At 57.7% G+C, this 57,671-nt stretch carries 51 protein-coding genes (1 of these 51 running past the window's edge); 32 read left to right on the top strand and 19 right to left on the bottom strand.

The window, feature by feature from the left end:
* From ACFWW2_RS24125 to ACFWW2_RS24115, 3 genes are all read right to left on the bottom strand, one after another.
* Window positions 1-912 carry the 5' portion of a glycosyltransferase family 2 protein gene (locus ACFWW2_RS24125; RefSeq protein ID WP_393932726.1) on the bottom strand. 102 nt of this gene lie to the left of the window's left edge, so the window shows 912 of its 1,014 coding nt (coding positions 1-912); its start codon is at window positions 910-912; the stop codon falls past the left edge of the window.
* Window positions 913-914: 2 nt separating this feature from the next.
* Entirely contained in the window at window positions 915-7,340 is a 6,426-nt protein-coding gene (locus tag ACFWW2_RS24120; protein WP_393932724.1) for a type I polyketide synthase, read from the bottom strand.
* A 239-nt stretch (window positions 7,341-7,579) separates the two neighbouring features.
* Entirely contained in the window at window positions 7,580-8,359 is a 780-nt protein-coding gene (locus ACFWW2_RS24115) for a WecB/TagA/CpsF family glycosyltransferase (protein WP_393932722.1), read from the bottom strand.
* Between the two features lie 123 nt (window positions 8,360-8,482).
* Here ACFWW2_RS24115 and ACFWW2_RS24110 point away from each other — a divergent pair, with 123 nt between their 5' ends.
* Both ACFWW2_RS24110 and ACFWW2_RS24105 read left to right on the top strand, forming a co-directional pair.
* Entirely contained in the window at window positions 8,483-9,316 is an 834-nt protein-coding gene (locus ACFWW2_RS24110; protein WP_393932720.1) for a glycosyltransferase, read from the top strand.
* A gap of 66 nt (window positions 9,317-9,382) precedes the next feature.
* Window positions 9,383-10,627, top strand: a complete 1,245-nt coding sequence (locus tag ACFWW2_RS24105; RefSeq protein ID WP_393932718.1) for a glycosyltransferase family 4 protein — start codon at window positions 9,383-9,385, stop codon at window positions 10,625-10,627.
* Here the strand turns inward: ACFWW2_RS24105 and ACFWW2_RS24100 are convergent.
* Window positions 10,624-12,732 (bottom strand): NAD-dependent epimerase/dehydratase family protein, encoded by a 2,109-nt coding sequence (locus ACFWW2_RS24100; RefSeq protein ID WP_393932716.1) that lies wholly within the window; start codon window positions 12,730-12,732, stop codon window positions 10,624-10,626. The genes ACFWW2_RS24105 and ACFWW2_RS24100 overlap by 4 nt on opposite strands.
* 17 nt (window positions 12,733-12,749) lie before the next feature.
* Window positions 12,750-13,733 (bottom strand): glycosyltransferase, encoded by a 984-nt coding sequence (locus ACFWW2_RS24095; RefSeq protein WP_393932714.1) that lies wholly within the window; start codon window positions 13,731-13,733, stop codon window positions 12,750-12,752.
* A 143-nt stretch (window positions 13,734-13,876) separates the two neighbouring features.
* On the opposite strand from ACFWW2_RS24095, the gene ACFWW2_RS24090 reads away from it, so the two are divergent.
* The 6 genes from ACFWW2_RS24090 (at window position 13,877) to ACFWW2_RS24065 (ending at window position 20,118) form a co-directional block, all read left to right on the top strand.
* Window positions 13,877-15,460, top strand: a complete 1,584-nt coding sequence (locus tag ACFWW2_RS24090) for a hypothetical protein (RefSeq protein ID WP_393932712.1) — start codon at window positions 13,877-13,879, stop codon at window positions 15,458-15,460.
* A gap of 147 nt (window positions 15,461-15,607) precedes the next feature.
* Window positions 15,608-16,726: an ABC transporter substrate-binding protein gene (locus ACFWW2_RS24085; protein ID WP_393933150.1), complete on the top strand. Its 1,119-nt coding sequence runs from the start codon at window positions 15,608-15,610 to the stop codon at window positions 16,724-16,726.
* A 63-nt stretch (window positions 16,727-16,789) separates the two neighbouring features.
* A complete protein-coding gene (locus ACFWW2_RS24080; RefSeq protein ID WP_393932710.1) occupies window positions 16,790-17,710 on the top strand; it encodes a branched-chain amino acid ABC transporter permease in 921 nt (306 codons plus the stop codon).
* Window positions 17,707-18,690, top strand: a complete 984-nt coding sequence (locus ACFWW2_RS24075) for a branched-chain amino acid ABC transporter permease (protein ID WP_393932708.1) — start codon at window positions 17,707-17,709, stop codon at window positions 18,688-18,690. The genes ACFWW2_RS24080 and ACFWW2_RS24075 overlap by 4 nt, the downstream gene beginning before the upstream one ends.
* Entirely contained in the window at window positions 18,683-19,432 is a 750-nt protein-coding gene (locus tag ACFWW2_RS24070; protein WP_393932706.1) for an ABC transporter ATP-binding protein, read from the top strand. Before ACFWW2_RS24075 ends, ACFWW2_RS24070 begins: the two co-directional genes overlap by 8 nt.
* A complete protein-coding gene (locus tag ACFWW2_RS24065) occupies window positions 19,429-20,118 on the top strand; it encodes an ABC transporter ATP-binding protein (RefSeq protein ID WP_393933148.1) in 690 nt (229 codons plus the stop codon). The genes ACFWW2_RS24070 and ACFWW2_RS24065 overlap by 4 nt, the downstream gene beginning before the upstream one ends.
* Here the strand turns inward: ACFWW2_RS24065 and ACFWW2_RS24060 are convergent.
* Both ACFWW2_RS24060 and ACFWW2_RS24055 read right to left on the bottom strand, forming a co-directional pair.
* On the bottom strand, window positions 20,115-20,666 hold the full coding sequence (locus ACFWW2_RS24060; RefSeq protein ID WP_393932704.1) for an ActR/PrrA/RegA family redox response regulator transcription factor: 552 nt from the start codon (window positions 20,664-20,666) through the stop codon (window positions 20,115-20,117). The two genes, ACFWW2_RS24065 and ACFWW2_RS24060, sit on opposite strands and share 4 nt — an antisense overlap.
* Before the next feature lie 59 nt (window positions 20,667-20,725).
* Window positions 20,726-21,328, bottom strand: a complete 603-nt coding sequence (locus ACFWW2_RS24055; protein ID WP_393932702.1) for an SCO family protein — start codon at window positions 21,326-21,328, stop codon at window positions 20,726-20,728.
* 90 nt (window positions 21,329-21,418) lie between these two features.
* Here ACFWW2_RS24055 and regB point away from each other — a divergent pair, with 90 nt between their 5' ends.
* The 8 genes from regB (at window position 21,419) to trxA (ending at window position 33,273) form a co-directional block, all read left to right on the top strand.
* Window positions 21,419-22,828, top strand: a complete 1,410-nt coding sequence (regB, locus tag ACFWW2_RS24050; RefSeq protein WP_393932700.1) for a sensor histidine kinase RegB — start codon at window positions 21,419-21,421, stop codon at window positions 22,826-22,828.
* A gap of 68 nt (window positions 22,829-22,896) precedes the next feature.
* On the top strand, window positions 22,897-24,492 hold the full coding sequence (locus tag ACFWW2_RS24045) for a PAS-domain containing protein (protein WP_393932698.1): 1,596 nt from the start codon (window positions 22,897-22,899) through the stop codon (window positions 24,490-24,492).
* 40 nt (window positions 24,493-24,532) lie between these two features.
* A complete protein-coding gene (gene tsaE / locus ACFWW2_RS24040; protein WP_393932696.1) occupies window positions 24,533-24,997 on the top strand; it encodes a tRNA (adenosine(37)-N6)-threonylcarbamoyltransferase complex ATPase subunit type 1 TsaE in 465 nt (154 codons plus the stop codon).
* Window positions 24,990-25,961 carry an aminoglycoside phosphotransferase family protein gene (locus ACFWW2_RS24035; RefSeq protein ID WP_393932694.1) on the top strand — a complete coding sequence of 324 codons (972 nt, stop codon included), beginning with the start codon at window positions 24,990-24,992 and terminating at the stop codon, window positions 25,959-25,961. Before tsaE ends, ACFWW2_RS24035 begins: the two co-directional genes overlap by 8 nt.
* A complete protein-coding gene (locus ACFWW2_RS24030) occupies window positions 25,958-26,629 on the top strand; it encodes a nucleotidyltransferase family protein (protein WP_393932692.1) in 672 nt (223 codons plus the stop codon). Before ACFWW2_RS24035 ends, ACFWW2_RS24030 begins: the two co-directional genes overlap by 4 nt.
* Complete coding sequence (gene addB, locus ACFWW2_RS24025) at window positions 26,622-29,549, top strand: double-strand break repair protein AddB (RefSeq protein WP_393932690.1); 2,928 nt, start codon at window positions 26,622-26,624, stop codon at window positions 29,547-29,549. Before ACFWW2_RS24030 ends, addB begins: the two co-directional genes overlap by 8 nt.
* On the top strand, window positions 29,549-32,893 hold the full coding sequence (addA, locus tag ACFWW2_RS24020; RefSeq protein WP_393932688.1) for a double-strand break repair helicase AddA: 3,345 nt from the start codon (window positions 29,549-29,551) through the stop codon (window positions 32,891-32,893). The genes addB and addA overlap by 1 nt, the downstream gene beginning before the upstream one ends.
* 59 nt (window positions 32,894-32,952) lie before the next feature.
* Entirely contained in the window at window positions 32,953-33,273 is a 321-nt protein-coding gene (gene trxA, locus ACFWW2_RS24015) for a thioredoxin (protein WP_393932686.1), read from the top strand.
* 50 nt (window positions 33,274-33,323) lie between these two features.
* Here the strand turns inward: trxA and ACFWW2_RS24010 are convergent, their stop codons facing one another.
* Entirely contained in the window at window positions 33,324-34,241 is a 918-nt protein-coding gene (locus tag ACFWW2_RS24010; protein WP_393932684.1) for a hypothetical protein, read from the bottom strand.
* Between the two features lie 101 nt (window positions 34,242-34,342).
* Between ACFWW2_RS24010 and hslV the strand changes: the two genes are divergently transcribed.
* Window positions 34,343-34,900, top strand: coding sequence for an ATP-dependent protease subunit HslV (hslV, locus tag ACFWW2_RS24005; RefSeq protein WP_393932682.1), 558 nt, complete (start codon window positions 34,343-34,345; stop codon window positions 34,898-34,900).
* On the opposite strand, the gene ACFWW2_RS24000 is transcribed toward hslV, so the two are convergent.
* Window positions 34,890-35,255, bottom strand: coding sequence for a DM13 domain-containing protein (locus ACFWW2_RS24000; RefSeq protein WP_393932680.1), 366 nt, complete (start codon window positions 35,253-35,255; stop codon window positions 34,890-34,892). The two genes, hslV and ACFWW2_RS24000, sit on opposite strands and share 11 nt — an antisense overlap.
* Before the next feature lie 163 nt (window positions 35,256-35,418).
* Here ACFWW2_RS24000 and ACFWW2_RS23995 point away from each other — a divergent pair, with 163 nt between their 5' ends.
* From ACFWW2_RS23995 to ACFWW2_RS23980, 4 genes are all read left to right on the top strand, one after another.
* Window positions 35,419-36,477, top strand: a complete 1,059-nt coding sequence (locus ACFWW2_RS23995; protein ID WP_393932678.1) for a hypothetical protein — start codon at window positions 35,419-35,421, stop codon at window positions 36,475-36,477.
* A gap of 8 nt (window positions 36,478-36,485) precedes the next feature.
* Window positions 36,486-37,793, top strand: coding sequence for an ATP-dependent protease ATPase subunit HslU (gene hslU, locus ACFWW2_RS23990; RefSeq protein ID WP_393932676.1), 1,308 nt, complete (start codon window positions 36,486-36,488; stop codon window positions 37,791-37,793).
* 3 nt (window positions 37,794-37,796) lie between these two features.
* Window positions 37,797-38,045: a hypothetical protein gene (locus tag ACFWW2_RS23985; RefSeq protein ID WP_393932674.1), complete on the top strand. Its 249-nt coding sequence runs from the start codon at window positions 37,797-37,799 to the stop codon at window positions 38,043-38,045.
* Window positions 38,046-38,115: 70 nt separating this feature from the next.
* Complete coding sequence (locus ACFWW2_RS23980) at window positions 38,116-39,351, top strand: MFS transporter (RefSeq protein ID WP_393932672.1); 1,236 nt, start codon at window positions 38,116-38,118, stop codon at window positions 39,349-39,351.
* Here ACFWW2_RS23980 and ACFWW2_RS23975 read toward each other — a convergent pair.
* From ACFWW2_RS23975 to ACFWW2_RS23965, 3 genes are read right to left on the bottom strand one after another with little or no spacing between them, the layout of a single operon-like run.
* Window positions 39,334-39,915 carry a Smr/MutS family protein gene (locus ACFWW2_RS23975; RefSeq protein ID WP_393932670.1) on the bottom strand — a complete coding sequence of 194 codons (582 nt, stop codon included), beginning with the start codon at window positions 39,913-39,915 and terminating at the stop codon, window positions 39,334-39,336. The genes ACFWW2_RS23980 and ACFWW2_RS23975 overlap by 18 nt on opposite strands.
* Window positions 39,915-40,940: a murein transglycosylase A gene (locus ACFWW2_RS23970; protein WP_393932668.1), complete on the bottom strand. Its 1,026-nt coding sequence runs from the start codon at window positions 40,938-40,940 to the stop codon at window positions 39,915-39,917. Before ACFWW2_RS23970 ends, ACFWW2_RS23975 begins: the two co-directional genes overlap by 1 nt.
* Window positions 40,937-41,596, bottom strand: a complete 660-nt coding sequence (locus ACFWW2_RS23965) for a Tim44/TimA family putative adaptor protein (protein WP_393932666.1) — start codon at window positions 41,594-41,596, stop codon at window positions 40,937-40,939. The genes ACFWW2_RS23970 and ACFWW2_RS23965 overlap by 4 nt, the downstream gene beginning before the upstream one ends.
* Before the next feature lie 110 nt (window positions 41,597-41,706).
* On the opposite strand from ACFWW2_RS23965, the gene ACFWW2_RS23960 reads away from it, so the two are divergent.
* On the top strand, window positions 41,707-42,189 hold the full coding sequence (locus tag ACFWW2_RS23960; protein ID WP_393932664.1) for an FxsA family protein: 483 nt from the start codon (window positions 41,707-41,709) through the stop codon (window positions 42,187-42,189).
* 58 nt (window positions 42,190-42,247) lie between these two features.
* Window positions 42,248-42,742 (top strand): protein-export chaperone SecB, encoded by a 495-nt coding sequence (secB, locus tag ACFWW2_RS23955; protein ID WP_393932662.1) that lies wholly within the window; start codon window positions 42,248-42,250, stop codon window positions 42,740-42,742.
* Here the strand turns inward: secB and dnaQ are convergent.
* Genes dnaQ through ACFWW2_RS23935 form a run of 4 tightly spaced genes read right to left on the bottom strand, consistent with a single transcriptional unit; the run spans window position 42,739 to window position 45,473 of the window.
* Entirely contained in the window at window positions 42,739-43,470 is a 732-nt protein-coding gene (gene dnaQ, locus ACFWW2_RS23950) for a DNA polymerase III subunit epsilon (protein WP_393932660.1), read from the bottom strand. The genes secB and dnaQ overlap by 4 nt on opposite strands.
* Window positions 43,463-44,053, bottom strand: a complete 591-nt coding sequence (coaE, locus tag ACFWW2_RS23945) for a dephospho-CoA kinase (RefSeq protein WP_393932658.1) — start codon at window positions 44,051-44,053, stop codon at window positions 43,463-43,465. Before coaE ends, dnaQ begins: the two co-directional genes overlap by 8 nt.
* On the bottom strand, window positions 44,050-44,877 hold the full coding sequence (locus tag ACFWW2_RS23940) for a shikimate dehydrogenase (protein ID WP_393932656.1): 828 nt from the start codon (window positions 44,875-44,877) through the stop codon (window positions 44,050-44,052). The genes coaE and ACFWW2_RS23940 overlap by 4 nt, the downstream gene beginning before the upstream one ends.
* Window positions 44,874-45,473 (bottom strand): Maf family protein, encoded by a 600-nt coding sequence (locus tag ACFWW2_RS23935; RefSeq protein ID WP_393932654.1) that lies wholly within the window; start codon window positions 45,471-45,473, stop codon window positions 44,874-44,876. The genes ACFWW2_RS23940 and ACFWW2_RS23935 overlap by 4 nt, the downstream gene beginning before the upstream one ends.
* Before the next feature lie 404 nt (window positions 45,474-45,877).
* Here ACFWW2_RS23935 and hemJ point away from each other — a divergent pair, with 404 nt between their 5' ends.
* From hemJ to ACFWW2_RS23900, 7 genes are all read left to right on the top strand, one after another.
* On the top strand, window positions 45,878-46,327 hold the full coding sequence (hemJ, locus tag ACFWW2_RS23930) for a protoporphyrinogen oxidase HemJ (RefSeq protein WP_393932652.1): 450 nt from the start codon (window positions 45,878-45,880) through the stop codon (window positions 46,325-46,327).
* Between the two features lie 119 nt (window positions 46,328-46,446).
* Entirely contained in the window at window positions 46,447-47,718 is a 1,272-nt protein-coding gene (gene rho, locus ACFWW2_RS23925; RefSeq protein ID WP_393933146.1) for a transcription termination factor Rho, read from the top strand.
* Between the two features lie 30 nt (window positions 47,719-47,748).
* Window positions 47,749-49,029, top strand: a complete 1,281-nt coding sequence (gene mnmE, locus ACFWW2_RS23920; protein ID WP_393932650.1) for a tRNA uridine-5-carboxymethylaminomethyl(34) synthesis GTPase MnmE — start codon at window positions 47,749-47,751, stop codon at window positions 49,027-49,029.
* Between the two features lie 12 nt (window positions 49,030-49,041).
* Window positions 49,042-50,913 carry a tRNA uridine-5-carboxymethylaminomethyl(34) synthesis enzyme MnmG gene (mnmG, locus tag ACFWW2_RS23915; RefSeq protein WP_393932648.1) on the top strand — a complete coding sequence of 624 codons (1,872 nt, stop codon included), beginning with the start codon at window positions 49,042-49,044 and terminating at the stop codon, window positions 50,911-50,913.
* Window positions 50,914-50,922: 9 nt separating this feature from the next.
* Complete coding sequence (rsmG, locus tag ACFWW2_RS23910) at window positions 50,923-51,534, top strand: 16S rRNA (guanine(527)-N(7))-methyltransferase RsmG (RefSeq protein ID WP_393933144.1); 612 nt, start codon at window positions 50,923-50,925, stop codon at window positions 51,532-51,534.
* Between the two features lie 7 nt (window positions 51,535-51,541).
* A complete protein-coding gene (locus tag ACFWW2_RS23905; RefSeq protein ID WP_393932646.1) occupies window positions 51,542-52,348 on the top strand; it encodes a ParA family protein in 807 nt (268 codons plus the stop codon).
* Window positions 52,338-53,225, top strand: coding sequence for a ParB/RepB/Spo0J family partition protein (locus tag ACFWW2_RS23900; protein ID WP_393932644.1), 888 nt, complete (start codon window positions 52,338-52,340; stop codon window positions 53,223-53,225). Before ACFWW2_RS23905 ends, ACFWW2_RS23900 begins: the two co-directional genes overlap by 11 nt.
* Here ACFWW2_RS23900 and hemW read toward each other — a convergent pair.
* The 3 genes from hemW to rph are packed head-to-tail and all read right to left on the bottom strand — an operon-like array spanning window position 53,222 to window position 55,684.
* The gene (gene hemW / locus ACFWW2_RS23895) at window positions 53,222-54,379 is read right to left on the bottom strand and encodes a radical SAM family heme chaperone HemW (protein WP_393932642.1); all 1,158 of its coding nucleotides are present in this window, start codon (window positions 54,377-54,379) and stop codon (window positions 53,222-53,224) included. The genes ACFWW2_RS23900 and hemW overlap by 4 nt on opposite strands.
* Window positions 54,372-54,977 (bottom strand): RdgB/HAM1 family non-canonical purine NTP pyrophosphatase, encoded by a 606-nt coding sequence (rdgB, locus tag ACFWW2_RS23890; RefSeq protein WP_393932640.1) that lies wholly within the window; start codon window positions 54,975-54,977, stop codon window positions 54,372-54,374. Before rdgB ends, hemW begins: the two co-directional genes overlap by 8 nt.
* Window positions 54,977-55,684 carry a ribonuclease PH gene (gene rph / locus ACFWW2_RS23885; protein ID WP_393932638.1) on the bottom strand — a complete coding sequence of 236 codons (708 nt, stop codon included), beginning with the start codon at window positions 55,682-55,684 and terminating at the stop codon, window positions 54,977-54,979. Before rph ends, rdgB begins: the two co-directional genes overlap by 1 nt.
* A gap of 115 nt (window positions 55,685-55,799) precedes the next feature.
* Between rph and hrcA the strand changes: the two genes are divergently transcribed.
* Together hrcA and ACFWW2_RS23875 are read left to right on the top strand one after the other, a co-directional pair.
* Window positions 55,800-56,858 carry a heat-inducible transcriptional repressor HrcA gene (hrcA, locus tag ACFWW2_RS23880; protein WP_393932636.1) on the top strand — a complete coding sequence of 353 codons (1,059 nt, stop codon included), beginning with the start codon at window positions 55,800-55,802 and terminating at the stop codon, window positions 56,856-56,858.
* A 13-nt stretch (window positions 56,859-56,871) separates the two neighbouring features.
* Window positions 56,872-57,429 carry a nucleotide exchange factor GrpE gene (locus tag ACFWW2_RS23875; RefSeq protein ID WP_393932634.1) on the top strand — a complete coding sequence of 186 codons (558 nt, stop codon included), beginning with the start codon at window positions 56,872-56,874 and terminating at the stop codon, window positions 57,427-57,429.
* Window positions 57,430-57,671 lie beyond the last annotated feature (242 nt).

Below are 57,671 nucleotides of genomic sequence, written 5' to 3'. Positions count from 1 at the left end.
ATCGCGAAGAAACCGTGCCTCTTCACCAACCTGCTTGCGCTGGATCAGGCATCGCAGACGCCAGATCAGCCCGCCGGCAACATGCGCAACAGTTGCCGCTGCCGCATAGGCGCGACCATGGTTCTTGATGAAGTAATGCAGGCGCGAGTCAAACCAGTAGCCGGGCTTGCGCGCCCAAGTCTTCATACCTGTTGAGACTGACCCGATATGGGTCACCTTACTGTCAGGCAGATAGACCATGGGCCAGCCCGCAAGCTTCGCACGGCGGCACAAATCGGTCTCCTCGAAATAGAGAAAGAATGTCTCATCAAACAAACCGATCTCGGCCAGCGTCTCATACCGCATCATCATGCTGGCCCCAGCCGCCCAATCCACAACTGTCGGACCATCCGGCAAAGGTTGCGGGATGACATGGCGGCGCAGGAGTTTAGTGATCGGGCCGGTTTTGGCAGCACCTTCCAACTCGCTCCAGATCGACGGAAAGCGGAAGATCGTGCAATGCCAGTCGCCATCGGGGCCGTGGATGTTGCTACCTGCAAACCCGGTCTTTGGATTGGCCTGAAGATAGTCCAACAGGATCCTGATCGCCCCGTCATCCGGGAAGGCATCTGAATTCAGGATATAAACATAGTCAGGCGGCGGACCATCACGCAGCCCCGCCTGAATGCCATAATTGTTGCCAGCACCAAAACCACCATTGTGGCCGGACTGCACAACGCGGACCCGGTCCCAACCACGTTCCTTCACGCCAGCCTCTAGCGCTTCAAACGATCCATCCTGTGAATCGTTGTCCACGATGATGATCTGCCCGTCGATTCCCTTCATTTCGCGCAGCGCGGCCTCAGCCGACTGCAGGGTCATATCGGGAGTCTTGTAATTCAGGATAATAGTCCAGAGTATCGGGTCAGCCATTGTCATTCCGCCGCGATCTGATCGGCGGTATCGGTGATCGGGTCGGCGTCTTCGGCCGCTACGATGGCCGCCTTCATCTTGGTCGCCAGCACGCGCACATTCGGCTCTAGCACCATGCTGTCATGGTCGCCCGGCACCTCGATCACCTCGAGCCCTGACAGCCAACGACCCCAATCATTATCAGGGTAAACATATTCCTTGGCTGCCGAGATCCATTGACCGCCAGACACCTTGTAATACCGATCCAGCGGTGGCCGGAACAAGGTGACATTGCCATCCCACGGACGCAGGTCGAACTTGGGCAGCGCTGCATAGAACGCGGCTTCAATCGCAGCATCATGAAACTGATTGTCATCAGCCTGCGCAATCTGCGCACGGTCTTTCTTGCCCAGTTCCCAAGCAATACGGTTACGCGCCCATTCGACCAGATAATTTGGTCCCTTGCGCCTGATCTCATGCAGTTTGATCAGTGCCTTATCGGTTTTACTCGGGACAGGCCGCATCGGCAGCGGTGTATCCAGCATAACCAGCAGGCTGACAGTCTCACCCTCTGCCTCCAACTGATGCGCCATTTCATAAGCAGTCAGGCCACCGCCAGAGAAACCACCCAGCATATAGGGCCCCTGCGGTTGCACCTGACGTAGCTCGGCAATCATGTCCGCGGCCGCCTCGGCCAATGTTTCATGCGGCGGCTGATCCCCCAAAAGGCCGCGCGCCTGAAGCCCATAGAACGGACGGTCCTGCCCGATCAGATGGGCGAGATGGCGCAGGTTCAGGACATTGCCAAACATGCCAGCGACAAGAAAGAACGGTGTTTTCGGCCCGCCTTCGCCCTTATGCATCGCGACCAGATGGGTAAAGCGGCGTTTCGGGGCCTCCGCAACCCCACCATCCACCGCTGTATCACTGTCACTACCGGTGCGTTCCGCGATCAGGGCAGCGCATTGCGCAATTGTTGGCGCCTCAAACAGGACAGAAATCGGGAATTCGGTCCGATAGGCCTTCTTGATCATCGCAAAAAGACGCACCGCGATCAGGGAATGACCGCCCAGATCAAAGAAGCTGTCGGCCACGCCGACCTGATCGACACCCAAAAGATCTTCCCAAAACCCTACAAGGGTCCGTTCAATATCCGTGGATGGGGCAACATATTCGCTGTCCAACTCTGGGCGCTGGAATTTCTGCCCATCACCGGCCTCAGCACTGTCCACAACATTGGCCTGTGCAATCAGCGTCGGCAGATCAAGCGAGGATATCACTACTTGGCCCAGACCGCTGGCCAGCGCCCGTTCAAACGCGTCCGCCCCTTCAACGGGCTGGATGCCCTGGCTGATGTTATGCTGTAGACGCTCCTCTGCAGGCGATAGCGGCTTGTCGTTGGCCGCATCAGCATCCGTGAACTCGATCTCACTCGCACTTGGGGCCTTTGTGGCAGCGAAACCGCCTTCAAGCCGGTGAATAGTGAATCCTTTGATCTGCATGCAGATATTGCCATCCGCATCCGCCAGCGAGATATCAAAGCTGGCAAACGGATTGGCCGTCGTGTTCGCCCCGGCATTGCGCACATGGCTGTAGATGTCGGCTGGGAGCGGGGCAAAAACCTGCACGCTGCCGTAGGACACGGGCACCCACAGGTTCTTCGCTTCGTAGCCTTCGATCAACTGCATCGCCCAGCCGGTCGCTAGATCCAGCAATGCGGGGTGAAGCAGATAGCCCTCTGCTAGATCGCCGTGAAACGCATCTGGCAACGCCAGTCTGGCCAACCCTTCACCGTCGCCATAAGCCATGGTCCGCAGAACGCGCCAGCGTGGACCAAAATTCAGATGCTCTTCTTGCGGTGATCGGTGCCCATTGGGATCATCGCCGTGCTTGTTGGAACAACGCGCATCAATCGCCGCAATCTCCAACGGCGCGGGAACCGGCCGTTTACCAAGCGCCACATTGGCCTGCGCATTTAATGCAAAGCCTTCTCGGCTGCCAACGCGCACATCGCTTTGAATAGTCACCGTATAGCCCGCATCCGTCCGGGCCAAGCGCAACCGCATCTGCCGACCGCCGCTATCCGCCACATCAAGCGGGCGGAAGAAATACAGATCACTGATCTCAAACGGACCCGTCTCGCCCTGCGCTCTCAGCGCTTCAGCAATCAGTTCCAGATAGCCGGTGCCGGGCAGCAATGCCTGCCCGTCGCTGGTGCGGTGCTGGCCAATGATCCAGCGGCTGATGTCATATGTGGCCGTGAACACCCGGTTTCCGTCGCGGTCGAAAGAGGTTTCATCCAGTAACGGCGCATCGACGGGCAGGGCAGGTGCGGGAGCCTGATTACCCAGCCGTTCAGCCATGGCATCGGCGGCCATACCGACCTCTGACCAGATCCCCCAGTTGATCGCGATCACCTTGGTCTTGCCACCCTGACGGCTATTGGCAAAAGCATTCAGAAAGGCGTTTGCGGCCACATAATCGACCTGCCCAGCGGGGGCAGTAACGGTACTGGATGATGCAAAGACGACCATCAAATCCAGCGATCCATCCGGGAACAGGGTGTTGAGCACCTGCGTGCCGTGGATCTTGGGGGCAAATACGGCCTCAACCTCGAACTGGTCCTTGGTCAAAAGCGGCGCATCGGCAATGACACCAGCCCCGTGAATGACAACATCCAGACCGCCAAAGCGTGCTTTGACCTGATCGACAATATCGCGCATGTCTTCCAGATTGCAGACATCCGCGGCGGCAATCATGACCTCTGCGCCAAGAGCCTCCAGCCGTTGAACGGCGGCGATGCGACGCGAGATACTGTCAAAAGGCCCGTTATCGCGCATATAAGCGTCACGATCCTCAGGGTCCGGCAATGGATTGCGCGATAACAGAACGATCTTGGCCTTATGATTGACAATCAGGTCTTCGGCAAGCGTCAGGCCGATGCCCCCGAAACCACCAGTGATCAGGCAGACCGCTCCATCGCGGATTGCGGGTTCCTCCGGTTCCTCAAGCGGCGCGGCCTCATACGACAGCTCCAGCCGCTTACTATCGCGATACGCCGCTACGCTATTCGCTGGCTTGGCCAATACATCCTGCAAAAGACTATCCGCCAAACCGTCAAGGTTCCCTCTGCGGCCCTTTGGCAAAACCACATCAAGAACCGCACAGGTCACCCCCGGCAATTCACGCGGCATCACACGGGCCGGTCCAAGGATGGTCGATTTCTCGGGATAGGGCAGCGGTTCGCCATTCACGCTGACTGCACCGCTGGTCACCGCAGTGATATGCAACGGCTTGGGCAGGCTTTCATCGGACAATGCCTGCGCCAGAAACATCAGGCTATAGAACCCCTGCTCCTGATTGCGGTGGAAGAAACTACCGCCGGGCCGGAACGTTTCAGCCGCAGTCACAAGCCACAAATGCACGATCCGCGATGGTGCCTGACCACGCGCCAGCAAATCCGCGATCAGTTGATCGTATCCTTCACGGCCGCGTTCAGGTGCCAGCACATAGTGCCCATCCGCATCGCGCCCGAAACTGTCGCCGGCCCGCACCTCTGTCACTGCATGTCCTGCATCACGTAGCCGGGCGGACAGCTTGGCACCCAAACCGGCATCATCCATGAAGATCAGCCAGCTTTGCGGGGTGATCGCAGCGCCATCAACGCTCAGACTGCCATCGATTGCGACATCGATATGGGGCAGACGGTGATGCCAGACCGGGCGATACCCCCAGTTTTCAACATCCTCGATCCGCATCGGCAACGTGGCGGGCGCAGCGGTTTCAGCCTTGCCCGGCTCAATGAAATAGGGGCTGCGCTGGAACGCGTAAGTCGGCAGCGGCAGGCGATACCGCTTGGCCTCACCCCAGATCTGCGACCAGTCCAGATCATAGCCCAGCGCCCAGAACCGTCCGAAAACGCTGATGAAATAGGCATCATCCGCGATGTCCTGCTGCGGGTGACGCAAGGTGCTGATCACCTGCTGGCCCGGCACCGCGCCATGGGTCTGGGTCAGCGAACTCAGCGCCTTTCCGGGACCGACCTCAATATAGATCCGGTCGGCCTTTTCACTCAGCGTCGAGATGCAATCGGCGAAATTCACCGTATTGCGCAGATGGGCGACCCAATAGGCGGGGTCGGTGGCCTCTGTTTCGGTCAGCACCACACCGCTGCGGTTCGAGATGATCGGTATCTGCGGCGGGTTCAGCGGGATCGACGCCAGATAATCATGGAACCGGCCAAGGATCGGTTCCAGCATCCGCGAATGAGCGGCGATGTCGATCTGGATGCGCTGGCTTTCAATCTCGGCCTGCGTCAGCCTTTCGGCCAGAGCATCAAGGGCTGCTTGGGGGCCAGAGACGACCGTCAGCCCCGGCGCATTGACGCTGGCGATATCCAGATCATCGGCCATGTAGGGTTGCAGATCGTCCAGTGACAGCGGCACGCTAAGCATGCCCCCCGCAGGTACGGTGTCAAACAGCTGCCCGCGCAGCAACACCAGTCCTATACAATCCTCGAACGACATGACGCCCGCCAGACAGGCCGCCGTATTTTCCCCCATGGAATGACCGACAAGGGCGGCGGGCTCCACCCCCCAAGACATCCACAATTGCGCCAGGGCATATTCGGTGATCATGATCAGGGGCAGTTGGACGGACGGCTTTTGCAGGGCCTGTGCAACTACGTCTTCATCGCCCGGTTCCGGCAGCCAAAGCGCGCGAATATCGTAGTCCAGCTTCGGTTGCAGGATATCCAGACCGCGATCCATCCAGTCCTGAAAAACCGGCTCCGTCTCGTACAGATCGCGCGCCATGTTCACATATTGCGCGCCGCCGCCGGGGAACATAAAAACCACATCGGGGTTGGTCAGTTCCGAATGGGTAAAGACACGACGCGGATCGGCTTCTTCCAACAGCGCGGCTGCCTCTGTCGCCGTTTCTGCCACGACAACACGGCGTTTTTCAAAGGCGCGGCGACCTTCCTTCAGCGTAAACGCCACATCGGCCAATGGCAGATCGGGGTTATCGCGCAAATAGGCGGCAAGCGCACTGGTATTAGCATCCAACGCCGATTTTGACCGGCCAGAGATCGTCAGAATGTGAAAAGGCCAGTCGGATTCCTCCGACGCCACGCGTTCGGGTGCTTCCTCAAGGATCACATGGGCATTTGTCCCGCCTACACCCAGCGAATTGACCCCGGCCCGGCGTGGACCCTTGTGCGACGTCCAATCGGCCAGTGTCGCATTTACGCTGAACGGGCTGTTTTCGAAATCAATCGACGGGTTCGGCGCCTCATACCCCAGGCTTGGCGGGATCTGCTTGTGATGCAGCGACATCGCCGTTTTGACGACGCTCGCCACACCGGCAGCCGTATCCAGATGGCCGATATTGGTCTTGACCGACCCGATCTTGCAGAACTGGTTTTCGTCGGTGGTTTCGCGGAAGGCGCTGGTCAGGGCGGCAACTTCGATTGGATCACCCAGATAGGTGCCGGTGCCGTGGCATTCGACATAATCAATCGTATCAGCGGAAACGCCCGCCATCGCGTGCGCCTCCGAAATCGCGGCGGCCTGTCCTTGGACACTAGGTGCCAAATAGCCCGCCTTGGCCGACCCATCATTATTGACCGCCGACCCCTTGATCACTGCCCAGATATGATCGCCATCGGCAATCGCATCCTCCAGTCGGCGCAGCACGACGGCACCGGCACCGGATCCAAAAACCGTACCCTCGGCGCGATGATCGAACGCATGACACTCACCATCGGGTGACAGGATCTCGCCATCCTCGAAAATATACCCCCGCCCGTGCGGCAGCTCGATGGTCACGCCACCGGCCAGCGCCATGTCGCATTCACCGTTCAACAGGGACTGACAGGCGTAATGGGTTGCAACCAACGATGTCGAACAGGCGGTCTGCATGTTGATCGACGGACCATGCAAGTCGAAAACATGGCTAACCCGGGTCGACATGAAATCCTTGTCATTGCCGGTATGACGCAACAGGAACATACCGGTGCTTTGCACCAGATCAGGGTTCGAACAAATGTTGAAATAGAAATAGCTGCCCATGCCGCAGCCCGCAAAAACCCCAATGGGGCCACTGAATTTCTCGGGCGGATGCCCCGCATCCTCAAACGCTTCCCAAGACACTTCCAGAAACTGGCGATGCTGGGGATCCATGATCGCCGCTTCCTTGGGGCTGAAGCCAAAGAAATCGGCATCGAACATCTCGAACCCGTCAAGGGTGGCGGCAGCAGGGACATAGTTGCGATGACGCATCCGATCGGGGCTTTCGCCCGCCTCAAGCAACGCAGCCTCATCCAGCTTGCGGATCGACGATTTGCCAGCCTTGAGGTTCTGCCAATAGGTCGCCACAGCCTCAGCACCGGGCAAATGCGCAGCCATCCCGACAATCGCAATGTCGTTTTCGCGTCCGTCCATACTCATTACGTCTATACTTCCCTTCGGGACCAACAATCCCGGCATAAATCAGTCTTTTGGCAAATTTGAGACACAGAAGGTCTACTTCGCGACTCTCGCCAGTTTCTTCAAATTCCTTGCCCGTAACGGGACAAAACTACCCAATCCTCAGCTGCTATTGAAGTGTTAAACGCAGCAACCCTGCCAAAACAGTCATGTTTTCCCGACCAACCTATGTCAGACAAATCCGCCAGTCTGTGCGAAAATCACGTCCGGCGCTGGCGAAGCGATGACACAACAAGACCGGGCAGAATGGCAAAACACAGGGCATAGCGTTTTACCAGACGTCGCGGATTTGTCAGAATACGCCAAAGCCATTCCATCGCGATCCGGCGCACCCAAACCGGCGCGCGTCTCTGGTGACCAGCGATAAAATCCAGACCGGCGCCGATAGACACAAAACCGCAATCTGGCGCGAGACTTGCACCACGCTCCGCCAAAATCTCTTGTTTCGGCGCGCCCAGCGCTAGAAAACACAGTCCAGCTCCTGACTGGTCGATCTCATGCAATGCTGCCGCAGCGGCATCCCCCAAAGGATCAAAACCAAAGGCCGGCGCAATCCGAGCCACAACCTGCAGCCTCGGATGGTCTTCCTTCAGGCGGTCCGCAGCAAGGTCCAGTGTCTCCTGCGTCGCCCCCAACATCGCGATTGGAACATCCTGTTTGGCCGCGATTGCCCCCAACGGCGCAATCAGCTCCGACCCCGGCATCAGATCAACCTTGCGACCAGCCAGACGCGACAACCAGACAATCGGGTTGCCGTCAGCGACCACATGACTGTGACCGGCATAGGCCTCGGCAAATCGGGCGTCTTGCCGCATCTTCACGATGTGATCAAGGTTTAGGGTGGCAACCGTAAATCCCTGTTTTTGCTGGAGCCGGGCAGCGACATCATCAAGAAACGCTTGCCGATCAGGAAAATTCACCAGCGCCAACGGGCCTGTGCCATTGATTACCTGTTCAGATGACGCAACACTCTCACGCACAACAAATCCTGACGTTCATTATGACTTTTTCAAACAGCATCTTTCATCGCACAGCGCGACCAGTCTGTCCAATACATCCGATACCGTCCATAACAGGCCGGGTATACGGTTTGAAAGTTTGGCATGACTGACACCATCATCACCGTGATCATCGCCGCCCGGAACGAGGAAAAGCTGATCACAGACTGCCTGACCGCGCTACTGGCACAAGATGAATCAGGCCCGGTTGAGGTGATCGTCGCCGCGAATTCCTGCACCGACCAAACTGTTCCGATCGCAAAAGCAATGACACAATCATTTGCCGACAAAGGGTGGGATCTAATCGTTCTTGATCTGGCCGATGGCGGCAAACTCGGCGCGCTGAATACCGCTGACGCTCTGGCCAAAGGCACAAACCGCGTCTACCTGGACGCCGATGTCATCTGCGATCCTGCGTTGATCGGTCAGCTTCGCACGGCCCTCGCTGAACCCGACGCGCGATACGCGACAGGCACACTGGTCGTTGCCCCGGCAAGAAGCTGGGTCACCCGCGCCTATGCAAAGATCTGGACGCAGCTACCGTTCATCAAATCAAGCGCCGTTGGTGCTGGACTCTTTGCCGTAAACGCTGCCGGTCGGGCGCGCTGGGGCAAATTCCCCGATATCATCTCCGATGACACCTATGTCCGGCTGCAATTTGCACCCCACGAACGGATCGAAGTTCCGGCGCGGTATCATTGGCCCATGGTCGAAGGCCTGCAAAACCTGATCAAGGTGCGGCGGCGTCAGGATATCGGCGTGGCAGAGGTCAACAAACTCTACCCCGAACTGACGGCAAACGAAGGTAAGGCGCGGCTACAACCGCAGGACATAATCCGCCTTTTTGCGCGCGCGCCCATTGGGTTTCTGGTCTACCTGACCGTCCACATCATGGTGCGGATGGGCCGCAAATCGACCGACTGGACCCGCGGCCGATGAATTTCTTTGACATGAAAGGCGCGCTATCCGATTTAGCAAGTATTATGAAAAACGAGTATTTTTAGCATGCCCAACGCCAATACATCCGGCAAAATCGCCTATCTGACAGGGGAATACCCCAAGGTTTCGCACACGTTCATCCAGCGCGAGGTTGCGGCACTTCGGGCCCACGGTGCAGATATCCTCACCTGTACGGTACGGCGCGCCAAACCGGCAGATGTTGTTAACGACCAGTTGGAAGAACAGGCGTCCACCTTCTGCATTCTGGAAACGGCCAAGGCCCCGCACAGGCTGATCGGCGCGCATCTGGCGGCGCTCAAACACGCACCCGGACATTGGTTTTCCGCACTGCGGCTGGCGTTCCGCACCCGCCAACCCGGCTTGAAGGCGCTTCTTTACCAACTCTTCTACTTCGCAGAGGCAGGCGTCCTCGCCCAGTATCTGAAGCGCAAAGGTGTTGTGCATCTGCACAACCATTTCGGCAATTCAAGCTGCTCGGTCGCCATGCTGACCAGCGAAATCTCAGGAATTCCCTTCAGCTTCACCGAACATGGGCCAGCGATCTTTTTCGAACCCATGCACTGGCGGATTGATGAAAAGATCGCCCGCGCCAAACACGTCATCAGCATCAGCCACTTCTGCCGGTCACAGCTCATGCTGTTCTCGGATCAAAGCCACTGGCACAAGGTCAAGATCGTGCATTGCGGTGTACAACCCGAGAATTACGGTCGCAAGACCCGCACAGATTTCGGCAAACGCATCCTGTTCGTCGGGCGGTTGGATGCCGTCAAAGGCGGGCCGTTTCTGTTGGAAGCCTTCGCCAATATCAAAACCAAACACCCCGACGCCACGCTCACCATCATCGGTGACGGTGCCGCGCGAAAATCGCTCGAAGCGCAAGCAGGCAGTCTCGGCATAACCGACAATACCACCTTTGCCGGCTACAAAACCCAGGCAGAGGTCGCCGCTATGCTGGAAGACGCGGATATGCTGGTCCTGCCCAGCTTCGCCGAAGGCGTGCCGGTCGTGCTCATGGAAGCGATGGCCAGCCACATTCCCGTCATCGGATCCCGCGTCGCCGGGATTTCCGAGCTTGTCGAGGAAGGCGTATCCGGCTTCCTGACCCCACCCGGGGACGTGGCAACACTCACAGATCGGCTCGACCAACTCCTGTCAGACCCGGCGCGCTGCAAACAGATGGGGCAGGCAGGGCGCCAAAAGGTCACCGACGATTTCGATATCGACAAAGAGGCCGCTTGGTTATTGCAAGTCCTGCGCGACCAAAGCGAACAGGGCACATTGCGCCCTTAAAATCCGAACAGATTCGCCTCAACAATCGCGCGGCGCACGAATTCATCCTTGTCCTGCACCGGCTGCCAGCCCAGATCGGTCTTCGCCTTGGCATTGTCAAACGGCGAAAGGTGGCCACGCGATTTCCAGTCGGCCAATGAAATCTTCGACAGGTTCCGCTTACGCAACACCTTGTCTTTCAACGTATATTTAAGTTTTTCGGTCAGATGTAGCATCATGAATGACGAAGATTTCACCCGTAACCGCGCGTTCATCGACTGATGAATGGCATCGAAATAGCCGCGCCCGGTCAGCATCGGCTCACCGATCAGGTTATAAGACTGGCCCAGCGCCTTGTCGTTATCGATCATGCGGATCAGGCCATCAGACACATCGTCGATCAGAACGAAAGGCAGGATGTTTCGGCCACTACCCCATAACTGAACGGCCCCGGCACCATTCCACTTGCCAATGCCCCAATGCTGCAACGGGCCGCCCTTACCGATCACAATGCCAGGCCGCGCAATGACAAGCGGCAGACCGCGCGCTTCGTGCATCTCCAACAACCGCTCCTCGCTCAGCGCCTTGGCGCGGGCGTAAAGATTGCGCTCCTCAATATCGTCGCCAAATCCGGACGCCTCGGTAATGGTCTTTGACGGATCGGACATATCGTAAGACGCGATCGTGCCGGTGTAGATGAAGCGATCCACGCCAGCGGCCAGCGCGGCCTCGGCCAGCCGTTCCGTGACAGCCACATCATTTTCCAGATAACCGTCCCAGGTGGCATTGTCCGACTTGGCCAGATGATAAACAACTTTGATGCCCTCCATGGCGCGGGCAAGGCTATCGGCGTCCTTCAATAACGCGGAAAACATCTCCACCCGGTCAGGAATATCCGAAAACGGACCACCAGAACCGCGCGACAAAACCCGCACATCATAACCCGCAGCGACAAGCGATCGAGTCAAATGGCGGCCGATAAACCCGGTCCCGCCCACGACAAGAACCGTTGGGTCTGGCTGACCAGTCACCGGTGCCACTTGCGGCGCAATCACCGCATCACCCGCACCATGAACGACAGCTTCGATGTTCTTCACGACCAGCGCAGCGGTCGCTCCAGAATATCGTGGATCCATCGCATTGCCCGCCACGAACGCATCGTAAACGTTCTGAACGGTATTGGTGAAACTCAGGTCATATGGATTCTTGCGGTTCAACGACACCAACTGCTTGGCAGCATTCACAACGCCATTCCTGATACTCTGACCGGCCTGCGACAACTGCAGCGACAGCGGGCTGATCACTAGCTCCGCCGCATTCTCGTAGCGCAGGTTCAGCGTATCTTGGCCGTAGTCCAGCCGTGCAATCGCATTGGTGCCGCGGACGTAGACAGACCTGTCATCAACGCCTTCAACCAGAGAGATGTTTATCGCTACATCAACCGATCCTGCCTTTGCCAAAACACGCCATGTCTGGTGGCGGACGCCAAGGTTTCCGGGCAATGCAATCGGCTTGCCGACTGCAACCTGCACATCCGTCAATTCGCCCGCAAGATCGGTGGCAAATGCAAAAAGATGTGGCCCAATCTCAAAAAGAAGGTTTTGCGGCTCGCGCAGCATCCACAGATTGTAAGGACCAGACCGCAACGGCGTCAGCGGAAACCGCCAATTCACCTCGACCGCATCAATCCGCCCGACACTGCCATCATTGATCAACCGCTTGAGCCTACCATAGGACGGCAATCCCAGAAAGTTGTGACAAACCGCAACCTGACCACCTGACGCCTGTTCAGCCTGCAAGATCGCTTTCGTTTCATCACTGGACAGCGCAAAGGGCTTTTCCACAAACACGTTCAGCCCTGCCTCAAGGCATTTGACCGCAAGGGCAGCATGGGTCTGGGGCGGTGTCAGAATGTGAACTACGTCGCAGACCTGCGCCGCAATCATCTCGTCAACCGAGGTAAAGGGCGCAGCACCTATCGAATCCGCAAACTCCCGAGCCGCGGTATTGGACACATCACAAACAGCCGTCACGCGGCCTTGCTTGCTCTGCTCAACAGCGGTGGCATGACGGGAGGCAATATACCCGGCCCCGATAAGGCCTACGCGTAATTCTTTGGCTGTCATCAATCATCCTCAAAAAGCTACTTGTACTCAATAATCCGCATCTCTGAACCGCGGTGCTTGCGCTGGTAATACTGTATGAACCCGATCAGGTTCGGAAATTTTGACAACACCATGAACAAAGCATGGTGCATCGCCGGACCGACGGTCTTTCCTGCTCTGATAAGGCTCATCGTTGTTTTTGCAAATGACGCCAAATAGATCAAAGCGGCAACCGTTACCAACGGCCACCAGACCAATAGACCCACAACCGAAAGCAAAGGAAGTACGACGGCATAAAACAGGACACGCCGCCGCGGGGCCGCAAAATACCCCTTGTGCATGTCGCCAACCTGCGCAAACCCGTGTCCGGCCCTGACCGCGCGCTTCCACCATTGGCCAAAGCGATAGATCGCAGCATCATGCCGGGTCATTTCCCGTGGCAGGCGAAGCAACTTCCATCCCGCAGCACCAATGCGAATGCAAAACTCATCATCCTCTGCGGCAATCACGGTATCATTGAACCCGCCAATCTGATCGTAGGCGGCACGACGCACCATCATATCACCGCCACATGCTTCGATGGGCCCCGCCGGGGCGCGCCATTCATCGTGACAGATTGCGTTATAAACGGTTTCATCCGGCTTGATCTCGGATCGCCAGCCGGTGACAACACCGAGTTTTTCGTCATCTTGCAATGTCGCCGCCGCCTCAGCCAGCCATCCCTCGACAACCTCGCAATCTCCGTCAACAAATTGAACAAAATCCAATTCCGGGTGCAGGCTGACAAGCTTCTCATAGCCAGCATTCCGCGCACGAGCCGCGGTAAAGGGAATAGACATATCCAGATCGACAATCGGAACACCCATCTTGTCCACAAACGCGACGCTGTCATCACTGGACCCTGAATCGACATAGACGGCCGGGACATCTTCACCAACAACGGATCTCAGACATCGCTTCAGGCGTTCGCCTTCGTTGCGCCCGATGGCCACAACGCCAGTAATCGGAGAGGTCTTTGTCATCGCGGGGTCCATAGCGATGATTCATGATCAAGCCAACAGATTTGTGCCGGTTTCGTTTTCAGGCTGACACCGGTATGCGTGGCAAACATAGTGTTGAAGTCTTTTCACTGGCCACGTCTATCACAAAGATGGTTTAAACCCTCATGCCCAACATTATTGCGCATATTGTCTTTTATTCCTGGCCGTTGGTTGTTTTTGTCATCTTCCGCAAGCAACCACTGGTGCCGGCGTTGATGTGGTCAATGGTGCTGGGTTATCTCTTTCTGCCCGCACGTATGGGGTTTGACCTTCCCGCTATTCCGACCATCACAAAATTCGAACTGACGTCGCTGTCGGTCGCCATCATGTGCTGGCTAAAGTTACGGCAGGAAAAACAGGCCAACCGGTGGAACGACACAGCCACAACGTCGACAAGCGAAGCCAAACCGGTCAGGAAATCACGAGGCAGGATCATCCTGATGCTGGTCTACGCCATGATTTTGATGGCCCCAGTGCTGACAGTGCTGACAAACAGCGATCCGATCTTTGCCGGTCCCTTGGTTCTGCCCGGCCTGCGACCCTACGACACCCTTTCGATGCTGGGGTTCACTCTCTTTTTCCTGCTCCCGTTCTGGTTGGGGCGACGATATCTCAGCAGCCCGGAAAGCCACGTGGTTATTCTGAAGGTGCTCTGTATCGCTCTTCTTGGATACTCCCTTCTGGCGTTGTGGGAAGTCCGGATGAGTCCCCAACTCAACCGCACGCTTTACGGCTTCACCGCAAGTTCGTTTCTGCAGCACATGCGGGCCGGGGGTTTTCGTCCACTGGTCTTTCTCGACCACGGGCTGTCGCTCGGCATTTTGCTGTCGATGTGTGTTCTGGCTGCCGGAGCGCTTTGGCGGCATTCTCGCAAGACGGCCACCAACGCGTCTGTTTGGTTGCTCTCTCTTGGTTGGTTGTTGTTTACCTTGGTTCTCGCCAAAAGCGTTGGCGCATTGCTGATCAGCTTGGCCCTTCTGCCCTTTGTGTTCCTCACAAAAACAAGGGGGCAGCTGTTGGTTGCGGCGATACTCGCAGGGGTCGTGATCCTTTATCCCATGCTGCGTGGCGCCGGTTACGTCCCGACCGAGGAAATCCATGAAATCGCCCTCAGTTACAGCGAAGATCGCGCGCAATCTTTGAAGTTCCGGCTCGATAACGAAGATCGATTGCTCGAAAAAGCCAACGAAAAACCGCTCTTCGGCTGGGGGAGTTGGGGGCGTAATATGGTTTACGATATCTATACAGGGCGGAACCTCAGCGTAACGGATGGCGCCTGGATCATCTTCATCGGCACATTCGGTTGGTTTGGCTACATCGCCCGGTTTGGTCTGATCACGATCCCAATCATCCTGTTGGCACTGAACCGGCGACGGTTGGATATCTCGATTGCGACCGCAGGCCTTTCTATTGTCCTTGCCGCCAACCTTGTTGACCTTCTGCCAAACTCATCACTGCGCCCCATCACGCTCCTGATCGCCGGGGCCCTGATGGGACGCTACATTGAGGCTAGCGAAGCGTCCCGGCGCAACGAAGAGCCCGCCGTCAGCATCGTACCCAACGTCGATCCGGTACCGACCGCTGCGCCGGCGCTGAAGGTCAGAAAGCGACGCAAACACCCTATGGACGAGGTGACAGCAACTACCGGGGGCATCAGCCCGCTTCCAGACAATCAGCCCGCCAAAGCCAAGCGTCGGGTGCGGCGATAGTGACCGGCTCGCTAACTCAACCACAACGAAAAACTGCAAAAAACAGTCGCTCTGCCCTTGACCATTTCGATCCAGCAAGCGTTCCATACAGCAAAGAATGAATACCTAGGGGAGTGAACAATAATGATTAAGAAACTTGTAGCTGCGATGGCGCTGTCCGCCATCGGCACAATCAGTCTTGCCGATGGGCATGGCGGCGTCAAAGTCGGGATGATCACCACGCTGTCCGGCGGCGGCGCTGGCCTCGGCATCGACGTCCGTGACGGCTTCATGCTGGCCATTGCCCAGTCAGGCAATGAAAATGTCGAAGTCATCATCGAAGACGACCAGCGCAAACCCGACGTCGCGGTGCAATTGGCTGACAAGATGATCCAGTCCGAAAAAGTGGATGTGCTGACGGGGATTATCTGGTCAAACCTCGCCATGGCAGTTGTGCCGGGCGCTGTCGCGCAAGACAAATTCTACTTGTCACCCAATGCAGGTCCATCCGCTCTTGCCGGGCGTGGATGTCATCCGAACTACTTCAACGTTGCCTGGCAGAACGACAACCTGCACGAGGCTGCGGGCGCTTATGCCAATACGGCCGGCTACAGCAATTCGTTCATTCTCGCGCCCAACTATCCCGCAGGTCAGGACGCGTTAACCGGTTACAAACGCCTCTACGAAGGTGAATTGGCAGGCGAGCTCTTTACCGAACTTGGCCAAACCGACTACGCTTCTGAAATTGCACAAATCCGGGCGTCCGGTGCAGACAGCGTATTCTTCTTCCTGCCTGGCGGCATGGGGATCTCGTTCCTCAAGCAATATGCGGATAGCGGCGTCGATATACCCGTAGTTGGCCCGGCGTTCAGCTTTGACCAGGGTATTCTGCAAGCTGTGGGCGATGCCGCTGTGGGCGTCGTGAACACATCGCAATGGAACAAAGACCTCGACAACCCCGCGAATGTCGCGTTCGTGGAAAGCTTCCAGGCCGAATATGGACGGCTACCATCGCTTTACGCCAGCCAAGGCTTCGACACCGCCAACCTGTTGCTCAGCGCGATGGAAACTGCGGATATCAACGATCAGGATGCGTTCCGGGCTGCTCTACAATCGGCCAATTTCGAAAGCACACGCGGTGACTTTGCGTTCGGGCCGAATAATCACCCCATCCAGAACATCTATGTGCGCGAGGTGATCAAGGAAGGTGACATCTACACCAACAAGATCATTGGCACGGCGCTTGAAAGTCATGGTGACGCATACGCCGCTGAGTGTTCGTTCTAGCAAAGCGATCAGGCTGGGCGGACGACCGGCGTTCCGCCCAGCGCACTGTCACGAGAGATATTCATGTCGCTAATCCTCTTGGCCGAGCAGGTTTTGAACGGCCTGCAATTGGGCGTGATGCTGTTTCTTATGGCAGCCGGGCTTACGCTTGTCTTCGGGGTCATGGGGCTGATCAATCTGGCACACGGATCGCTATTCATGGTTGGGGCTTTTGCGGCTGCAGCCGTGGCCGGGGCCACAGGGTCATTCCTTCTGGCGCTTGCCGCCGCTCTGGCCGCTGCCGCAGCCGCCGGGGCTTTGGTTGAACTTCTGATCATCAGGCGGCTCTATGACCGCGATCACCTTGATCAGGTGCTCGCCACTTTCGCGCTCATCCTCATCTTCTCCGAAGGGACGCGCTGGGTTTTCGGCTCCTTCCCGCTTTATCTCAGCATCCCCGAATACCTGTCAGGTCCCATCACGCTGCCCGGTGGCATCCAATACCCGCTCTATCGCCTGACACTTATTGCAGTGGGCCTCCTCATCGCCGTGGGGCTTTTTCTTCTGATCAGCCGAACCCGGCTCGGCATTCAGATCCGCGCCGGTGAAAACGATCGGGAAATGATCGCAGCACTCGGTGTGGACATCTCAAAGCTTTATACAATCGTGTTCGCGCTGGGCGCAGCGCTCGCTGGGCTGGCCGGGGCACTGGTGGGTGCAATCCAGTCCGTGCAGGTCGGGATGGGCGAACCCGTACTGATCCTCGCCTTTGTCGTCATCGTCATCGGCGGGATCGGATCAATCAAGGGGGCCTTGATAGGGTCCATTCTGGTGGGGCTGACGGACACGCTTGCGGGCGTTCTACTACCACTGCTCTTTAGTCAATTCATGTCGACATCCGCCGCGGCATCAACCGGATCGGCGCTCGCATCCATGCTGATCTACATTCTCATGGCCGTCGTGCTGATCATGAAACCAACAGGTCTTTTCGGGGCACGCGCATGAGCCGCGAAACCCAGATCAACAGCCTGATCATGGTTGGTTTCATCCTTGTCCCGCTTTGGGCATGGATGACCGATGAGCCCTTCATCATCACGCTAACTACGAAAGCTGCCATTCTGGCTCTGGCCGGTATCGGCCTGAACATCGCCCTTGGGCTGGGTGGGCTTGTCAGCCTTGGTCATGCCGCGTTTTTCGGGATCGGTGGCTATGCCATGGGCATTCTGGCCAGCCACGCGCAAAGCTATGATCCTATCCTTGAGACTCCATTTCTGATTGAGGGTACCAAATCCATGATCGTGATCTGGCTAGTGGCCATGATCACCTCAGGTCTCGCGGCACTGGCCATCGGGGCGCTCAGCCTGCGGACATCCGGCGTCTATTTCATCATGATCACCCTCGCATTTGGCCAGATGTTCTTTTTCTTCTCCATCAGCTGGCCTGCCTACGGGGGCGAGGACGGGCTGTCGATCTACGTCCGCAACAACTTTCCCGGCCTGAACACGCTCGACCCGATCCAGTTTTACATCATCGTCTTCGTGATCATGGCGCTCGCGCTGTTGCTGACGGCGCGCCTCGCAAAATCGCCCTTCGGCCTTGCGCTCAACGCCGCGCGCCAATCGGCGACACGGGTCGAAACCATCGGATTATCACCCTACCGGCTGCGTCTTCTGGCGTTCACCCTGTCAGGGATGATCACCGGGCTGGCAGGTGCGCTTTTTGCCGATCTGAACCGTTTCGTCAGCCCAACAATGTTCAGTTGGCAGACAAGTGGCGAAATCATCGTGTTCATCATCTTGGGCGGCACGGCCCGGTTGTTCGGGCCTGTGGTCGGCGCGGCACTTTTCATCCTGCTCGAACATATCCTCGGCGGGCTGTCGGATTTCTGGCACATATACCTCGGCCTTCTGCTTTTGCTGATCGTCCTGTTCGCCCGCGGCGGCATTATCGGCATCCTCGCAGGTCGCGAGGTCGCGCATGACTGATCCTGTTCTGCAGACAATCGGCATCAGCAAGGCATTCGGGGCATTACAGGCCAGCAAGAACGTGACGCTAGATCTGCAGCCCGGCGAAATCCACGCGCTCATCGGGCCGAACGGAGCCGGCAAATCCACCCTGATCCAGCAGATCGCGGGCAATCTGCGACCTGATGATGGTCAGGTCATTCTGGCTGGTGAAAACGTAACCGGCCTGACAACCGCCCAGCGCGCAAGGCGCGGTTTGGCGCGTACATTTCAGATTTCGGCCCTAGCGATGGAAGACACGGTGCTTCAAAACGCTATCCTCGGCGCTTTGGGTGCCAGCGGCAAACCATGGGCCTTCTTTGGTGCAGCGCTGAAACGGCAAGACCTGCGGCAGGTGGCAGAAACCGCACTGGCTCGTGTCGGCTTGTCCGACCATGTCGCCACCCGCACGGCAGAACTGTCACATGGCCAACGCAGGCAACTGGAAGTCGCCGTCGCCCTGACGCTGAAGCCCAAGGCCTTCATCATGGATGAACCCATGGCCGGGCTGGGGACGGAAGGGTCGCAACAGATGACCCAACTACTGCATGAACTTCGGCAAGAGGCACCAATTCTGCTTGTAGAACACGACACGGACGCGGTTTTTGCTCTCGCCGACCGCATTAGCGTACTGGTCTACGGCGAGATCATCGCCACCGGTAGTGTGGACGACATTCGACGCAACCCGAAAGTCCGCGAAGCCTATCTGGGGGAAGAAGACTGATGCTTCTCTCCGTCGAAAACGTCGCCGCCAGCTATGGCGCCTCACAAGCGCTTTTCGATATCTCTTTCTACATCGACGAAGGGCAGGTACTGGCCTTGATGGGCCGCAACGGTATGGGCAAAACGACCACGGTCAAAACCATCTGCCGCCTTCTTCCTGTCACATCGGGAAAAATCCAGTTCGCCGGACAGGATTTGGCACGGCTCCCGGCTCATAAGGCCGCACAGCTTGGGCTTGGTCTGGTTCCCGAAGGACGCAGATGTTTCACCAATCTTACCGTCACCGAAAACCTCACCGCCGCAGCACGCCCAGGCCATTGGGATCAGGGTAAGGTCAATGCCCTTTTCCCACGACTGGCCGAGCGCTGTGAGCAATCCGCAGGTTCTTTGTCAGGTGGTGAACAGCAGATGCTGGCCATTGGGCGAGCGCTGATGACCAACCCGCGCCTTCTGATCCTTGATGAGGCGACAGAGGGTCTCGCGCCGTTGGTGAGACAAGAAATCTGGGCAGCCATCGCCACCTTGAAGCAGGAAACAGGCATGGCCATCCTGGTCATCGACAAATCACTGAAGGAACTGCGACAGATCGCTGACAACGCCGCAATCGTTCAGCGGGGCGAAACCGTCTGGTCAGGCTCGATCAATGATCTCGACACCGACATCACCCATCGCTATATCGGGGTCTAACGCGGGCTGCGCTTGGCTAGAATGCGCTGCAATGTACGGCGATGCATCGACAGACGGCGCGCCGTCTCGGACACGTTCCGATCACAAAGCTCATAAACACGCTGAATATGTTCCCACCGGACGCGATCAGCGCTCATCGGGTTTTCCGGCGGCGGCGGCAACTCATCCGTGCGCGCCAACAGCGCGTTCGTGACATCGGTCGCGTCCGCCGGTTTGGCCAGATAATCGGTGGCCCCGATCTTGACCGCTGCAACCGCGGTGGCGATCGCACCATAACCGGTCAAAACAACAACACGGCTTTCAGGGCGGCGTGCGCGCAGCGTCTCAACCACATCCAGACCGTTTCCATCCTCCAGACGCAGATCGACCACGGCATAAGCAGGCGGGCGGGCCGTCGCAATCGCCTGACCGGCGGCGACGGATCCGGCCATCTCAACCTCAAAACCACGTTTTTCCATCGCCTTCGCCAAACGACGCAGAAACGCCTCATCATCATCGACAAGCAACAGGCTCTTGTCTTCGCCCAGATCCAATGCCTCGGTATTCATGTTCAGCCCTACAGAATTTCTCTTTAGGAACTAGGACTGACCGCTCATGCGTCAACCAATCATGAGGTCTGGACGATACAGGCGGTTCTCTGCGCCACTTCATCTGCGGATGCGGGTCGTTTGAAAATCCCGACAACACCGTTTTGGGGCATGACAAGATAGGTCAGGGTGGAATGGTGCATCAGATAGTATTCCGGATCGTCATCGGCACGTTCATAATAGGCCTGGTAGGCGCCAGCCGCCGCCGCGACCTGCGCGCTCGATCCGGTCAGCCCAATCATCCTTGGGTGAAAACTATCGGTATAGTCTTTCGCAACATCAACAGTATCGCGGGCAGGATCGATCGTGATGAAAACAGGCGTCACGCTCACCCCCTGTTCGGCCAGAATATCCACGGCAGCCGCGTTGCGGGCTAAATCCAGTGGGCAGACATCGGGGCAGAAAGTGTAGCCAAAGTAGATCAGCGCAGGCTCGGTAATCACATCGGCATCGGTAACGGTTCCGCCAGTCTCACTGACCAACTCAAACGGTCCACCGATTGCGGCATCAACCCTGGCCACCCCGCAGGGCCCACCGCCACCATGCCACTGGATCGCGGCAATGGTTCCGCCAACCATGGCAACCATCGCAGCACCGGCCACTATCGCTATCGTCTTGGACAAAGGGCTATACCCTCGCTGATCGGTCGCATTGATCCTATATGCCTGCGGGCCTATCAATGGTCTATCTTGCCGCCCGGTCCCGGAGATCACATGTCCGTATCTGAATTCGAGATGTTCCAGGACCAGCAGCGCAGTAACTGGGTGCGGCTGCGCACGCTTGTTACGCTAAGATGGTTCGCGGCGGCAGGCCAGGCGGTTGCGATTTTCGTCGCCGTGCGCATCTACGGGCTCCAGCTCGAGGTCGGATATGCTGCGATGACCATCGGGGCATCCGTCGTTGCCAACCTTATCTCGATCTTCATCTACCCAGAAAACAAGAGGCTCTCAGAACGCGAGGCCTCGCTCTGGCTGGTTTTTGATATTGTCCAGCTCAGCCTTCTGCTCTTTCTGACAGGGGGGCTGAACAACCCTTTTGCTTTGCTGGTCCTAGCCCCCGTCACAATCGCTGCAACGGTTCTACACCTCAAAAGCACCATATTGCTTGGCCTGACAGCAATCGCGCTGATCACACTGATCAGCCGTTTCAGCCTGCCGATTGAAACCGCAGAAGGGCTCGTATTGTCGCTGCCGGTTCTGTTTCAGTTCGGTTTCTGGGTCGCACTTGTGATCGGCGTCATCTTTCTGGCCATCTACGCCAGACAGGTCACCACTGAAATGCATGCAATGGGCGAAGCACTGGTTGCCACTCAACTTGCGCTCGCCCGGGAACAGAAACTGACAGACCTTGGCGGCGTCATCGCAGCGGCGGCACACGAACTCGGCACACCTCTGGCGACCATCAAACTGGTGGGCAGCGAATTGATGGAAGAACTGGAAAACCACCCCGAGCTGCTCGAAGACGCGGCGTTGATCAGGGATCAGGCTGACCGGTGCCGCGATATTCTGCATTCAATGGGTCGGGCGGGCAAAGACGATCTCCACCTGCGGCACGCTCCACTTGAAACGGTCGTTCGGGAAGCCGCCGAACCACACCTGAACCGTGGAAAAACCGTCGACTTTGACATCGCCCCCGAAGACGGGGCCGAATTGACCCAACCCACAATCGCACGCAGGCCAGAAATCATCCACGGCTTGCGGAACCTGATCCAGAATGCAGTGGATTTCTCGCAAAGCCGGGTGCAGGTCGATGTGCGGTGGTCGGACAGCGAAATCAGCGTCAGGATCTCGGATGACGGGGCCGGGTTCCCGCCCTCTGTGATTGGCCGGATCGGCGACCCCTATGTCCGGCGGCGGCGGGTGAGCGAGGATCGGTCGCACAGGCCCGGTTACGAAGGGATGGGGTTGGGGTTATTCATCGCCAAGACCCTTCTTGAAAGGTCAGGGGCAAAGCTGACATTCAGCAATAGCAGACGTCATGGTCATGCTAGCTGGTCAGGGCAAGCCACCGGTGGGGCGGTCGTCAATGTGCGCTGGGCGCAGTCTGCGCTGCCGCAAATCGACTTTCTAGGTTCGGGGGCACTTGGGGAGAACATACCCAACGATCCCTGGCAAGAGAGTTAATGCCCATTTAACGCGACATTAACCTTCCTCCGAGATTGTGCCGCGAGGTGTAAAAAGGATGGATTGTCATGTTGATGAGTTGGGTAGACTTCCTGTTGGTTGCCATCGCCTCGACAATAGGGGCTGGCGTGCTGTTCTTCGGGCTTTGGCGATATGACCGCGCAATGCAGCCAGCCGATGGACTGGAAAACGACCCCGGCAAAGGCCCTGTTTTTCTGTTTGAAGGCAAGACACTGGTCGATGCCACGCCCGACGCGCTCGGCATGATATCACCCCATATCACCCATATGAGCGAATATGACGCCACGGTGCACGTCCTTGCTCAGCATTTCCCGAAGCTTGGTAAGGTACTTGCCAGTGAACAATGCGGCAGACATCGCGTCGATGATGAAAGCGATGATAACCTTTGGGTCGAAATTGATCGGACCGAAACGCGGCTGCGGCTCAAGGTCAACGGACGTCAACGCAGCGATCTAAACGGACCCTCCGACGTTATAGAACGTGACGTACGCATGTCAGAACTCATGATGCTGCGTGACCTGACACAACACACACCTCAGCTTATCTGGCAAGAGGACCTGTCTGGCAGATTGCTTTGGGCTAATCATGCCTATCTGGCGTTTTGCGATAAACTGCGTCCGGATGATCAAAAGCATACCGATACATGGCCAAACCGGCCACTAATGCCCGATCTTCTCGAAACGTCAGTCGGCAGATCACCGTCCTTGCGGCGGATGTCGGTGACCCTACCCAAACAAAAGGCCGAACAATGGTTCGATGTAACAACCGTCCGGCGCGAAGACAGCCAGCTTCACTTCGCCAATGACGCCAATGCCATCGTGCGGGCCGATCAGGATCGACGCAATTTTGTACAAACTCTGACCAAAACCTTTGCACAACTCTCAATCGGGCTCGCCATTTTCGACAAACGGCGGCAGCTTGCCATGTTCAACCCGGCCTTACTGGATATGACGAACCTGCCAATACAGTTTCTCAGCTCGCGGCCGACGGTAGATGCGGTACTGGACCGGCTACGCGAATCTCGGATGCTGCCCGAGCCAAAGGATTACGCCTCGTGGCGCGAACAATTCACAGCCCTGGAACAGGCAGCCAAGGATGGCAGCTATTCGGAAACATGGAACCTGCCCGACGGACAGACCTACCGTGTCACAGGCCGACCACACCCTGACGGAGCTATCGCCTTTTTGCTGGAAGACATCAGCGCCGAGATTTCGCTGACAAGGCGCTTTCGGTCTGACATCGAAACTGGCCAAGCCGTGCTTGATACGCTCTCTGATGCCATCGCCGTCTTCTCCAGCGCTGGCACCATGGTCATGTCCAACAAGGCATATGCCGACCTCTGGGGGCCGGTGAATGACGAACGGATACAACAACACGAGGTACAAGCCGCCATTCAGACTTGGCAGTCACGTTGCACACCGACACAGATGTGGGCGGATTTGCGCGGTTTCATCCGCAATATCGGGCCTCGCAAGGCGTGGTCTGATACCGCAATCCTCGATGATGGGCGCCAGATCCTTTGCAATGCGACCCCGATCGCGGGCGGTATGACGATGGTCAAATTCAGTATCGCCACCCCGGCGCATCCGATTATCCGCAAACTCACCGAACATGATCCGGCCTTGATGGTGGCAAAACGCTAATTTGGCTTGCAGGTACGACGCCAGACCATAGTCTTTGCGCATGTCAGCGCACCCCATTCACCTTCGCCTCCCGCAAGAGGCTGATACCATCGCCCTTGCCGGACGGATGGCACCGCTACTGCGTTCCGGGGATACACTCCTGCTCAGCGGGCCGATTGGTGCTGGCAAATCAGCCTTCGCACGCGCCCTCATCCGCGCACGGCTTGGCCGGGCAGAGGATGTGCCATCTCCAACTTTCACGCTGGTCCAAACCTATGAACATCCGCGGGGCGACATCTGGCATTGCGACCTCTATCGGCTTACCCACCCTGATGAGGTCTTTGAGCTTGGCCTCGACGAAGCCTTTGAAACGGCGATCTGCCTCATTGAATGGCCTGATCGACTGGGGCCACTTGCCCCGGACAACGCATTGCAGATGGAATTCAAGGCTGGCAAAGATGGGCACGATTTGACAATCAAGATGTCCCCGCAATGGGCAAAGCGACTGAATAACCTGCATGTCTGAGCGTGGCGAGTTGATAACCGGTTTCCTGGCAGAAACGACCTGGGCAAACTGGGGCCGAAACCCGCTTGCCGGTGATGCATCAGCACGGAAATATACGCGACTCGCCCACGACACTCAAAGCGTCATCCTCATGGATGCACCGCCCGAGAACGGTGAAGACACCGGCGCATTCGCCCAAATCGCCAGCTACCTGACGGATCAGGGGCTCTGCCCCCCAGACATCCTCAAACATGATCCCGACAGCGGCCTGATGGTCATATCGGACCTGGGCCCGCACGATTTCGCAAACTGGCTCAGAGCCCACCCGCAAGACACAACCGTGCTTTATACGGCTGCGGCAGACGTGCTGGCAAAACTCCACCGGCAAAAGCCGGATTTTCCGCTCAACCGCCTGACACCCGAAATCGGCGGAGACATGATTGCGCTGCTGAACCCCTACTACACGGACCACCCCGTGACCGAACTGGTCAATACAATGACAGCGGCAATGCGTGAACTGGCACCGGAGCCAGACACAATTGCTCTACGGGACTTCCATGCAGAGAACCTGATCTGGCGCTGCGACCAAAAGGGCGACGCACGGGTCGGCCTGCTGGACTTTCAGGACGCACTGATCGCACCGGCGGGTTACGATCTTGTGTCGCTCCTGCGCGACGTGCGTCGAGATGTGCCAGAATCGCTCAAAACCAAAATCGCGACCTATTTCATGCAAAAGACCGGCCTGGGTCACGATTTTCCCGCCCAGCTCGCCTGCCTTGGCGCCCAGCGCAATCTGCGTATCCTTGGGGTCTTCGCACGTCTGGCAAAGACCCGGAATAAACCACGCTATATCGATCTGCTACCGCGGGTCTGGAACAACCTTCTGCGCGATCTTGGACATCCGGCACTGGCCGACCTGCGTCAGGCGGCACTGACCGCATTACCGGAACCCGACGCCACACATATGCTAAAGCTACGCCAATGAGCTTCCCAATTCTCCTTTTTGCAGCCGGTTTAGGCACCCGCATGAGCGACATGGTCGCGGACAAGCCCAAACCGCTGATCAAGGTTGGTGGCAAGACCCTCATCGACCACGCGCTGGACTTCACCGAGATTGCCCCCATCGGTCAGCGGGTCGTAAACCTGCACTACAAGGCTGATATGATCCGGGACCATCTTGCGGGAACCGATATCCTGTTTTCAGACGAAACCGATCAACTGCTGGAAACCGGGGGTGGGTTGCAAAATGCGCTGCCACTTCTGGGAAATAGTCCAGTGGTCACCATGAACACCGATGCGGTCTGGCACGGGCCTAACCCGCTAGAGATCATCATACAGGCATGGCGTGACGATATGGAGGCGCTTTTGCTCACAGTGCCCCGCAAACAGGTCTCCGGTCACTTGGGCAAAGGGGATTTCTTCCATAATGAAAAAAATCAGCTCTATCGAGGGCCCGGTAACATCTACACCGGCGTCCAGATCATCCGGACCGAAGCCCTGGCAGACATCACTGACACGGTTTTTTCAATGAACATCGTCTGGGATCAGATCGCAGCACGCGGTGGTCTTTACGGTGTCCACTATGATGGACAATGGTGCGATGTTGGCCAGCCCTCCAGCATACCACTGGCCGAGGCGATGCTGCATGTTTGACGCCTCTACCAAACCGCAAATCTTCGGCGCACCCCCCGGCGTGGACTTCGCCCAGGGCCTGGTGGATGGGTTGCTAAGCCGAACCGCCGACTTTGCGCCCGAAGACTTGGCAAGAACCGAAATCTACGTCAACACCAGCCGAATGCAGCGTCGGATCAAAGAAGTATTCGCCGCAGGCCCGGCGAAACTACTGCCCCGGCTCAGACTAATCACCGATTTGTCCACGGATCCCGTTTCGGTCGATATCCCGCCCCCGGTATCGCCCTTGCGGCGCAGACTGGAACTGTCGCAATTCGTCGCCAAGCTGCTGGAACAACAGCCCGACCTCGCTCCGCGCGCGGCACTTTACGACCTGTCGGACAGCCTCGCCAACTTGATGGACGAAATGCATGGTGAAGGCGTTGACCCCGGAACCATCGCTAATCTGGATGTGTCTGATCAATCCGGGCACTGGGACCGGGCGTTGCGGTTCCTGCGGATAATCACCCCGTTTTTCGGTGACAAGACGGATGCGCCCGACAAAGAGGCGCGACAACGGGCGGTCATCACCGCATTGGCCGCCCGCTGGAACGCGCAACCCCCCCCGCATCCCATCATCATTGCAGGCTCAACAGGCTCGCGCGGGTCAACTGCACTTTTCATGCAAGCCGTCTCCAAACTCCCGCAAGGGGCAATAATCCTTCCGGGTTATGACTTTGATCTTCCCGGCGCGGTCTGGGAAAGCATGGATAACCCCATAACCTCGGAGGATCATCCGCAATACCGTTTCTACAAACTTATGAACCTGATCGGGTTCCGGCACAGCGATGTCCGTCCATGGTCGTCCCAAGCACCCGTTCATCCCGAACGCAATCGCCTTGTCTCCTTGTCCTTGCGCCCTGCACCTGTGACAAGCCAGTGGCTAGATGAAGGGCCACGCCTTGGCGATCTGATCACTCCGACCAACAATTTGACACTCGTCGAAGCATCATCACCCCGGGCCGAGGCCGAGACAATCGCGCTGCGCCTGCGACAGGCCGTGGACGAAGGGATCACTGCCGCGCTCATCTCGCCTGACCGGATGCTGACGCGACAGGTTGCAGCCGCGCTCGACCGATGGAACATCACACCCGACGACAGCGCCGGTACACCGCTGGCCCTCTCCCCGCCGGGTCGTTTTCTGCGCCATGTCGCCGATATACTGGGCGAACCGCTGACCGGCGAAACACTCCTCACAATCCTCAAACACCCGCTTTGTCACTCAAACCGGGACGATCGCGGGGACCACCTGCGCCACACCCGTGAACTCGAACTACATTTGCGCCGATATGGCCCCCCCTTTCCAGACGCCAAAACCTTTCGGAACTGGGCCAATAAAGACGAGAACAGGAAACCATGGGCCGACTGGCTCACGACCCTGTTCGGCGCATATGGCAGCGACAAAGCTCTACCGCTTAGCAAACACATTGAAACCCATTTAAAACTGGCAGAACAGCTCTGCGCTGGTCCAGACAATACCGGCACGGGTGGGCTTTGGGACGAGGCCGCTGGCCGCGAAGCACGCCGCATCTGCGACATGCTGATCCAGGATGCAGATGCCGGCGGCACCATGCGCACCGCCGACTACACCACCCTGTTCAACGCAATTCTTGCCGATGGCGTGGTTCGCGACCGTGACGCAGGTCATCCCAATATCCTGTTCTGGGGCACGCTCGAGGCGCGGGTGCAAGGTGTCGATCTGACAATCCTAGGCGGCATGAATGATGGGGTCTGGCCAGAGGCACCGCCTCCCGACCCATGGCTGAACCGCAAGATGCGGGCTGATGCGGGTCTGTTGCTGCCAGAACGGCGGATCGGCCTGTCGGCTCATGATTATCAGCAGGCCATCGCCGGAAAGGAAGTCTGGATCACCCGTGCGAAACGATCTGCTGATGCCGAAACCGTGCCCTCGCGGTGGGTGAACCGGCTGACAAACCTTTTGGGCGGGCTGACAAACCAGAACGGGCCCGCGGCTTTGCGCGAGATGCGGGCGCGAGGCGACCAATGGGCTGACATGGCCGCCAAACTCGCCGAACCCACCCAAAGCGTGGCAGGCGCAAAACGACCATCACCATGCCCCCCCGTCAGGGCCAGACCAAAGCAACTTTCGGTCACCCAAATCAAGACACTGATCCGCGATCCGTTTGCGATTTATGCCCGCAAAACCTTGCGCCTTGATCCTCTGGATCCGCTTGTCCCGACAGCCGATGCGCCGCTCCGCGGGATCATCGTTCACGGGATTTTGGAGGAATTCATCGCCAAACAGCACGACCCGACGGATCGAGAGGCGCTGATGCAGATCACGCGCGCGCATTTCGAAAAACACTGTCCGTGGCCAACGATCAGGGCGCAATGGATCGCACGAATGGACCGGATCGCCGACAGGTTCCTGAGCGATGAGGCCGAAAGACAGGCCAAAGCAGTTCGACAATTGACAGAACTGAAGGGCACAATCGTCGTCCCGAATGTTCAGGTATCCCTGACTTGTAAAGCCGACAGGATCGACCTGACCGATGACGATCAGGCACTAATCTACGACTATAAGACCGGGGTCGCTCCAACCGGGCCACAGCAGGAAAAATTCGATAAACAATTGCTGCTGGAGGCAGCGATGCTCGAACGGGGCGCGTTCAATGCACTTGGGCGCAAAACGGCGAAATCGGCTGCCTTCCTCGGCATCAACCCCGACATGAAAGTCAGAGAAGCACCATTTGACAAACAATCACCAGATCAGGTCTGGGCAGATCTCGAAACGCTTTTCGCCAACTGGCAAAACCTGCAGCGCGGCTATACCGCCCGCCTCGCCCTGTTCTCCAAAACCGATATCAGCCCCTATGATCACCTCGCCCGCTTTGGCGAATGGGACACCAGCGATACCCCGCATCCCGAGGTTCTGACGTGATGCGCAATCCGGCATCACAGCGGCAAGTCGATGCCGCCGATCCACATAATTCGACCTGGCTGTCGGCCAATGCAGGTTCCGGCAAAACCCGCGTTCTGACCGACAGGGTCGCGCGCCTTTTGCTCGAAGGTGTCTCGCCCCAGAACATCCTCTGCCTGACCTATACCAAGGCCGCGGCGGCAGAGATGCAAAACCGGCTTTTCAAGCGGCTCGGTGCATGGGCGATGATGGCCGACGACGCGCTTCGGAACGATCTCAAAGACCTTGGGGTTGATCGGACAATCGACGCGACCCAACTCCGCGACGCACGCACGCTTTTCGCCCGCGCCATCGAAACGCCAGGTGGCCTGAAAATCCAGACGATCCATTCGTTCTGCGCCGGTGTCCTGCGACGCTTCCCGCTTGAGGCCGGGGTGAGCCCGCAATTCCGCGAAATGGAAGATCGCGCGGCTGAATTGCTGCGCGCCGATGTGATGGATCAGATGGTCGGCGGCGACGATGCACATCTACTTCACGATCTGCTGACCCATTTCTCAGGCGATGATCTGGGTCAGCTCACAGCCGAAATCGCATCAAAACGCGCATTCTTTGAGAAAGATCTGGACGAAGCCGCACTGCGAGAGACGCTTGATCTACACCCGGGGCTGACGCTCGACATGCTGATGGAACACACCTTGTCAGACACCGATCTGGCGCGGGTCAAATCGCTACGCGCCATTTGTCACACCGGCAGCACGAATGATCAAAAGGCCGCGACCAAGCTCGATGGTCTGTCCACCGGCGATCAGCCAACACTGTCAGACCTCGCACTTCTGGAAAACGTGTTCCTGACCGGTGAAAAGGCCGCGACACCTTTTGGTGCCAAGGTTGGTTCTTTCCCTACCAAGGCATTGCGGGAAAGCCACCCCGATCTGATGGCGGAGATTGAGGCGTTGATGATCCGCGTGCAGGATGCACGCAACGACAGGCTGGCGCTCGTCGCACTGACCCGGACAAAGGCGATCCACGCTTTCGGCGCGGCATTTATTCCCGCTTACGAAGCACGCAAACTCAAAATGGGCGCGCTTGATTTCGACGACCTGATCCGCAAAACACAAGCGCTCCTGACAGACCGCGATGTGGCGCAATGGGTGCTGTTCCGGCTTGATGGCGGAATTGATCACGTTCTGGTGGATGAAGCCCAAGACACAAGCCCGACCCAATGGGCGGTTATCGAACGACTAACGCAGGAATTCGCAGCAGGCGAGGGTGCGCAACCCGAACGCAAACGCACAATCTTTGTCGTCGGCGACAAGAAACAGTCCATCTACTCTTTCCAGGGTGCTGATCCGGCAGCCTTCGACAAAATGAAATCCCTGTTTTCCGACGCACATGCGGCAGCGGCAAAACCGTTCGAAGAAACCTCGCTCGACCATTCTTTCCGTTCATCACAGGCCATTCTGTCCGTCGTCGATGAAACCTTCGTGCGGGACCGGGCGACCGGCATGGATGACCGGCTCACCCATATCGCCTTCAAGGAAAACATGCCGGGCCGCGTCGATCTTTGGCCAGTGATCGAAAAGTCGGAAAAAGACGATACGCGCAACTGGTACGATCCTGTCGATGAACCCAGCGAAACCGACCATACCGTCCTGATGGCCAACCGCGTGGCCGATCAGATCAAGCACATGATCGCCAGTGAAACGATCCCGGTCGAGATCGGCGACAGCGGTACCTATCAAAAGCGGCCCATTACCGAAGGTGACTTTCTGATCCTTGTCCAGCGCCGGTCAGACCTGTTTGCCGAAATCATTCGCGCCTGCAAAAAGGCCGGGCTCAGCATCGCCGGGGCCGACAGGCTGCGCGTCGGTGCCGAACTCGCGGTCAAGGATCTGGCAGCACTCCTTAACTTCCTTGCCTTGCCAGAGGATGACCTGTCGCTGGCCGCCGCCTTGCGATCACCGCTGTTCAGCTGGTCCGAACAGGATCTCTTCACACTCGCCCATCATCGCCCGGACAAGGGTTTTCTCTGGCCTGCACTGCGCGATGCAGACCATCCCGGAACGCTGAGCATCCTGAACGATCTGCGCAGTGCTGCTGATTTCCTGCGCCCTTACGACCTGATCGCGCGCATCCTGACCCGGCACGACGGTCGGCGCAAACTGCTGGCACGTCTCGGGCCAGAGGCCGAAGACGGCATTGACGCACTCCTCACGCAGGCGCTCGCCTACGAAAGCACCGGCGTCCCCAGCCTGACCGGCTTTCTGGCTTGGATGCAAACCGACGATCTGGAAATCAAACGACAGATGGACAATCAGGGTGACCGCATCCGGGTGATGACCGTGCATGGGGCCAAAGGGCTGGAAGCCCCCATTGTGATCCTGCCAGACACCGCAAAGCGCCCCATCCGCATCAATGACGAACTGCTGCCAGCGGGCGATCAGCTCATCTGGAAAACACCTGCTCCGGAATCCGCGCCCGCGGTCAACACCCTGCGCGATCAGGTCATCGCGCGTCAGGCACAGGAACGGCTGCGGCTGCTCTACGTCGCCATGACCCGCGCGGAAAAATGGCTGATCGTCGGGGCCGCCGGTGACGTGGGCGAAGGCGATGCCAGCTGGTACAACATCGTCGCGGACGGCATGCAGCAGCGCGGCGATATTGATGCCAAATCCGGTGATCTGGAAATCAAACGTGTCGCGCATCTCGACTGGGACGCCCCCGATCTGATCACCCAAACAACCACCCAGAAGTCAGAAGTCAGTATTCCCGGTTTTGGCCCAGCACCAAAGGCCATCAGCACAAAACCCGTCTCCCCCTCAGACCTGTCGGGGGCCAAGATCATGCCGGGTGATCCCGGCGGTGATGATCAGGACGCCGCAAAGGAACGCGGGACGCGAATCCACTCGCTGCTCGAACACTTACCCCTCGCACTGCCAGAAAACCGCATGGCCCTTGGGCAGCGCCTGATCGGACCAAATGACGATGAGCTGATCACAGAGGTCGTGACGCTGCTCGCCACGCCCGGGCTCTCGCATCTATGGGACAACGCCGCCCTGACCGAAGTTGATATCACCGCTGATATCCCGCCAATCGGGCGTGTCCTTGGTGCCATCGACCGGCTGATTATCAGGCCGGACAGCATCCTGGCTGTCGACTACAAATCAAACCGGCTCGTCCCGGATCAGCCCGCACAAACCCCGCTTGGCCTGTTGCGGCAAATGGCGGCCTATCACGCGGCGCTGACCCAGACCTACCCCAACCGCAATATCGAAATCGCCATCCTCTGGACCCAGACCGCCAAACTCATGCCGCTCCCACCCGACCTGCTTCACGAAGCACTGAACTCTGTTACTGTTGCTTGACCCCGGACGGTTGGCTGCCTACCTTCAGCGTCCAATGTTTTTCGCCAAGGAGTGACCTGATGGCAACCGTAGCCGTAACCGACGCAACCTTTGACGCCGAAGTGCGCCAGTCCGATATCCCAGTCGTGGTCGACTTCTGGGCAGAATGGTGCGGCCCCTGCAAGCAGATCGGCCCAGCCCTGGAAGAGCTGTCAGCCGAGATGGAAGGCAAGGTCAAAATCGTCAAAGTGAACGTTGACGAAAACCCGAATTCCCCGGCCCAGATGGGCGTACGCGGCATTCCAGCGCTCTTCATGTTCAAAGGCGGCGAAGTAGTCTCCAACAAAACCGGCGCGGCACCAAAAGCAGCGCTGCAAAGCTGGATCGAAGAATCCGCTTAAGATCTGCCAAGGTCGGAAAATCGGGCGCCCAACAGGGCGCCCTTTTCATTTCAAACTGGCCACCCATGACCCTTTAAGACCTCTTTGATCCGTGTCGTCGCCTCGGGCCTGCCAGCGTTGATCGCTTCGTGCTGCAAGAACCAGTGCAAATATGCAGCATAGTCAGGGGCATGATCCTCTACTGCTGCAAATGCCTTTGCCACGCCCAACTGACCCACATTCAACGCGATGTGATGGAAATCAATCTGGCCAAACAGGATCAGCGGTTTTTCAAAAAAATACCCCCTGAACCCAATGCTCGAACTCTGCGTCACCACGTAGTCGCAATTCTGCAAATACCGCTCCGACCCGCCCTCCAGCGCATAAAGGCGTTCATGCTGATCCAGCAACTGCTCCAGCGCCTTCTGTTCTTCCAAAGTGTAAACCTCGGTCGGATGCAGGGTCAGGATAATATGCCTGTTCGGCTCGTGCTTCAGCACCGCTTTGATCATCTCTATTGGGCTGCAGAACTGAAACGAACGGTGTGCGATCAACCGGCCCTGCAACGGCACCAGCACGAACCCGTCCTGGCGAATATCCTTGGACACATCGTTCAACAAACGGTTGCGCCAGAACCGCTGAAAATTGGCCGCCTTCCTGGCATCCACCTTTGACGGATCGAAAGACGTGCGCGCAACTGGCCAATCCCATCGCTTGCCATGCTTTTCAATGTGCCAAAACGGATAAAGATACGTCTTGCGAAACGTCAGATCACGCGCATTTACCGGCTCATCCATGAAAAACATGCCCCGGCCGGGACGGGACATCGCACGCAATCGTGCGACCTCATCGTCACCGTCATAAGCCACTGTCAAACCGGCCTCAGCCAGCACCGCGCTCACCTTATCAATGAAATTATGATGCCCGGCCTTCGCCTGCTTGCGCAACTTGGGGTGCAAATAAAACGTGACTGTCTGCGCATCGCTCATGGGCGGACGCTAGCGGTTCAGCAATACCCGAACAAGACGCCACGGGGTTGTCTGCCTGCACCCCACCCGCCATATATGCCCGAACAGTGATGGAGCAGATGATGGCAAAAGAAGAATTCCCCGGATGGCACGGCACAACCATCATCGGCGTACGCAAAGGCGGGAAGGTCGTCATCGCCGGTGACGGTCAGGTCAGCCTCGGTCAGACCGTGATCAAGGGAACCGCACGCAAGGTCCGACGCCTTTCACCCGGCGGCACCGATGTGATCGCCGGTTTCGCCGGGTCCACCGCCGACGCCTTCACCCTGCTCGAACGGCTGGAGAAAAAGTTGGAGGCAACACCCGGCCAACTCGCCCGCGCCTCTGTTGAGCTGGCCAAGGACTGGCGCACAGACAAATACCTGCAAAAGCTCGAGGCGATGCTGATCGTCAGCGATGGCAAGGAACTCTTCGTCATCACCGGGGCAGGCGATGTGCTGGAACCCGAACACGATGTCACCGCCATCGGATCAGGCGGCAACTATGCGCTCGCCGCCGGACGGGCGATGATGGACACCGATCTTGACGCCGAAACCATCGCCAGACAGGCGATGGCCATTGCCGCCGATATCTGCGTTTACACCAATGGCAACCTGACGGTCGAAACGGTCAGCCAATAGGTGCTACGCCAAGGCCCACATTGAACCGCTCGCACCAGATCCAGACCTCGTTATAGTCATCGCTGTTGATACCTTCCGGCACGGTATAGCTGGACGCACCCGCATCACTGGCAAGCGGGGCCATGATCGTGGCGGGATCATATGTGCCATCCTTGCCCAGCGCGACCTTAGGATCGGGCGCACCGTCAAAGGTGAAATCGTCCAGAAGGTTCACCTCGGTCCCGGCAATCTCTGCCGTTCCGGTCACGACATGATTATTCACCCCGGCAAACGTGCCAAGACGCCCATGGCCACCGGCGATCAAGGGTGTTGCAGTGGTTGCCAAAGCAGCAACAAGGAATGCGCGTCTGTCCATATCGAACCTCCTCCGGGTTGGGTGCGGCCACACTACGCCCAAGCGGACACCAGACAATCGGCTGCACGCATTTGTGAAGCACTGCAATTTCAGGCAAAAGGCGGAACAGGCCCTTGGACTTGGGCAAGGCACACCCTAGGTTTGGCCAAACCAGAGGAACCAGATGATCGAACGTGATGACCTTCGGGCGGCAGTAAGCAGCGGGCTTTTGACCGAAAAACAGGCCGCCACCCTGATCAGCTTTGCCGACAGCAGGCGCGGCGCACGCGAAAATCTGGCCATCGGCGACGAACCGTTCGAGCTGTTCAAAGGCTTCAACGAGATTTTCATCGTCATCGGCCTGATCATCCTTGCCACCGGCTGGTACGGGGTGACCGGCCTGTCCTTGGGAACCGAAATCGTCAATCTCCAGACCTATGCCGTGATGGTCACCAGCATCGGCACCGTCGTGCTGTGGTTGTTGTCCGAATACTTTGTCCGCCACCGGCGCATGGTCGCGCCGGCCATCGCGCTTTCCATGATGTTCGCGGGCAATGCGGCCTTCGGGTTCGTCGCTGGTATGGCGCAACTTTTCATGCTCGGGCAGGGTGATCTTTCCAGCGTGCCGCTACCGCTCCTGCTCGCCACCGGATCACTGGTTGTCTATTGGTGGCGGTTCCGGGTGCCTTTCGCCATGGCCATGATCGCCATCGGGCTGTTCGTGACAACAATCGTCTTCACCGCGGCGCAAGGGGGTGAAATCCGCGACCCAAGTGACCTGTTCCTGCTATCGGCCGACGGTCCCTTTGCCTGGATCACACTCGCGCTCGGCCTTGCTGTCTTTGCCGTCGCCATGATCTTCGACATGAGCGATCCGCACAGAGTCACCCGCCGATCCGCCAATGGGTTCTGGCTGCATGTCGTCGCGGCACCAGCCCTGATCAACACAATCGCCCTTTCGGCCATGGAACAGGACGCCTTTGGGGTCCTGCTTTGGATACTCGGGTTTTTCGCCCTCGTCGCGATTATCATCGACCGGCGCTCATTCCTTATCACTGCCATCGGCTATGTGGTGGCCGTCACCGCCACTGTCTTTGATGGCAGCGGCATCGCCATGACCGTTCTGATCCTCGGGGTCGGCCTGCTTCTTCTTGGCGCGCTCTGGGAACAGATCCGCGCGACCATCCTACACCTTCTCGGCGGCGTCCTGCCTTTGGACAAACTGCCGCCCTCGCATGCATAAGGACCACCATGACTGACCTCACCCCGCGTGAAATCGTATCGGAACTCGACCGGTTCATCATCGGCCAGAAAGATGCCAAGCGGGCCGTCGCCGTGGCCCTGCGCAATCGCTGGCGGCGCAAGCAACTCGGCGACGACCTGCGGGACGAGGTTTACCCCAAGAACATCCTGATGATCGGCCCCACCGGCGTCGGTAAAACCGAAATCAGCCGTCGCCTGGCCAAACTCGCCCGCGCGCCTTTCATCAAGGTCGAAGCCACCAAATTCACCGAAGTCGGCTATGTCGGCCGCGACGTGGAACAAATCGTGCGCGATCTGGTCGACACAGCCATCCTCGACACCCGCGAACACATGCGCGAAGACGTCAAAGCCAAGGCACATGACGCCGCCGAAGAACGGGTGATCACCGCCGTCGCAGGTACGGACGCCCGCGAAGGCACCCGCGAAATGTTCCGCAAGAAACTGAAATCCGGCGAACTCGACAACACCATCATCGAACTGGAACTGACCGACACGTCCAACCCAATGGGCGGTTTCGAAATCCCCGGCCAGCCCGGCGGGATGGGCGGGATGATGAACCTTGGTGATCTCTTCGGCAAAGCCATGGGTGGGCGCACGGTCAAGAAACGCATGACGGTCGCCGAAAGCTATGATGCCCTCATCGCAGACGAGGCGGACAAACTGCTCGACGACGAAACCGTGACCAAGGCCGCACTTGAGGCCGTCGAACAGAACGGCATCGTCTTCCTTGATGAAATCGACAAGGTCTGCGCCCGCGCCGACGCGCGCGGTGCCGATGTCAGCCGCGAAGGCGTGCAGCGCGACCTGCTGCCCCTGATCGAAGGCACCACCATATCGACCAAGCACGGACCGATCAAAACCGACCACATCCTGTTCATCGCCTCCGGCGCGTTCCATGTGGCCAAACCATCCGACCTGCTGCCAGAACTGCAAGGGCGGCTGCCGATCCGGGTCGAATTGCGGGCGCTGACTGAAGAGGATTTCGTGCGCATCCTGACCGAAACCGACAACGCCCTGACGCTGCAATACTCCGCCCTGATGAAAACCGAAGAGGTCACAGTCACCTTCGCCGAAGACGGGATCAAGGCCCTGGCCAAAATCGCAGCCGAAGTAAACGAAAGTGTCGAAAACATCGGCGCGCGGCGGCTCTACACGGTCATCGAACGGGTGTTCGAGGATCTGTCCTTCAACGCCCCCGACCGGGCCGGCGACGAAATCACCATCGACGCGGCCTTTGTCGAGGAACATCTGGGCGAACTCGTGCGCTCCACTGATATCAGCCGCTACGTGTTGTAGGTGATGCTACGACTGAACCGATATCATTTCACGTTTGTCCTGCTTCTGGCTGGGCTCTTTGTGATCGGTTTCGCTTTCGCCTCACTTAACCTCTTTCAAATGAGCATGGCCAACCTGCGTTTCCTGCGCCAATTCGGCTGGGTCGTAGTGATGGAAAGTGGGTTGATCCAACTCGCCGAAATCATCGCCTGCGCAATCGCGGCCCTGCTCTGTTGTATCGGCTTCAAACTCTGCGAGGCTGAACTGGTCTAACGCTACCGCCGCTGGCAAGACCGGTAACTTTGCACTTTCACATCCGCCCGCCGCAGATCATCAAGGGCGAATGCAGGGTCTGACCTCTTACTTCAAATTCGTCCGCCAAAACGCTCCCTTCCTCGGGGTGGGCTTCCTGCTGATGTTCCTCTCCAGCTTCGGTCAGACCTTCTTCATCGCCATTTTCGGCGGCGATATCCGCGCAGAATTCGGGCTGTCGAATGGCGATTGGGGGCTGATCTACATGATCGGGACCGCGGCGTCAGCCGCGGCAATGCTGGCAGCCGGCGGTCTTGTCGATCAGTTCCGAGTGCGGATCATCGGGATCGGGGTCATCCTTCTGCTTGCCATGGCCTGCCTCGCCATGGCCTTCAATCCTTACGCCGCCGCCCTTCCAATCGTCATCTTCGCCCTGCGATTCCTCGGTCAGGGCATGACCCACCACGTCGCCATCGTCGCGATGAGCCGGTGGTTCATCGCCACACGCGGACGTGCGCTTGCCACCGCATCTCTCGGTTTCATGCTGGCAGAGGCAACCATGCCGCTCTTCTTCGTCTGGCTGAAAACCTGGTTCGCCTGGCAAACGCTCTGGATCGGCACCGCCATCTTCGCCATTCTGATGACCCCGATCCTTTACCGCCTGCTCCGCCTTGAACGCACCCCGCAATCCGTCTCAGCCGAAAACGAGGCCAGGGGCATGAACAACCGGCACTGGACCCGGGCCGAGGCACTACGGCATCCGCTTTTCTGGGCGCTGGTGCCTGCCATCTCGCTTTTTCCGGCCTTCGGCACTGCCTTCTGGTTCCATCAGGTGCATTTTGCCGAAATCAAAGGATGGGATCACCTCAGCCTCGTCGCCGTGTTCCCGCTCGGTACATTTTCCTTCATGACATTCACATTCGTTTACGGCTGGGGGATCGACCGGTTCGGGCCGGGGCGCCTGTTCCCCTTCTACCTACTGCCCCTGTGCGTAGCGTTCACCCTGCATTGGTACGCACCCACCGTTGCATGGTCCGCAGCGGGTGTCGTGTTCATGGGCATGGCCGGTGGCGGCGCCGCGACATTGCCTGCCGCGATCTGGGCTAGCTACTATGGCACACAGAATCTTGGGTCGATCAAATCGGCGGTGACGGCCTGCATGGTTCTTGGGTCAGCCATCGGGCCGGGGCTGTCCGGCTGGCTGATCGACGCCGGGATCGGGTTCGAACAGCAATTGCTGGGCTATGCCCTCTCCTTTGCATTCGCATCGCTGGTCTGCGTCATCCCACTGTGCAACGCCACGCGGCAGCTATCGGCGGCGACGTAGATAGACATAATAGGCACCATGACCGCCATGCTTCAGATGGGCTGGCGTAACCTGCAAAATCGCCTGCGACAACGGCGGCAGCGCCAGCCATTGCGGCACCTGATGACGCAACACGCCATGCCGGGTCGGGATCGGGCCACCGTCATCGCGATCCTTGCCCTTGCCCGTAATCACCAGAACCAGACGACGGCCCAGCGATTGCGACCCAAGAATAAAGGCAACTAACTCCGGATGCGCCTCTGCCACGGTCATCCCATGCAAATCAATCCGCGCTTCAGGCTTCAACTTGCCGCGCTTCATCTTGCCGAATGACTTATGATCCATATTGACCGGTGCTGTAGACAGACGGTCGGAAATCCCCGGCAACACATCATGCGGGCGATGCCCATTCGCCGACTGTCCAACACTGAACCGTGGCAAAGACTCATGCTTGGCAACCGGTTTGGCGGGTGCCGGTCGGTTCGGCGCGACCGCAGGCCGCTTGGGATCAATCGGCGTCGTGCGCTCCGCAACACGATCCCAAAGGGCTCGTTCCTCGGCCGACAGATGGCGTGGGCGGCGCATCAGCGTTGCGCCACAACCAGACGATGGGCCATGGTCGCGGGCATCAACACAACCATACGGCCACCATCCTTGATGCGGCCCGCTGCGCGCCCTGCATCATCACCCGTCCCGAAAAAGATATCAGCACGCTGCGCACCTTTGATCGCCGATCCGGTATCCTGTGCCACCATCAGCCTGTTGATCGGCTCGGCCCCTTCCTTTTCGATCCAGACGGGGGAACCGAGGGTCACAAATGCCGGATCAACGGCAATGGATCTGTGCGGTGTAATTGACCGGTTCATCGCACCAAGCGGGCCCAGCTCCGCCGGAACCTCGCTCACCTCGCGGAAAAACACATAACTCTCATTTTCCCACAGCAGCGCACGACCCTCGGCCCGGTTTTTGCGCACCCAGTTGCGGATCACGGCGGCAGACACCTGATGCGGCTCAAACTCACCCCGATCCACCAACGCCATCCCGACCGACGAATAGTTACGGCCGTTCTTGCCGCCATACCCCACACGCATCATGGTACCGTCCGGCAGACTGATACGGCCTGACCCTTGCACCTGCAAAAAAAACAGATCAACCGGATCCGTCAGCCATGCCAGCTCCAGGCCCTTGCCCGCCAGCGGCTGCTCCTCTTCAATCTCGCGCCGGGTGAAATACGGCTTTCCGGGGACCAGATCGTCGGGCACGGCATAAATCGGATGCTGATAGGCATCACCACGCACACGCGATCCCGGCAGTTCAGGTTCAAAATATCCGGTGAACAGCATCGGCTCACCATCCTCGATCAGCACCGGACGAAAAAACTTCTCGAAAAACCCCCGCGGTTCCGGCCCGGTACGGGCGAAATCGCACAAGACCTCCCATTGCGGGTCACGCATGTCGCCACAAGTATTCAGGAAAACATCAAGGGCGGCCTGATGATCATCAGCCGCCCATCCATTCAGGTCATCAAACGAAAGCTGGCTATAGGTCGGTTCGGCCATCACGCTGCCCGTCAGTGTCAGAAAAAAGCAGACCAGCCAACTACGGATCATTCGCCCGTGGCAACAAGACGCCAGTTGGGATCACCAGAATCCATCTTGCGGGCAAAGGTCCAGACATCTTTCTGGCGCTTGATCTCGGTATCGCTGCCTTCAATGACATCGCCACCTTTGTCGCGCACAATCGATGTCATCTCACTTTTGAAGCGCACCGAAACCTCGGCCTCCTTGGTGGTTTCATCCATCTCGGCCTCAACCAACGCCATATCGCTGATACCGATAAAATTCGCCTCGATAGTCAGCCCTTGGCGCTGGCGTTCGTCAACCACCGTGGCAAAGGCTTCGTACACATCCTCCGAGATATAAGGCACGATCCCATCCAACTCGCCTTTTTCAAAGGCCATCAGGATCATTTCATAGGCACCGCGTGCGCCACCCAGAAACTCCCCAACATTGAAACTCGGGTCAACGCGCTTCATCGCCGCCAGCGCTTTGGCTGCATCGGAATCTTCGGCAACGTGGTCGGTAATATCCAGATCAGGACCGCCCTCGATCACATCGAACTCAGGCTTGCGCCTCCGGTCAGGCTCGGCCCGTGTTACAGCAGGCTTTTCATACCCCTCGCGAGTCCCCAAAACGCCGCGCAAGCGCAGGATCAGAAAAACAGCAATGCCCGCAAGCACCAAAAGCTGGATAATCGGAGAGTTCATCGTGACCTCGTTCAGGGGAAGGCATGGTAATTGCCCAGTCATTCCTTATGTAGGTCAGGGGTAGGGCCGAGTCCACCTTGCCCCCGAACATGTTATGAAAGGCCTACCAGATGTGGCTGCTTATCGCCTTTATTGCCGTTCCAATGATTGAAATCGCCCTGTTTATTCAGGTTGGCGGCGTGATCGGGATCTGGTGGACATTACTGATCGTGCTGGCAACTGCCATCGCCGGGTCCTATCTGGTCCGCAGCCAGGGACTGCGTGAAATCGCGAACCTGCAGCGATCCTTCTCAGAACTCCAGGACCCAACAGAACCGCTCGCCAACGGGGCAATGATCCTATTCGCGGGGGCACTTCTGCTGACGCCCGGCTTTTTCACCGATATCGTCGGGCTATCGCTTCTGGTCCCCGGTGTGCGCAAAGCCGCATATCTCTGGGCGCGCAGCCGAATCAAGGTGAAAAGCTTCACCATGGGTGAACAACCACCCCCGCCCGGCAGCCACCCCGATGACCGTGTCATAGATGCGGAGTTCGAAGATGTGACACCAAATAAAAAGCCGACACACGGGCCATCCGGTTGGACACAGCATTGAGCCTTAGGAAATAGGCTGTTAGGAACGCGCCAACCTTATTTAACTGGAGCAGTTTCCAATGTCCGACACCCCCGAAAATGGCGCAGCGCCCGCACAGACCCCTCAGGTCACCAGCCGGGTCCTCGCCCAATATATCCGCGATATGTCCTTCGAAAACATCCTGGCCCAGAAGGGTGTTCAGGGTGATGCACAGCCCGAAATTCAGGTGCAGGTGAACCTGGACGCGCGTAAACGGTCTGCGGAAAACCAGTACGAAATCATCACCAAGCTGAACATCAACAGCAAAACCAAGGAAAAGGGCGAACCGCTCTTTATCCTCGAAATCGAATATGCCGGCGTGTTCCACGTCGAAGGCGTGCCAGAAGAACAGATGCACCCCTATCTCTTGATCGAATGCCCGCGGATCACCTTTCCCTTCCTGCGGCGGATCGTCAGTGACGTCACCCGCGACGGTGGCTTCCCGCCACTCAACCTCGAAACCATTGATTTTCTGGCGCTTTACCGGTCCGAACTGGCGCGCCGGGCAGAAGCAGAAAAAGCAGCGGCGAACTAAGCCAGTTTTTTCCAGACCGCGTCGTCGCCCAGCTTTTCCACAAACGCAGCATGGGCGGCGGCCTCTTCCTCGGTCAGTTTTGGGGGCAACGGCTGCGAGCGTGGCATAGGCCGCCAGTCATCCGAAACGCCACCCGCCGTCACAGTCCGGGGATCTGCCGCCAAAGCAAAGTCAGGCTGCCGCCCACCGATCAGCTCCAGATACACCTCTGCCAGAATCTCGCTATCCAGCAAGGCACCGTGTAAGGTGCGCGACGAATTGTCGATCCCGAACCGGCGGCACAGCGCATCCAGCGACGCTGGCGATCCAGGAAATTTCCGCCGGGCAATCGCCAGCGTATCGACAGCCTGATCCATCGGCAAAAGCGGTCGGTTCAGCCAGCCAAGCTCTGCATTCAGGAATTTCATGTCAAAGGCAGCATTATGAATGACAAGCTTTGCATCACCCACAAAATCCACAAAATCCTGCGCAATATCCTTGAAAAGCGGCTTGTCGCGTAATGTTTCCTGCCCCGGTTTCGGCTCTTGTGGCGGCTCCAGCAGATCAGGGCCGATACCATGCACGCCAAATGCCTCTGCAGGCATCGACCGCTGCGGGTTGATATATTGATGATAGGTGCGCCCGGTTGGCACATGGCCCATCAGCTCAACCGCGCCAATCTCGACAATGCGATCGCCCTCGGCGGGTTCAAAACCGGTCGTCTCTGTATCCAGAACAATCTCACGCATTTTCGGCCTCTTTGATCGTCGCAATCAGTTTTCGCACGGCATCGCGGGTATCGTCGAGCGTCAGCGTTTCGATGACATGATCCGCGCGGGCGCGTTTCTCGGCATCCGGCATCTGGCGGGACAGAATAGTGTCGAGTTGCGCCGCGGTCATGCCAGGACGGGCCAAAACGCGTTCGCGTTGAACATCGGCCGGAACAGACACAACCAGCACAGAATCCAGCCATGCCTCTGCACCGGTCTCGAACAACAACGGAATATCAAACAAAACAAGCGGGTCATCGTGATCATCAATGAAGCTTTGCCGATGCGCGGCAACAAGCGGATGCACAATGCGCTCAATGGTCTGCAACGCGGTCGGGTCGGCGGCAATTATCGTCTTCAACACCTCCCGCGACACCGCCTCGTCAACGACAGCGTCAGGAAATATAGCCGCAATCGCTGGAACAGCCGCACCGCCTTTTGCATAAAGCGCATGAACAACGGCATCGGCATCCCAAACCGGAACGCCCTCATCACAGAACATTTGTGCCGTTGTCGATTTGCCCATGCCAATGGACCCGGTCAGCCCCAGAAAATGGCTCATGCCAGAACGGCCCGACGGGTTTCATCATCAACCTCAGGACGATGACCAAACCAGCGCTCAAAACCAGGCACACCCTGATGCAGCAACATCCCCAGACCATCAACTGTGACACAACCCATCCGGGCAGCTGCATCCAGAAACGGGGTCCGCAGTGGATTGTAAACAATGTCAGTCACCACCGCATCAGGGCGTAGCGCATCAAGCGGCACCTTGAACGGTTGCGCGCCCTTCATCCCCAATGATGTCGTGTTGATAACAGTGGTTGCATCCTCCAGCATGGATCCCGCCTGCACCCAATCAACAACGCGGATGCGTGGGCCAAAATCGGCGCGCAGCGCCTCTGCCTTGGGACGGGTCCGATTGGAAAGGATAATCTCAGGCACACCGGCATCCGCCAATGCCACAATAATCGCGCGTGCAGCACCACCAGCGCCAAAAATTGCCGCCGGTCCTGCCTCTGGATCCCAATCGGGCGCACCCTGTCGCAGATTGGCCATAAAACCATAACCATCTGTATTATCTGCGAAAATACGACCATCCTCTCGGAAAGTCAGGGTATTTGCAGCACCGATAAGGGTCGCACGATCAGATACCTGATCAGCATATTTCAACACCTCAACCTTGTGTGGCAAGGTCACATTCACCCCAACGAAACCCTGTGCGGGCAATGACCGAAGTGTTTGTTCCAACGCATCCTCAGCCACCTGCAAAGCGGTGTAATCACCCGCAAGACCATAGCGCTCAAGCCAATGACCGTGAAGCTTCGGGGACAGGGAATGGCTGATCGGGTTTCCGATAACACCGGCATGCGGAATCTGGGTCATGCTGGCAGTGTTCCGCGCAAGGTCAGATAAGACAAGAGTTCAAGCAGCGGCAAGCCAAGCACATTGAAATAATCTCCCTCTATGCGTGTAAAAAGTCGCACTCCTTCTTCTTCAAGCTTATAAGCGCCAACCGAATGCCGGATGCTGTCCCAATTTCGATCGACGTAGCCCTCTAGATAGTCATCGGACGCATCCCGCATATGAAGACGGACAATCCCGACATGGCGCCAGACAGGTGCGCCGTCATCATAGATCACGGCCGCCGAGAGCAACTGATGGGATTGCCCCCGCATCGTACGCAACTGCGCCAGGGCCTCCTCCTTGGATGTGGGCTTGGAAAGCAATGTCCGACCCTGTGCCAATACCTGATCACACCCGATCACCAGCGCATCCGGATCTTTCGCCGCTACGCGTTGCGCTTTCATTTCTGCCAAAGCATCGGCAATATCGCGGGGCGAGGCATCTTCCGCCAATAGCGACTGGCGCATGGCATCTTCATCGATGCGGGCGACCTGAACGGCAAATTCAACACCAGCGTTGCGCAACAATGTGGCTCGGATATCAGACCCGGAGGCAAGAATGATCTGGTCGGTCATGTGGATAACCTTTGGGAAAAATCCGGTGTCAGTCTGGGTGTCACTTCATCGATACTTATGCCGCAGCCCGGACCTGTGGGGAACCCGGCAGCTCCATGAAATTCAGGCTGGTTTATCCACGGTGGGAAAGCATAAGTCGGCCTTGTGGAAGAATCAGGGTGCTTGCCGCGGTCAAGGCGTCGTATCAAAAACAGTGGTGGGGGTCAGGTGATACTAATATGCTGATTTATAATAGTTTTACGCGAGAGGTCTGACTGGACTCATAAGCTTCTTATCGTGTCAGACCATGGGATAACTCTGCGGATGAAAAAGAAAACCACAGAAATGGCGCTGACAAGAAACATCATCATCTTTCTTTTCTCTTAATATTTATTAGGAAGAAAAGATCAAAGAAGGCGAATAAAATGACCGACGTGCTGATAGGTATCTACCCATGGATCAAGGCGGTTCATATCATGTCCGTGATCGCATGGATGGCAGGGTTGTTCTATCTGCCCAGACTGTTTGTTTATCACGCTGAAAGGGCACCGGTCGGTTCAGAACTCGACCAGACATTCCAGATCATGGAAGAAAAGCTGCTGCGGGTGATCATGAACCCATCCATGATCGTGGCCTGGGTGGCAGGACTGATCATGCTGGGGCTGGGGGCGTTCGATTTCGCATCGGTCTGGGCCTGGGTCAAGATCGTATCGGTAATCCTGATGACAGCCGCGCATATGTGGATGGCGGCACGGCGCAAGGAGTTTGCGGCTGGACGGAACACGCGATCAGGACGGACTTACAGGCTCTTTAACGAAGTACCCACTGTCTTGATGTTCCTGATCGTTGTGGCTGTTGTGGTACGGCCATTCTAGCGACACGTTGACTCACGCTCCGCTCTTGCCTATGTGTGCGGTCGCTACCCGTCCGGGATAGCGATTTTCCATTCCTGTTCGAGAAAGTGTCGACCAACCCGTCGGCGATGAATTTCACCATGTCCCAACACCGTCTGAACCTCGCTGATCTGAAAGCGCAAAGCCCCAAGGATCTGTTGTCCCTGGCCGAAGAGCTGGAGATCGAAAACGCATCCACTATGCGCAAAGGCGACATGATGTTCGCCATCCTCAAGGAACGGGCGGATGAAGAATGGATCATCGGCGGTGATGGTGTGCTCGAAGTTTTGCAGGATGGCTTCGGTTTCCTACGATCGCCAGAGGCGAACTATCTGCCGGGCCCTGATGACATCTATGTATCGCCCGAGATGATCCGGATCCACTCGCTGCGGACGGGTGACACCGTCGAAGGGGTGATGAAGGAGCCCAATGACAGCGAACGGTATTTCGCACTGACATCGGTCGAGCGGATCAATTTCGAAGAACCTGAAAAAGCCAAACACAAGGTTGCGTTTGACAACCTGACGCCGCTTTACCCCGATGAGCGGCTGAACATGGAGGTCGAGGATCCGACCATCAAGGACCGGTCAGCACGGATCATTGATCTGGTGGCGCCTATCGGCAAAGGACAGCGATCACTGATCGTGGCGCCGCCGCGGACAGGTAAGACCGTTCTGCTGCAGAACATCGCCAACTCAATCGAAAAGAACCACCCGGAGTGTTACCTGATTGTGCTGCTGATTGATGAACGGCCCGAAGAGGTCACGGACATGCAGCGATCTGTGAAGGGTGAGGTTGTTTCGTCCACCTTTGATGAACCGGCAACACGGCACGTGGCGGTATCAGAGATGGTCATCGAAAAGGCCAAGCGACTCGTGGAACATAAACGCGACGTGGTGATCCTGCTGGATTCGATCACGCGACTGGGGCGGGCGTTCAATACCACCGTACCGTCATCGGGTAAGGTGCTGACCGGTGGTGTTGATGCCAACGCGCTGCAGCGACCCAAACGGTTCTTCGGGGCGGCACGGAACATTGAAGAGGGCGGATCGCTGACGATCATCGCGACAGCGCTGATCGATACTGGGTCGCGGATGGACGAGGTGATCTTTGAAGAATTCAAAGGCACCGGCAACAGTGAGATCGTGCTGGACCGGAAGGTCGCCGACAAACGAGTCTTCCCTGCGATGGATATCCTCAAGTCTGGTACGCGGAAAGAAGAGCTGCTGGTCGACAAGGGTGATCTGGCGAAAACCTATGTGTTGCGGCGCATCCTGAACCCAATGGGAACAACGGATGCCATCGAATTCCTCATCGGAAAACTGAAACAGACCAAGACCAACTCGGACTTCTTCGATTCGATGAACACGTAACTTATTGTTTATAAACAATGGGTTGATGTAATGCAGACGATATTTGCGCTGGCAACAGCCCATGGGCGGGCCGGGGTTGCGGTGATCCGTATTTCCGGACCTGACGCGGCAGATGCCGCTGGGCAAATGATGGAAGCGTTGCCGAGCAACCGAGGTGTGAGAAAGCTCCACGATGCGGATGGGGCGCTTCTGGACGAAGCACTTGTGCTGCATTTTCCGCAGGGCAAAAGCTTCACCGGGGAAACCGTCGTCGAACTGCACCTGCATGGCAGTCCGGCTGTGGTTGCGGCAGTGCTCAGACGGCTGGGTACGGACCGGCGATTGCGGCCTGCTGAGGCAGGTGAATTCACCCGGCGCGCATTGGAAAACGGCAGGCTGGATTTGGCGCAGGTCGAAGGACTTGCCGATCTGATCGACGCCGAAACCGAACAGCAGCGCAAACAGGCGGTGCGCGTCTTTTCAGGTGCTTTGGGAGAGAAGGTCGAATCATGGCGAACTGACCTGATCAGGTCGGTCGCGCTCTTGGAGGCGACGATTGATTTCGCGGATGAAGATGTCCCGGTTGACGTTACGCCAGAAGTCACGGCGCTGATCGCTGGGGTGCTGGACCAGATGAACCGGGAATCAGCAGGGGTGCGTGCGGCAGAACGGGTTCGTGAAGGGTTCGAAGTGGCGATCATCGGCGAACCAAATGTGGGAAAATCCACATTGCTCAACCGACTGGCAGGGCGAGACGTGGCAATCACGTCCGAGGTTGCAGGAACGACACGCGATGTGATCGAAGTTCGGATGGATATCGACGGGATCCCGGTGACACTTCTGGATACCGCGGGGCTGCGGGATACTGATGATGTCGTCGAAGGGATTGGTGTGGAACGAGCTAGGGAGCGGGCCAAGCAAGCGGATATACGTGTCCATATGATGTCGGTAGATGCATTCGATATACCAGATGTAGGCCCTTCAGATATTTATATCTACAGCAAGGCGGATTTGCTGAACAATCAGCCAAACGCGGTCTCTGGCAAGACCGGCCAAGGCGTTGATGATCTGATCGCAGAAATCGCTGCCAGGTTGAAGGAACAGGTATCCTCCATAGGAACTGCGATGCGGGAACGACATAGGCTCGCGCTGATAAGGGCGGTGGACGATTTGACCAAGGCGCAGGATATGATCGCCGACGGTCATGAGATGGTGGAACTGATCGCAGAACAGCTTTGGTCAGCCATTCGGGCAGTGGATAGCCTTGTTGGACGGGTTGATGTAGAAGATGTGCTTGATGAGATATTTCGCAGTTTTTGCATCGGGAAATGAAAGGTGTTTCACGTGAAACATTCCGACTTTGACGTCATTGTCATTGGTGGTGGCCACGCGGGTGCAGAAGCGGCGCATGTGTCTGCGCGCTACGGTGCTCGTACGGCGCTGATTACCCTGACGCGGGACTCTATTGGTGTGATGTCTTGTAATCCTGCGATTGGTGGCCTCGGAAAAGGACATCTAGTGCGCGAGATTGATGCGCTTGATGGGGTCATGGGCCGCGTGGCGGATCGGGCCGGTATTCAATTTCGCCTGTTGAACCGAAAAAAAGGCCCGGCCGTCCAAGGGCCGCGCGCCCAGGCGGATCGGGCGATCTACAAAACCGCGATGCAGGCAGAGCTGACCAATCTGCAAAACCTGACCATCATCGAAGGGGAAGCCGTTGATCTGATCATGAAAGGCGACAGGGTCGGCGGCGTCATGTTGGCCGATGATACCTCTGTCCATGCGCGCAATGTTGTATTAACGACAGGGACGTTCCTGCGCGGCGTCATCCATATCGGGGATGTATCGCGACCTGGCGGACGAATGGGCGATAAACCTTCTGTTCGCATGGCAGAGCGTTTGGACAGTTTTGCACTCCCGCTTGGTCGGCTGAAAACCGGTACGCCACCACGACTGGACGGACGAACCATCGCGTGGGACAAGCTTGAAGCGCAGCCCACGGATGCTAATCCTAGCCTGTTTTCCTTTCTATCCAAGGGAGTTTCTGCGCCGCAGGTAGATTGCGGGATCACGCACACCAATACCCGGACACATGACATCATCCGCGCCAACCTTGATCGATCGGCCATGTATGGTGGGCATATCGAGGGGATCGGGCCGCGGTACTGCCCCTCCATCGAAGACAAAATTGTGCGTTTCGCGGACAAGACATCGCACCAGATTTTCCTGGAACCTGAGGGCGTGAACGACCACACGGTATACCCCAACGGGATCTCAACATCATTGCCCGAAGATGTGCAGCATGACTATGTACATTCGATCTATGGCCTTGAAAACGCTAGTATTTTGCAGCCCGGCTATGCCATAGAATATGACTATGTCGACCCCCGCGCACTGCGTCAGACGCTGGAACTGCGCGATGTTCCGGGCCTCTACCTCGCAGGACAGATCAACGGGACAACAGGCTATGAAGAGGCGGCAGCGCAGGGTCTCGTCGCTGGTTTTAACGCGGCCGCACGGGCAAAAGGCAGGGAACCAGTACATTTCAGTCGGCGGGACTCCTACATCGGGGTGATGATTGATGATCTGATCACGCGGGGCGTGTCCGAACCCTATCGCATGTTCACATCGCGGGCCGAATTCCGGCTTTCGCTGCGGGCTGACAACGCAGATCAACGGCTAACGGAAACAGGGCGGCAGGTCGGGATCGTGAGTGATAATCGGTGGTCGACCTTTTCATCCAAGATGGAGGATATGGCGAAAGCCAAGGCTCAACTCGCTCAAATCACCCTGACATCACGCGATATCGCCTCCAAAGGCGTCAATCTGAACGCTGACGGTCCACGCAGAACGGCACTGGACGCGCTTTCTCTGGCGGATTTCGATTTCGCGCATCTGGCAGAACTTGCCCCGAATACGGCACAGATCGCTCCGGATATCAGCGACCAGATCAAAAGGGATGCGCTCTATATTCACTACGTCGCGCGCCAGGAACGCGATATCGCTGCGATGGCGCGGGACGAACAAAAAGCGATTCCGGATGATTTCAACTACACCACCGTCAATGGGCTTTCAAACGAACTCGCCGGCAAACTCCAGTTGGCGCGGCCAGCGACAGTCGCCCAGGCGAACCGGATCGATGGCATGACACCTGCGGCGATGGTGTTGATCATCGGTGCGCTCAAACGGCAAGACAGCAAGATGACAGGGACCTGACCAGTGGGCATGACTATTGCCGGGCAGGATGTTTCACGTGAAACATATGAACAACTGCAGCAGTTGTCAGACCTCGTTCAGAAATGGACGAAGAAGATCAATCTGATCTCACCGACAACAATCAGCAATATCTGGGAACGGCACATCACCGATTCAGCGCAGATTTACCCACTTGCTGCGAAAAACTTCAAAAAATGGGTCGATATCGGCAGCGGCGGCGGCTTCCCCGGCCTCGTCGTGGCCATTCTTGCAAAAGCGAAAAACCCGCAGGCGACATTCGTATTGCTGGAAAGCGACCAAAGAAAGTGCACATTTCTGCGTACAGTCATCCGTGAACTTGATCTGAATGCATCCGTGATTACCACCAGGATCGAAGACGCATCCCCTCAACTAGCCGATATTGTGTCCGCACGCGCATTAACCTCATTATCTGCGCTCATGCCATATCTGGAAACACATCTGTCACCCACCGGCCAGGCTCTGCTACACAAAGGCAAACGCCATGCCGAAGAAATTGCAGAAGCACGCCAATCATGGTTGTTTGACCTTGAAGACTATCAAAGTTTGACTGATCCTGACGGCCGACTCCTCGTCATCAAAGGGATCCGTCGCGTTGGATAAGAGCACTGTGAAAACACCAAAAATCATCGCGATCGCAAACCAGAAAGGTGGGGTCGGCAAAACGACGACAACCATCAACCTCGGCGCGGCCTTGGCCGAGAAAAGCAAGAATGTCCTGCTCATCGATCTCGACCCCCAAGGCAACGCATCCACCGGTCTTGGTATCGACACCAAGGATCGCAAGGTCACCACCTACGATCTTCTGACAGGTGACGCAGCCGTTGGCACCGCAATCATGGCCACGACTGTCCAAAACCTGTCGATCATCCCCGCCACGACCGACCTCAGTTCAGCCGATATCGACCTGATCGCGAACCAGAAACGCAGCTTCCTGTTGCGGGACGCCCTGCGTAGCGACGATAAAACACTGGCCAAATTTGACTACATATTGATCGACTGCCCGCCATCCCTCAACATATTGACGGTCAATGCCATGGTGGCGGCGCATTCGCTCATCGTTCCGCTGCAAAGCGAATTCTTCGCACTCGAAGGTCTGTCGCAGCTCATCCTCTCTGTCCGCGATGTCCGCCAGACCGCAAACCCGAACCTGCGGATCGAAGGCATCGCGCTCACCATGTATGACCGGCGCAACAACCTGTCGCTCCAGGTGGAGGATGACGCCCGCGAAAACATGGGCGACATGGTTTTCAAAACCGTCATCCCCCGCAATGTCCGGCTGAGCGAGGCACCATCCTTCGCCATTCCTGTCCTCGAATACGACCCGACATCAAAAGGCAGCATCGCCTATCGGTCGCTGGCCCGGGAAGTCATCAACAAATCAAAACGAGTAAGGGCTAGCTCCCATGGCGCGTAGCATAAAAAAAACCCGTGGCCTCGGCCGCGGCCTGTCCGCCCTCATGTCGGATGTGACCCAGGATGAAACACCGGCCGCCACACCTCCGCGCCCCGATCTGATGGTACCAATCGAACAGGTCCATCCCAACCCCGATCAGCCGCGCCGCACCTTTGCCCAGGACGCGCTTGATGAACTCGCTGCTTCGATCGCGGAAAAAGGGGTAATTCAACCCCTGATTGTACGTAAATCCCCAGAGAAAGCCGGCACCTATGAAATTGTCGCGGGCGAACGGCGCTGGCGGGCCGCACAGATCGCCAAGCAACATGAATTGCCGATCCTTGTGCGGGACTATAACGATACTGAAGTCCTCGAAATCGCGATCATCGAAAACATCCAGCGCGCCGACCTCAACCCCATTGATGAGGCCGCAGGTTACCGCCAGCTGATGGACAGGTTCGGTCACACGCAGGACCAAATGGCCACAGCGCTGGGCAAAAGCCGCAGCCACATCGCCAACCTGATGCGGCTATTGTCCTTGCCTGATGAGATCCGGAACTACCTGATCAGCGGCGCCCTTTCCGCAGGGCACGCCCGCGCGCTGATAGGCCATGACCAGGCGGTGCAGTTGGCGCGGGAAGTTATCCAGCGCAAACTCTCCGTGCGCGAAACTGAAAAACTGGCAAAGAAAGGACCAGCAATTAAGAAACGCGCGGTCCCGGGCGCGCCGGTCCCAAAAGACGCCGACACCGTGCAGATCGAAAACGAGTTATCCGCCACACTGCGTATGAAAGTGACCATAGATCACAAGCCCAACGAAGAGGGGGGCAAGATGTCGATCAGTTACACATCACTCGATCAACTCGATGATCTGCTGCGGGCGCTCTCAGGCCACTAAACATCGAAAAGCTGACGCAGCACAGCATTCAGAACAGGTCGGCCCTGCGGCGTCAGACGCAGGTCATCGCTATCCATTGAAAGCATGGATATTTCAACTAAATCATTGATTTTTTTTGTAAATGTCTCATCATGACTTAATCCAAATCGATCCAGCGAAACCCCTTCCGACAACCGCAAACCCATCAGCAGAAACTCCGCCCGTTGCTCGGCCATCGTCAATGGCACCCGCTGCAAATCGCCATTGCCACCGTCACGCACCTGCGCCAGCCATGCTCCGGGGGCAAGCGGTGCCTCCGTCGCCAACCGCTCTCCACCCAACGTCAAACGGCCATGCGCCCCCGGGCCAATCCCGCCGTAATCGCCATAGCGCCAGTAAATCTGGTTGTGGCGGCTTTCCAACCCCGCAGCCGCATGATTGGACACTTCATACGCCGGCAATCCCGCCGCATCACACAGCTCCTGCGTGACCGCATACATGTCCGCCGCCAGATCATCATCAGGCAACCCGCGCAGCTTACCCGCCGCGTAGCGGTCGCCAAAGGCGGTGCCGTCCTCAATCGTCAGCTGATACAACGACAGATGATCAATCGCCATCGACAGGGCCTGGCCCAACTCTGCCCGCCATGCATCCAATGACTGCCCTTGCCTTGCGTAGATCAGATCAAAACTGACCCGGTCAAACACAGACCGCGCCACATCAAAAGCCGCCATTGCCTCAGCCGCCGTATGCAGCCGGCCCAGCGCCTTCAGATCAGGATCGTTCAGCGCCTGAATACCCATGGAAACCCGGTTCACTCCGGCATCACGATACCCGGCAAAGCGACCTGCCTCGACCGATGTCGGATTAGCCTCCAATGTAATTTCAATATCATTCGCCCAACCCCATGTTGCCCGCACCTTGGTTAAGATCGCGTCAACAACATCCGGATCCATCATGCTGGGCGTGCCACCACCAAAAAACACCGACCGCAGCACGCGGCCCCCGGTTTCGGCACCGACCCGTTCGATCTCGCTCAGATAGGCCGCCTGCCAGGCCTTTTGATCGATCCGGGCCGCAACATGGCTGTTAAAATCGCAATAGGGACATTTCGCCTGACAAAACGGCCAGTGGATATACAGGCCAAAGCCGCCATGCTCCCAATCCTCAGGCAAAGCACGCCTTCAGCTTGGCAAAAGCATCAGCCCTGTGGCTGATCTTGTTCTTTTCCCAGCGATCCATTTCGCCAAACGTCACGTCATACCCATCAGGCTGGAATATCGGGTCATAGCCGTGGCCCTGATCACCGCGCATCGGCCATACGACCTGACCGGGCATAACACCCGGAAACACCTCATCATGACCATCCGGCCAGACCAGCACCAAGGTACAGCAAAACCGGGCCGTCCGGGGGTAGGGTGCGTCAGCCGCTTCCAGCTCTGCCCAGGCGCGTTCCATCGCCATCACGAAATCACGGCCATCTGCCGTTTCGGCCCAATCCGCGGTATGCACACCGGGGGCACCGCCCAAACCGTCAATCTCGATCCCGCTATCATCCGCCAAGGCAGGCAGCCCGGTGGCCTGCGCCGCCGCATGCGCCTTGATCCGGGCATTACCCACAAATGTTGTCTCGGTCTCGTCCGGCTCTGGCAGCCCCAGTTCCGCATTTGACGAAAGACGGACACCATAAGGCGCCAGCAGATCAGCAATCTCTTCCAGCTTGCCCTGATTATGGGTCGCCACAACCAGATGATCGCCAGAAAACTTGCGCATCAGGCAACAGCCGCCATTTGGGCTGCAGTCAACTCCGCCACACCCTTCTCGGCCAGATCCAGCAGCGCATCCATCTGCGCCCGGCTATAGGTCGACCCTTCGGCAGACATCTGCACTTCGATCAACCGACCACCGGTCATGACGAAATTGCCGTCAACACCGGCCTCGCTATCCTCGGGATAGTCCAGATCAAGCACCTCTTGCCCAGCATAAACCCCGCACGAAATCGCAGCAACAGGGTCCAACAGCGGGTCGGAAATCACATCCCCCGCCTTCATCAGCTTCTGCACCGCCAGCTTCAGCGCCACCCAGCCGCCCGTAATAGACGCACAGCGGGTGCCACCATCAGCCTGAATCACATCGCAATCCACGACGATCTGCCGTTCGCCCAGCGCGACACGATCCACGCCGGCCCGCAACGACCGGCCAATCAGACGCTGGATTTCCTGCGTGCGACCGGATTGACCATTCTTGGCCTCGCGGCGCATGCGCGTATTCGTCGCACGGGGCAGCATACCGTATTCTGCCGTCACCCAGCCAAGGCCCGTATTCTTCAAAAACGGGGGCACACGTTCATCAATACTGGCCGTACACAGCACATGCGTATTACCACATTTGATCAGGCACGAACCCTCGGCATGCATGGTCACACCGGTTTCAATCGACACTTCGCGCATTTCGTTCGTCTGACGGCCGGATGGACGCATGGGATCACTCCTGTTGGTTGCAGCGTGGGGATACGCTGCCCACATATGAAATCCAACCCCGATTGACGCGGTATCCAACTTCGTTTTAATTGCATCGCCTTGAACCGAGGATCATATGCCCGACCAGCAGCCCAACATCGAAGAGATGAATGAACGCTCGCGCGAAGTATTCCGGCGCGTGGTCGAAGGCTACTTGGCCAGCGGGGCACCGGTCGGCTCACGGACGCTGACCCGCGACTTCTCGGAAAAGGTCAGCGCGGCGACCATCCGCAACACCATGCAGGACCTCGAATACCTGGGCCTGCTCGACAGCCCCCATGTCAGCGCCGGGCGCATCCCCACACAGCTGGGCCTGCGTATGTTCGTTGATGGGCTGCTAGAGGTCGGCGACCTGGACGGCGAAGACCGGCAAAAAATCGACGACACCGTCGGGGCCAACGACCACGATGTCACAACCGTATTGGATCACGTGGGCGAGGCGCTGTCTGGCGTCACCCAAGGGGCCAGCCTCGTGCTAACCCCCAAACACGAGGCCGCAATCAAACATATCGAATTCGTGTCGCTCTCGCGCGAACGGGCGCTGGTTGTTCTGGTCTTCGCCGACGGTCACGTCGAAAACCGCATCTTCACGCCGCCGCCGGGGCAAACGCCATCCTCTATGCGAGAGGCCGCCAATTTCCTCAACGCCATCGCCGAAGGGCACACACTTTCCGAACTCGGACAAGTCATCGCCCGCGAAATCGCAGCGCGACGTCAGGAGATCGACAGCGTGGCGGCCGATCTCGTCGAAAACGGCTTCGCGCTCTGGGAAAACGAAGGCGAAGCGACCGAACGGCTGATCGTGCGCGGACGCGGCAACCTGCTCAGCGATAACGAGGCCGATCTGGAACGGATCCGCACCCTCTTTGACGATCTCGAACGTAAACGCGACATCGCCCAATTTCTCGATCTCGCCGAAGAAGGCGACGGTGTGCGCATTTTTATCGGCTCAGAGAACAAATTGTTCTCACTTTCGGGTTCCTCTCTCGTCGTTTCCCCTTATATGAACGCCGACCGCAAGATCATCGGCGCCGTGGGCGTCATCGGCCCGACCCGCCTCAACTATGGGCGGATCGTGCCAATCGTGAATTACACCGCCCAGCTGGTGGGCAAAATCATCGCCGACCGCTCATGACAGGAACCATTTGATGTCCGAAAAAGAAGAAGAACTGCAAAGCCTTGATGAACTTGCCGCAGAAAGCGATGAACCCGATTTCGATCAGGCCGCCGCAGGCTTTGATGAAATCGAGGCACTGCGCGCTGAACGCGATGATTTCCGCGACAAATTCATGCGCGCACTGGCGGATGCGGAAAACACCCGCAAACGGGCAGACCGCGACCGGCGCGAAGCGGAAAACTACGGCGGCTCCAAACTCGCCCGCGACATGCTGCCGGTCTACGACAACATGCGCCGCGCCCTGAACTCAGCCGACGAATCCGAGCAAGAGGTGAACAAGGCCCTGCTCGAAGGTGTGGAACTGACCATGCGCGAACTGATCAGCGTCTTCAAAAAGCACGGGATCGACCCGATCACGCCAGAAGTCGGCGACAAATTCGATCCGCAACTGCACCAGGCCATGTTCGAAGCCCCCGTGCCCGGCACCAAAGCCGGCGATATCATCCAGGTCGCCGCCGAAGGTTTCATGCTGCACGACCGGCTGCTGAGACCTGCGCAGGTTGGGGTGTCGTCGACGCCAGTAGGCTGAGTTCAAGGACAAGACTTCGCGCTCGAACCAGTTGTGGCAAGCCGACTTCACCTATCTCAAGGTCATCGGCTAGGGTTGGTCTTACCTCAGTAACCATAATTTATTGGTTATGAGATGCTGTAACGGGGCCTGCGTCGCGCACGACCGTTGCCACTTGTCAGATCAGCATCGCGCTGTCGCCATTCCCGTATTGAACCCAGATGGAGGATGACGGGATGAAGCTATTTATTGGATTGGATGTG

Origin of the sequence: Yoonia sp. R2-816 (assembly GCF_046762905.1) — a bacterium.
Classification (GTDB): Bacteria; Pseudomonadota; Alphaproteobacteria; order Rhodobacterales; family Rhodobacteraceae; genus Yoonia.
Note: the sequence above shows the minus strand (reverse complement) of the source record. Positions and strands in the feature narration are given on the sequence as shown.

Excerpts from the sequence above, each read along its gene's own strand:
- ACFWW2_RS23940 (WP_393932656.1), bottom strand. The coding sequence starts at position 44,877 with ATGACCCAGATTCCGCATGCCGGTGTTATCGGAAACCCGATCAGCCAT.
- hemJ (WP_393932652.1), top strand. The coding sequence starts at position 45,878 with ATGACCGACGTGCTGATAGGTATCTACCCATGGATCAAGGCGGTTCAT.
- hslU (WP_393932676.1), top strand. The coding sequence starts at position 36,486 with ATGACTGACCTCACCCCGCGTGAAATCGTATCGGAACTCGACCGGTTC.
- ACFWW2_RS24070 (WP_393932706.1), top strand. The coding sequence starts at position 18,683 with ATGACTGATCCTGTTCTGCAGACAATCGGCATCAGCAAGGCATTCGGG.
- ACFWW2_RS24095 (WP_393932714.1), bottom strand. The coding sequence starts at position 13,733 with ATGACAAAGACCTCTCCGATTACTGGCGTTGTGGCCATCGGGCGCAAC.
- dnaQ (WP_393932660.1), bottom strand. The coding sequence starts at position 43,470 with ATGCGTGAGATTGTTCTGGATACAGAGACGACCGGTTTTGAACCCGCC.
- ACFWW2_RS24045 (WP_393932698.1), top strand. The coding sequence starts at position 22,897 with ATGTTGATGAGTTGGGTAGACTTCCTGTTGGTTGCCATCGCCTCGACA.
- ACFWW2_RS23965 (WP_393932666.1), bottom strand. The coding sequence starts at position 41,596 with ATGAACTCTCCGATTATCCAGCTTTTGGTGCTTGCGGGCATTGCTGTT.
- ACFWW2_RS23985 (WP_393932674.1), top strand. The coding sequence starts at position 37,797 with ATGCTACGACTGAACCGATATCATTTCACGTTTGTCCTGCTTCTGGCT.
- secB (WP_393932662.1), top strand. The coding sequence starts at position 42,248 with ATGTCCGACACCCCCGAAAATGGCGCAGCGCCCGCACAGACCCCTCAG.
- ACFWW2_RS24060 (WP_393932704.1), bottom strand. The coding sequence starts at position 20,666 with ATGAATACCGAGGCATTGGATCTGGGCGAAGACAAGAGCCTGTTGCTT.
- ACFWW2_RS24080 (WP_393932710.1), top strand. The coding sequence starts at position 16,790 with ATGTCGCTAATCCTCTTGGCCGAGCAGGTTTTGAACGGCCTGCAATTG.
- hrcA (WP_393932636.1), top strand. The coding sequence starts at position 55,800 with ATGCCCGACCAGCAGCCCAACATCGAAGAGATGAATGAACGCTCGCGC.
- ACFWW2_RS23995 (WP_393932678.1), top strand. The coding sequence starts at position 35,419 with ATGATCGAACGTGATGACCTTCGGGCGGCAGTAAGCAGCGGGCTTTTG.
- ACFWW2_RS23960 (WP_393932664.1), top strand. The coding sequence starts at position 41,707 with ATGTGGCTGCTTATCGCCTTTATTGCCGTTCCAATGATTGAAATCGCC.
- ACFWW2_RS24085 (WP_393933150.1), top strand. The coding sequence starts at position 15,608 with ATGGCGCTGTCCGCCATCGGCACAATCAGTCTTGCCGATGGGCATGGC.
- coaE (WP_393932658.1), bottom strand. The coding sequence starts at position 44,053 with ATGAGCCATTTTCTGGGGCTGACCGGGTCCATTGGCATGGGCAAATCG.
- rsmG (WP_393933144.1), top strand. The coding sequence starts at position 50,923 with ATGACTATTGCCGGGCAGGATGTTTCACGTGAAACATATGAACAACTG.
- ACFWW2_RS24010 (WP_393932684.1), bottom strand. The coding sequence starts at position 34,241 with ATGAGCGATGCGCAGACAGTCACGTTTTATTTGCACCCCAAGTTGCGC.
- rph (WP_393932638.1), bottom strand. The coding sequence starts at position 55,684 with ATGCGTCCATCCGGCCGTCAGACGAACGAAATGCGCGAAGTGTCGATT.
- ACFWW2_RS24075 (WP_393932708.1), top strand. The coding sequence starts at position 17,707 with ATGAGCCGCGAAACCCAGATCAACAGCCTGATCATGGTTGGTTTCATC.
- addA (WP_393932688.1), top strand. The coding sequence starts at position 29,549 with ATGCGCAATCCGGCATCACAGCGGCAAGTCGATGCCGCCGATCCACAT.
- ACFWW2_RS23980 (WP_393932672.1), top strand. The coding sequence starts at position 38,116 with ATGCAGGGTCTGACCTCTTACTTCAAATTCGTCCGCCAAAACGCTCCC.
- mnmE (WP_393932650.1), top strand. The coding sequence starts at position 47,749 with ATGCAGACGATATTTGCGCTGGCAACAGCCCATGGGCGGGCCGGGGTT.
- tsaE (WP_393932696.1), top strand. The coding sequence starts at position 24,533 with ATGTCAGCGCACCCCATTCACCTTCGCCTCCCGCAAGAGGCTGATACC.
- ACFWW2_RS23875 (WP_393932634.1), top strand. The coding sequence starts at position 56,872 with ATGTCCGAAAAAGAAGAAGAACTGCAAAGCCTTGATGAACTTGCCGCA.
- addB (WP_393932690.1), top strand. The coding sequence starts at position 26,622 with ATGTTTGACGCCTCTACCAAACCGCAAATCTTCGGCGCACCCCCCGGC.
- ACFWW2_RS24105 (WP_393932718.1), top strand. The coding sequence starts at position 9,383 with ATGCCCAACGCCAATACATCCGGCAAAATCGCCTATCTGACAGGGGAA.
- ACFWW2_RS23975 (WP_393932670.1), bottom strand. The coding sequence starts at position 39,915 with ATGCGCCGCCCACGCCATCTGTCGGCCGAGGAACGAGCCCTTTGGGAT.
- hslV (WP_393932682.1), top strand. The coding sequence starts at position 34,343 with ATGGCAAAAGAAGAATTCCCCGGATGGCACGGCACAACCATCATCGGC.
- ACFWW2_RS24035 (WP_393932694.1), top strand. The coding sequence starts at position 24,990 with ATGTCTGAGCGTGGCGAGTTGATAACCGGTTTCCTGGCAGAAACGACC.
- ACFWW2_RS24110 (WP_393932720.1), top strand. The coding sequence starts at position 8,483 with ATGACTGACACCATCATCACCGTGATCATCGCCGCCCGGAACGAGGAA.
- ACFWW2_RS24090 (WP_393932712.1), top strand. The coding sequence starts at position 13,877 with ATGCCCAACATTATTGCGCATATTGTCTTTTATTCCTGGCCGTTGGTT.
- regB (WP_393932700.1), top strand. The coding sequence starts at position 21,419 with ATGTCCGTATCTGAATTCGAGATGTTCCAGGACCAGCAGCGCAGTAAC.
- rho (WP_393933146.1), top strand. The coding sequence starts at position 46,447 with ATGTCCCAACACCGTCTGAACCTCGCTGATCTGAAAGCGCAAAGCCCC.
- rdgB (WP_393932640.1), bottom strand. The coding sequence starts at position 54,977 with ATGCGCAAGTTTTCTGGCGATCATCTGGTTGTGGCGACCCATAATCAG.
- ACFWW2_RS23900 (WP_393932644.1), top strand. The coding sequence starts at position 52,338 with ATGGCGCGTAGCATAAAAAAAACCCGTGGCCTCGGCCGCGGCCTGTCC.
- trxA (WP_393932686.1), top strand. The coding sequence starts at position 32,953 with ATGGCAACCGTAGCCGTAACCGACGCAACCTTTGACGCCGAAGTGCGC.
- ACFWW2_RS23970 (WP_393932668.1), bottom strand. The coding sequence starts at position 40,940 with ATGATCCGTAGTTGGCTGGTCTGCTTTTTTCTGACACTGACGGGCAGC.
- ACFWW2_RS23935 (WP_393932654.1), bottom strand. The coding sequence starts at position 45,473 with ATGACCGACCAGATCATTCTTGCCTCCGGGTCTGATATCCGAGCCACA.
- ACFWW2_RS24030 (WP_393932692.1), top strand. The coding sequence starts at position 25,958 with ATGAGCTTCCCAATTCTCCTTTTTGCAGCCGGTTTAGGCACCCGCATG.
- ACFWW2_RS24000 (WP_393932680.1), bottom strand. The coding sequence starts at position 35,255 with ATGGACAGACGCGCATTCCTTGTTGCTGCTTTGGCAACCACTGCAACA.
- ACFWW2_RS24120 (WP_393932724.1), bottom strand. The coding sequence starts at position 7,340 with ATGAGTATGGACGGACGCGAAAACGACATTGCGATTGTCGGGATGGCT.
- ACFWW2_RS24100 (WP_393932716.1), bottom strand. The coding sequence starts at position 12,732 with ATGACAGCCAAAGAATTACGCGTAGGCCTTATCGGGGCCGGGTATATT.